The 57671-nt window shown below is 69.9% G+C and carries 41 protein-coding genes (2 of these 41 only partly in view); 21 read left to right on the plus strand and 20 right to left on the minus strand.

Going from position 1 to position 57671, the window contains the following annotated elements; genetic code table 11:
- The 5 genes from FE633_RS08410 to FE633_RS08430 form a co-directional block, all read right to left on the minus strand.
- Positions 1-730, minus strand: partial view of a hypothetical protein gene (locus FE633_RS08410; RefSeq protein WP_138044457.1) — the 5' portion only. The gene continues 275 nt to the left of window position 1, outside the view; 730 of the gene's 1005 nt are visible here — the first part of the coding sequence; the start codon lies at positions 728-730; its stop codon lies beyond the left edge, outside the window.
- Positions 730-2685 (minus strand): dynamin family protein, encoded by a 1956-nt coding sequence (locus FE633_RS08415; RefSeq protein WP_138044458.1) that lies wholly within the window; start codon positions 2683-2685, stop codon positions 730-732. Before FE633_RS08415 ends, FE633_RS08410 begins: the two co-directional genes overlap by 1 nt.
- Before the next feature lie 17 nt (positions 2686-2702).
- Entirely contained in the window at positions 2703-4529 is a 1827-nt protein-coding gene (locus tag FE633_RS08420) for a dynamin family protein (RefSeq protein ID WP_138044459.1), read from the minus strand.
- Between the two features lie 7 nt (positions 4530-4536).
- The gene (locus tag FE633_RS08425; protein ID WP_138044460.1) at positions 4537-6474 is read right to left on the minus strand and encodes a dynamin family protein; all 1938 of its coding nucleotides are present in this window, start codon (positions 6472-6474) and stop codon (positions 4537-4539) included.
- Positions 6475-6721: 247 nt separating this feature from the next.
- Positions 6722-9265, minus strand: coding sequence for a polysaccharide lyase family 8 super-sandwich domain-containing protein (locus FE633_RS08430; RefSeq protein WP_138044461.1), 2544 nt, complete (start codon positions 9263-9265; stop codon positions 6722-6724).
- Between the two features lie 278 nt (positions 9266-9543).
- On the opposite strand from FE633_RS08430, the gene FE633_RS08435 reads away from it, so the two are divergent.
- Entirely contained in the window at positions 9544-11091 is a 1548-nt protein-coding gene (locus FE633_RS08435; protein ID WP_138044462.1) for an SDR family oxidoreductase, read from the plus strand.
- 151 nt (positions 11092-11242) lie between these two features.
- Here FE633_RS08435 and FE633_RS08440 read toward each other — a convergent pair whose 3' ends face one another.
- Together FE633_RS08440 and FE633_RS08445 are read right to left on the minus strand one after the other, a co-directional pair.
- On the minus strand, positions 11243-12751 hold the full coding sequence (locus tag FE633_RS08440; protein ID WP_138044463.1) for a cellulose-binding domain-containing protein: 1509 nt from the start codon (positions 12749-12751) through the stop codon (positions 11243-11245).
- 201 nt (positions 12752-12952) lie between these two features.
- Positions 12953-14275 (minus strand): radical SAM protein, encoded by a 1323-nt coding sequence (locus tag FE633_RS08445; RefSeq protein WP_138044464.1) that lies wholly within the window; start codon positions 14273-14275, stop codon positions 12953-12955.
- Between the two features lie 117 nt (positions 14276-14392).
- Between FE633_RS08445 and FE633_RS08450 the strand changes: the two genes are divergently transcribed.
- A complete protein-coding gene (locus FE633_RS08450; protein ID WP_138044465.1) occupies positions 14393-15169 on the plus strand; it encodes an alpha/beta fold hydrolase in 777 nt (258 codons plus the stop codon).
- A 10-nt stretch (positions 15170-15179) separates the two neighbouring features.
- On the opposite strand, the gene FE633_RS08455 is transcribed toward FE633_RS08450, so the two are convergent.
- The 3 genes from FE633_RS08455 to FE633_RS08465 all read right to left on the minus strand — a co-directional run bounded on the left by FE633_RS08455 (position 15180) and on the right by FE633_RS08465 (position 22269).
- The gene (locus FE633_RS08455) at positions 15180-19661 is read right to left on the minus strand and encodes a fibronectin type III domain-containing protein (protein ID WP_138044466.1); all 4482 of its coding nucleotides are present in this window, start codon (positions 19659-19661) and stop codon (positions 15180-15182) included.
- A gap of 299 nt (positions 19662-19960) precedes the next feature.
- Positions 19961-21094: a LacI family DNA-binding transcriptional regulator gene (locus FE633_RS08460; protein ID WP_246113501.1), complete on the minus strand. Its 1134-nt coding sequence runs from the start codon at positions 21092-21094 to the stop codon at positions 19961-19963.
- A gap of 197 nt (positions 21095-21291) precedes the next feature.
- Entirely contained in the window at positions 21292-22269 is a 978-nt protein-coding gene (locus FE633_RS08465) for a hydroxyacid dehydrogenase (protein WP_138044467.1), read from the minus strand.
- Between the two features lie 326 nt (positions 22270-22595).
- Between FE633_RS08465 and FE633_RS08470 the strand changes: the two genes are divergently transcribed.
- The 11 genes from FE633_RS08470 (at position 22596) to FE633_RS08520 (ending at position 37512) form a co-directional block, all read left to right on the plus strand.
- Positions 22596-23849 (plus strand): FAD-binding protein, encoded by a 1254-nt coding sequence (locus FE633_RS08470; RefSeq protein ID WP_138044468.1) that lies wholly within the window; start codon positions 22596-22598, stop codon positions 23847-23849.
- Between the two features lie 178 nt (positions 23850-24027).
- Positions 24028-25272, plus strand: coding sequence for an ROK family transcriptional regulator (locus tag FE633_RS08475; protein ID WP_138044469.1), 1245 nt, complete (start codon positions 24028-24030; stop codon positions 25270-25272).
- Positions 25273-25290: 18 nt separating this feature from the next.
- Positions 25291-27120, plus strand: coding sequence for a glycoside hydrolase (locus FE633_RS08480; RefSeq protein ID WP_138044470.1), 1830 nt, complete (start codon positions 25291-25293; stop codon positions 27118-27120).
- A gap of 242 nt (positions 27121-27362) precedes the next feature.
- Positions 27363-28622 carry an ABC transporter substrate-binding protein gene (locus FE633_RS08485; protein WP_138044471.1) on the plus strand — a complete coding sequence of 420 codons (1260 nt, stop codon included), beginning with the start codon at positions 27363-27365 and terminating at the stop codon, positions 28620-28622.
- A gap of 20 nt (positions 28623-28642) precedes the next feature.
- The gene (locus FE633_RS08490; RefSeq protein ID WP_138044472.1) at positions 28643-29608 is read left to right on the plus strand and encodes a carbohydrate ABC transporter permease; all 966 of its coding nucleotides are present in this window, start codon (positions 28643-28645) and stop codon (positions 29606-29608) included.
- Entirely contained in the window at positions 29605-30498 is an 894-nt protein-coding gene (locus FE633_RS08495; protein WP_171059859.1) for a carbohydrate ABC transporter permease, read from the plus strand. Before FE633_RS08490 ends, FE633_RS08495 begins: the two co-directional genes overlap by 4 nt.
- A 12-nt stretch (positions 30499-30510) precedes the next feature.
- Complete coding sequence (locus FE633_RS08500; protein ID WP_138044473.1) at positions 30511-33390, plus strand: glycoside hydrolase family 2 TIM barrel-domain containing protein; 2880 nt, start codon at positions 30511-30513, stop codon at positions 33388-33390.
- A 182-nt stretch (positions 33391-33572) separates the two neighbouring features.
- A complete protein-coding gene (locus FE633_RS08505) occupies positions 33573-34592 on the plus strand; it encodes an ABC transporter ATP-binding protein (RefSeq protein ID WP_138044474.1) in 1020 nt (339 codons plus the stop codon).
- 2 nt (positions 34593-34594) lie between these two features.
- The gene (locus FE633_RS08510) at positions 34595-35398 is read left to right on the plus strand and encodes an ABC transporter permease (protein ID WP_138044514.1); all 804 of its coding nucleotides are present in this window, start codon (positions 34595-34597) and stop codon (positions 35396-35398) included.
- A 6-nt stretch (positions 35399-35404) separates the two neighbouring features.
- Positions 35405-36211 (plus strand): ABC transporter permease, encoded by an 807-nt coding sequence (locus FE633_RS08515; RefSeq protein WP_171059860.1) that lies wholly within the window; start codon positions 35405-35407, stop codon positions 36209-36211.
- A 221-nt stretch (positions 36212-36432) separates the two neighbouring features.
- Positions 36433-37512 (plus strand): glycoside hydrolase family 10 protein, encoded by a 1080-nt coding sequence (locus FE633_RS08520; protein WP_138044475.1) that lies wholly within the window; start codon positions 36433-36435, stop codon positions 37510-37512.
- Here the strand turns inward: FE633_RS08520 and FE633_RS08525 are convergent.
- Positions 37496-38635, minus strand: coding sequence for a DUF4037 domain-containing protein (locus tag FE633_RS08525; protein ID WP_138044476.1), 1140 nt, complete (start codon positions 38633-38635; stop codon positions 37496-37498). The two genes, FE633_RS08520 and FE633_RS08525, sit on opposite strands and share 17 nt — an antisense overlap.
- 107 nt (positions 38636-38742) lie before the next feature.
- On the opposite strand from FE633_RS08525, the gene FE633_RS08530 reads away from it, so the two are divergent.
- Positions 38743-39552, plus strand: coding sequence for a DUF817 domain-containing protein (locus FE633_RS08530; protein ID WP_171059861.1), 810 nt, complete (start codon positions 38743-38745; stop codon positions 39550-39552).
- A 205-nt stretch (positions 39553-39757) separates the two neighbouring features.
- Here FE633_RS08530 and FE633_RS08535 read toward each other — a convergent pair whose 3' ends face one another.
- Both FE633_RS08535 and FE633_RS08540 read right to left on the minus strand, forming a co-directional pair.
- Positions 39758-40264, minus strand: coding sequence for a hypothetical protein (locus FE633_RS08535; RefSeq protein ID WP_138044477.1), 507 nt, complete (start codon positions 40262-40264; stop codon positions 39758-39760).
- On the minus strand, positions 40261-41997 hold the full coding sequence (locus tag FE633_RS08540) for a PHP domain-containing protein (protein WP_138044478.1): 1737 nt from the start codon (positions 41995-41997) through the stop codon (positions 40261-40263). The genes FE633_RS08535 and FE633_RS08540 overlap by 4 nt, the downstream gene beginning before the upstream one ends.
- Before the next feature lie 224 nt (positions 41998-42221).
- Here FE633_RS08540 and FE633_RS08545 point away from each other — a divergent pair, with 224 nt between their 5' ends.
- The 5 genes from FE633_RS08545 to FE633_RS08565 all read left to right on the plus strand — a co-directional run bounded on the left by FE633_RS08545 (position 42222) and on the right by FE633_RS08565 (position 48122).
- A complete protein-coding gene (locus FE633_RS08545; protein WP_138044479.1) occupies positions 42222-43571 on the plus strand; it encodes a jacalin-like lectin in 1350 nt (449 codons plus the stop codon).
- A 369-nt stretch (positions 43572-43940) separates the two neighbouring features.
- A complete protein-coding gene (locus tag FE633_RS08550) occupies positions 43941-45095 on the plus strand; it encodes a methyltransferase (protein WP_138044480.1) in 1155 nt (384 codons plus the stop codon).
- 70 nt (positions 45096-45165) lie between these two features.
- Positions 45166-45750 carry a TetR/AcrR family transcriptional regulator gene (locus tag FE633_RS08555; RefSeq protein ID WP_138044481.1) on the plus strand — a complete coding sequence of 195 codons (585 nt, stop codon included), beginning with the start codon at positions 45166-45168 and terminating at the stop codon, positions 45748-45750.
- A gap of 185 nt (positions 45751-45935) precedes the next feature.
- Entirely contained in the window at positions 45936-47327 is a 1392-nt protein-coding gene (locus FE633_RS08560; protein WP_138044482.1) for a hypothetical protein, read from the plus strand.
- 72 nt (positions 47328-47399) lie between these two features.
- Positions 47400-48122 carry a hypothetical protein gene (locus tag FE633_RS08565; RefSeq protein WP_138044483.1) on the plus strand — a complete coding sequence of 241 codons (723 nt, stop codon included), beginning with the start codon at positions 47400-47402 and terminating at the stop codon, positions 48120-48122.
- Between the two features lie 24 nt (positions 48123-48146).
- Here FE633_RS08565 and FE633_RS08570 read toward each other — a convergent pair whose 3' ends face one another.
- Genes FE633_RS08570 through FE633_RS48160 form a run of 3 tightly spaced genes read right to left on the minus strand, consistent with a single transcriptional unit; the run spans position 48147 to position 49772 of the window.
- Positions 48147-48569: an NUDIX hydrolase gene (locus FE633_RS08570; RefSeq protein WP_138044484.1), complete on the minus strand. Its 423-nt coding sequence runs from the start codon at positions 48567-48569 to the stop codon at positions 48147-48149.
- A gap of 55 nt (positions 48570-48624) precedes the next feature.
- Positions 48625-49404 (minus strand): isocitrate lyase/PEP mutase family protein, encoded by a 780-nt coding sequence (locus FE633_RS08575; protein ID WP_138044485.1) that lies wholly within the window; start codon positions 49402-49404, stop codon positions 48625-48627.
- On the minus strand, positions 49401-49772 hold the full coding sequence (locus FE633_RS48160) for a hypothetical protein (protein WP_246113502.1): 372 nt from the start codon (positions 49770-49772) through the stop codon (positions 49401-49403). Before FE633_RS48160 ends, FE633_RS08575 begins: the two co-directional genes overlap by 4 nt.
- Positions 49773-49877: 105 nt before the next feature.
- Between FE633_RS48160 and FE633_RS08590 the strand changes: the two genes are divergently transcribed.
- Entirely contained in the window at positions 49878-51284 is a 1407-nt protein-coding gene (locus tag FE633_RS08590) for a hypothetical protein (RefSeq protein ID WP_138044486.1), read from the plus strand.
- Here FE633_RS08590 and FE633_RS08595 read toward each other — a convergent pair.
- Together FE633_RS08595 and FE633_RS08600 are read right to left on the minus strand one after the other, a co-directional pair.
- Positions 51229-53001, minus strand: a complete 1773-nt coding sequence (locus tag FE633_RS08595) for a DUF2264 domain-containing protein (RefSeq protein WP_138044487.1) — start codon at positions 52999-53001, stop codon at positions 51229-51231. The two genes, FE633_RS08590 and FE633_RS08595, sit on opposite strands and share 56 nt — an antisense overlap.
- Positions 53002-53132: 131 nt before the next feature.
- On the minus strand, positions 53133-54269 hold the full coding sequence (locus FE633_RS08600) for a rhamnogalacturonan acetylesterase (protein WP_138044488.1): 1137 nt from the start codon (positions 54267-54269) through the stop codon (positions 53133-53135).
- 198 nt (positions 54270-54467) lie between these two features.
- Between FE633_RS08600 and FE633_RS08605 the strand changes: the two genes are divergently transcribed.
- A complete protein-coding gene (locus FE633_RS08605; protein ID WP_246113504.1) occupies positions 54468-55460 on the plus strand; it encodes a polyprenyl synthetase family protein in 993 nt (330 codons plus the stop codon).
- 2 nt (positions 55461-55462) lie between these two features.
- Here FE633_RS08605 and FE633_RS08610 read toward each other — a convergent pair whose 3' ends face one another.
- Both FE633_RS08610 and FE633_RS48165 read right to left on the minus strand, forming a co-directional pair.
- Positions 55463-56902: an RICIN domain-containing protein gene (locus tag FE633_RS08610; RefSeq protein ID WP_138044490.1), complete on the minus strand. Its 1440-nt coding sequence runs from the start codon at positions 56900-56902 to the stop codon at positions 55463-55465.
- Between the two features lie 46 nt (positions 56903-56948).
- Positions 56949-57671 carry the 3' portion of a family 43 glycosylhydrolase gene (locus tag FE633_RS48165; RefSeq protein ID WP_281291147.1) on the minus strand. It continues 54 nt past the right edge of the window, so only the last 723 of its 777 coding nucleotides appear in the window; its start codon lies off the right edge, out of view — the gene reads right to left on this strand; its stop codon occupies positions 56949-56951.

Consider the following 57671-nt stretch of genomic DNA (forward strand, 5'->3'; position numbering starts at 1 on the left):
GCAGCGCCCACTCCCGCAGCGCCTGGCTGTGCGAGACCACCGTGGCCGCGAGGTGCGCGGCGGCCAGCGCCGGAACGACGAACTCCCGCATGGCCGCGTGCCCCGGCGAGTGCCCCCAGATCACCGGTTCCGGGCTCGGATCCCTGGCGGGCGCCGATCTCGGCACGTACAGCCACGCGTCGGCGGCGAACTCCTTCTTCTCGGTGACCACCTCGGTCTGCCGGAAGTCCGAGGCGGGCAGCCCGTGGGCCTGCTGCACGATCACGTCCCGATAGAGCTCGTGCGGTACCGCAAGGGCCAGGTCGCTGTCGTCGTTGCGTTCCAGCGCGTTCCGCAGCCCGTCGGAGTCCACCAGGCGGCTGACCAGCACCACGCAGTCGCCCAGGTAGCCGCTGTCGGCCCGGGAGATGGACCCCAGCCCGAGTGCGGCCCGCATCCTCATCCGGCCGAAGGCTCCGGGCGCCTGGTTCGCCTCGTACAGGCCGTCCCGAAGCCCGAGGATCAGCTTCGGGACGGCTCGCACGAGGTCGGTACGGGCCGGGAAGACCACCAGCCGCCCGTCGCCCTGCAGTTGCTGCTGCGTACGGACCCGCAGAATCCGGGCGCGGCGCAGTGCGTGCTCGACCACGAGGCGGAGCCTGGCCTGTGCGTCGGCCTGCTCGGTGTAGGTGTGGCGGCTGTACTGGCGCAGGTCCACGGCCATGCACAGGCGCCTGCGGTAACGGGCCATCAGAGCAACGCCAGTTCGTCGACGAGGTCGCCGAGGTCGTCGCCGGCCCGCCGAAGCAGCGCGTCCAGCTGCTCGAGTTCGGCGCGGCGCTCTTCGACGGCCGTCTCGCCCTGCCGACGGGACTCCTGCGCCGACTCCACGCTCCGGGTCAGTTCCCTGGTCCGGGAGGAGAGCCCCCCGGTCACGTCACGGGCGATCGGTTCCATGGTCGTGGTGGCGAATGCCTGGGCCGCCTCACGGGCCTGCTTGGGCGCGGCCAGCCTGATCTGGGTGGCCATCTCGCGGCCGACCGCCTCCCGCATCTTGTTCTCCAGTCGGCTGCCGGCCTCCCTGCTCTTGATGAATCCGTGGACGAGCATGCTGCCGATCAGGGTCGGGATCCCGAAGGGGGTGAACATCCAGGCCATGGCGATCGCCAGAGTGATCGGCAGGGTGCGCAGCGCCTCCTTGGCCCCGAAACGGGCGCCGACCATGCCGCCCGCCACTCCGCCGAGGACCAGTCCGGCCGCCCCCGAAAGGAACCTGGTGAGCGGCTGTTCCTCCTGGCGTTCCCCGGCGCGCCCCGCGTCCCGTACTCCGGTGAGGCTGATCCGCAGCTCGTCCAGACGGGCCTCGAAGGAGTCCAGATGGGCGTTCATCCGCTCGGCGAGCTTCTCCATGTCCTGGTGGATCACCGGCTCCAGCGAACTGCTCACCCAGTCGGCCACCTTCTGCTCGATGGCCCTCGCGGTGCCGGCGGCGATCTCCTGGGTGACCTGTTCGGCACGCTCCGGAACCTTCAAGGGGTTGATACCGATCTTGGTCGTCAGAGGGACCTCCGCCGCGATCGCCGGAGCCTCGTCCGCCACGGACGCGAGGTAGCCGCCGAGCAGGGCTTCCACCCTGTCCTGGAGCATCCGGGTCTGGTTGCCGATGTCCAGCGTGATCTGCCGGGCCTGTACCTCCAGGTCACGCAGCGGCTGCTGGGCGGCTTCCCAGCGTCGTTCCAGGTCGGCGGCCTTCGTGTCGAGCAGGGCGAGTTCGTGGGGGATGTTGCGATCGAGCTCGCGGGCGAGGCCGCGCAGGGCACGCGCCGGAGCGAGGAGCTTGACCTTGTGACGGTCCGTCACCAGATAGCGTTCCAGGGCCTGTTCCAGATCGGCCACGCCGGAGTTCTCGTAGCCGGTGGAGTCGTCGGCCACCCGGGCGCGCAGCGCGGTCTTGGCGTCGACGAAGTAGAAGCGGTTCTCGTCCCGGTCCTCGCCGCGCAGTCCGAGGATGCGCTGTCGCGCGCCGGCGACGACGTCGTCCCGTTCGGTGTCCTCGATGGCGTCGAAGTAGGTGAAGACGAAGAAGGGGTCGTGCGCATCCAGGTAGGACGTGAGGAACTGCGACTCGCTGATGCTCATGGGGGCGATCGCGTGCTGGAGGAAGATCACCGCGTCTGCCTTGCGCAGGTGGGTGAGGGTGATCTCGTCGCGGTTGGCGTGCTCGTTGAGGCCGGGTGAGTCGATCAGTACGACATTGTGGCGGCACAGTTCCAGCGGCCAGATGACCTCGGCCCTGACGAAGGGGTTGCGCTGATCGCGTTCCTCGCTGTTGACGGTGATGAGGGCGGTGAGCTCCTCGGGGTGGACGGTCTCGGGCACCGCGGTGTCCTCCCGCCACAGTCGGGCGGCCGGCGGGTCGCCGAACTTGACCTCGGTGATGACGGCGGTGGCGGGCGTCGCCTTGACCGGCAGCACCTGGGCGCCCAAGAGGGCGTTGACAAAGGTGGACTTGCCGCGGTTGAAGTCACCGACCACCATCACATGGAAGGCGTCGCTGTCCATCCGTTCGAGCAGCGCGGTCACGACGCCTTCCGCCCCGCCGTTGCCGATCTGCCCGGCGATCTTCCCGAGTTGCCGGCAGATCTCCATCAGCCGCAGGCGCTGGGCGTCCGCGGCGCCGTAACCTACCGCTTCCGTGGTGGTCATAGTCGTCACTCTCTCCTTCAGTTCTGGAGTTCGGACCGGATACGTGCGGCCAGGGCGGCCGCGGGACGGGCCAGGGCCGACCAGTCGGCGCCGGAGCCGGGCGGGGATTCCAGCGCGGCCCGCCTGGCGTCGTGCCACAGCAAGCGGGACTGGCGCAGTTGGTCGAACACGTCGGTGTAGATCTCCGAGAGCAGGTCGACGGCCTGCCGCAGGAAGGCCGCGGTGCTGTCGTCGACCACGCGGACGAGCACGGCGTCGACCTCGCTGCGCTGCTGTTCGGTCGCGGACCGGATGGCGCCCTCGGCCAGCAGGCCGCCGATCAGGCTGAACCCCGCGCCGTAGATCATCGGTATCGGGGCCGAACGGGCAAGGGCGATCAAGTAGCCGACGATGGCGCCGCCCTGGGCGCCGAGCCGGGTCGCCAGCCGGGTCCTGGACAGGTCGGAGATCTCGCCGGAGAGCTGTGGTTCCACGGCGGGTCCGAGCCAGGCCGGGACGGGGCTCGGGGAGGCGCCGGGCAGTCGCCCGGCGACCTCGGCGTCGAGCCAGTCGGTGTCAGCGGTCAGGCCGGGCAGGACGGTGCGTTCGGACCGCTGGGCGAGCATCGACAGTTCGTGCCGTAGCCGGAACGGCAGGTCCCGTTCCCACCAGCCACCCGGGTCCTGGGAGCGTTCCAGTTCCCAGCGCAGCCGTTCGATGAGGCCGTCGCGTTCTTTCTGGACCTGTTCACGCAGCCGGGCGGTGAGGGCCAGTTGACGCCCTGTCAGGTCGATGCGGAGCTGCTCCCACTGCTGTTCCTCCTTCTCCAGCAGTGTCTGTGCCTGCCTGGCCCGTTCGTCGGCCTCGGTACGGGACAGCCCGTCGGCCGCGAGGGCCGCGGCGGCGATCCCGGTCATCGCCTCGCAGTGGTCGGCGACCTGTGCGGCGATGCGCCGGTCACGCCACAGCGCCCGTCCGCCGCCCCGGGCGAACTCTTCGACGAGTGAGCGCAGGGCCGCCAGCTCCGGCTCTCCTCCGCCGGGCTCCGGAGCCTGCAGTACGGGCAGTCGGCCGGGCAGGTCCTCCAGTCGCTGCCTGAGGTGTCGTACGGTCTCCTCGCGGTCCTCGGCGTCGACCAGGTCCAGCATGGTCACCACGACAGCGGTGAACGGCACATGGCGGCACAGCACCTCCTCCTGGAGGAGGCGGTATTCGGTGCTGCTCATGGGAGAAACGGCGGAGACGACGAACAGGACGGCGTCGCTGGCGGCGGCAGTGCGGCGTACCTGCTCGAGCTGCTCCTCGCTCCCGGAGTTGACTCCCGGCAGGTCCACCAACTCGATGCCCAGCTCCGTCAGCCAGGCGTCGGCCACGGCGGCGACCACGGCGGGCTCGGGAAGCACCGGATCGGAGGACGCCCCTTGCCGCGGCCTCGGGGAGGGCAGGGTGCCGGTGAGGCCGTCCCAGGGGTCCTCGGCGTCGAGACCGCGCAGTTCATGGGACCCGTCCGGCCAGGTGAGCCGCACCGACTCCTCCTGAGCCGCCCGGACCGTCACCGGGGCACGAGTGACCGGGCGCGGTCCCGTCGGCAGCAGGTCGCGGCTGATCAGCCGGTTGATCAGGGTGGACTTGCCCCGGTTGAACTCGCCCACCACCGCTATCCGGAAGGCCTGCCTACCGCGTTCGGCGGCCAGGGCTTCCAGGGCTGCGCCGATCCGGTCCAGCCCGTGTTCGTCGGCCAGTTGACGGGCCTCTCGCAGCCAACCGGGCGCGGCGGCGCTGACATCGGCGATGTGGGCGATGTGGGCGATGGTGGTGGGCGCGGGCGGCGGGGTGCCGGCGACAGGCGGGGAACCGTTGTCCATGGGGTCACTACTCCTCGAGGTCGGGGACGGTGCGAGCAGCCGCGCCGCGCAGAACGGCGACCTGCTCGCGACGGCGCCTGGCGGTGGCCGCCGCCTTCTCCAGGGCGGCGATACCGGCGGCCAGTTCGCCGCGCTGCCGGTCGTTCGCGGCGGTGAGACGGGCGATCTCCGCGCCCCACTCGTCGTCGTACTGCTCGCGGAGGGCGGCGATGCTGTCGGTGACTCCTGCGCGGATGCCCAGCAGGGTCGCGCTGACGAGGGTGCCGATTTCCTCGTGCGCGGCTGCGATGATCGGGCGGGCCCGCTGCAGGAACTGCTCGCGGGCCGCGTCGGGGCCGCGCTTGCCGATGAGCGCGCCGAGCGCGCCACCGATGACGGTGCCGATGCCGGGGGCGATCATGCTGCCGGCCAGGGCTCCGGCCATCGCCCCGCCGCCGGTGCGCCAGTTGTCGCTGGCGGTCAGCTGGGTGCCGATCGCGGTCAGCGTTTGATCGACGCCGGACAGGTCGGGGGCGGGCAGGTCGTTCGCCGCCACCGGGGGCGCCACGGGTGCGGCCCAGACCTCGCCGACCAGCCCTGCCAGGGCGCTGTACTCGGTGGTGAAGTCGCGCGCGAGCTCGTCGGCTCCGGATTTCAGCAGCTCCCCAGCCCGGTCCGCCGCGGTCCGAACGGCCCGCTCGGCCTCTTTCCGTAAGTGGAGCCGGACGATGCGGGAGACGTTTCCGGTCGCCTCGACCATGTTGCCGATCTTGTCGCCGGCCACGGCTGCGACCACTTGCGTGTCCAGCTTCGCCCGGGACGCCGCCGGAGTACGGACCGAGGCAGCGTGGGTCAGCTCGTTCCCGGCCCGGTCCGCGGTGCGCCGGGCCCAGGCGTCCAGAAAGCCCGGGAAGTCCGGCAGGGACAGGGCGGCCAGCCCACGCTCCGTACGGCTGAGTGCGGCACGCTGGGACTCTGCGGATTCCTCTACGGCGGCAAGCAACTCCGAGAGCAGCCCGAGCACGGTGGCCGCGATGGCAGACTGCCGTTTCTCGGCGGCCAGTCCCGCGATCCGTGCCTCGACCTCGCGGAACCTCGGAAGGTGCCCGTCCGCGTCGGGCCCGCCGGCGCCGGGCGTGGTGATCTGCTTCAGTGCCTCCCCCGGGGCACAGGGCAGCAGCACCGGATCACCGATCCCCAGATCCTTCAGCCGGTTCTCGACGACCTCGACGACCTCGGGCCGTTCGTCGTCATCAAGCAGGTCGACCTTGGTGAGCACGAAGGCACACCGGTCGTGGTGGTCCAGCAGCGGTCCGTTGAGAAAGTCCACCAGTGTCATCGACATCGCGGCGACGGCCGGCACCACGACCAGCGCGAGGTCCGCCTGCCGCGCGGCGGCCACGGCCAGCTCCCGATGTCCCCGGTTGCTCACGCTGAACCCCGGTGTGTCGAGCACCGTCGTGCCCTCGCCCAGCATGCGGACGGGCGACAGGACCTCCAGCCCTCGTACCTGTTCGGCCAGTTCGGTGGTCAGCACCCGCTCCAGGGCGTCCTCCAGATCGTCCGGCCGGGACGCGTGACGCAGCCCCGCCCACTGGGCGAACGCCCCGGACGGCCACGTCAGCACGGCATCGTCAGCTGTGCGGACCACCAAGCCCTCGGCGTCGTCCCGGTACCTCAGCACGGTCGTGGTGTGCGTGGTCACCCGGGCGGACGAGGGCAGCAGGCGGCGCTGCAGAAAAGCGTTGAGCAGGGTGCTCTTGCCGCTGGACGCCTCGCCGAACACCGCGACCCGCAGCTCCGGGTCGGCGGCGCGCGCTTCGACCGCGCGAAGCCGGGAACGCAACATGTCCCGGCGCTCGGCCGGGAGGCTGAGACTGTCGAGCAGGCCGTGGATCCACCGCAGGTGCCCGGCGACCGCCGAGCCCCCGTCCCCCAGGCCATTCACCACCAGCTGTTTCGTCACGTCGCCAGCGTAGAAACGGCTGCCGGGTCAACTTCTCATCAGACGATGGGATCGGCGCGATATGCCCCGCACCTCGACCCGGCCCACGGGCGCCCCGGCGTCCGTCCTGGCTCGGGCCGCGTACGGCGGGCTCGGGGTCTCCGTCATCGGAATGCTCCCCGACGGCCGTCCCTGGAGCGGCACAGGCGCGCCCCGTGTGGGGAGGCACTACCGAGGGCGGGCCGGTACGCCGGTACGACCAAGGGCCCTAGCCGCGCAGCGTGACCGTAAAGCTCCGTCCGTACGCGTGGTGGGTGTTGAAGTCCAGCCGGGTTCCGCCGGGGACCGAGCTCACGCTTACCCCGTCGTCCGACCTGACCGCCCGCAGCGACCGGCCGCGGAGCAGGACACCGACCGTGTCCCGGTGCATGGTCGGGTCGGACACGGCGACGGTCGTCGGGCCACGGCGTTCGCGCTGGACGATCACCGAGGCAGGCCCCTCGATGCGCATCCCGGCGGTCTCGTGGCGGCCGCGCGTGAAGCTGTTGGCAGCCGTCAGGCCGAGGCCGGTGTGGGTGACGGCCTGCAGGCGAGAGGTGTTCGCCAGGACCTTCAGTGGTCCGCGCAGGTACGAACGCAGCCCGGCCTCGCCCGCGTTCGGCACCAACACGTAGGCCAGGCGGATGGGTTCGGCTCCGGGGGCCTGGTCGACCGTCACACCGAAGACAGTGCGGGTCACGGCGGTGTCCGGGTTCGAGGTGCGGACGGCCCGGCGGCTGCGGGTGACCTTGTCCAGGGCGACCCTCACCTGCGGGGTGTCGAGGAAGACATAGCCGACGGCGGTCCGCCGCGTGGCGTTGGCGTAGCGCAGCCAGTGCAGGTCACCGATGCCTGAGCCGGTCCAGGGACGGCCGTCGCGCAGCATCCCGGTGACGGAGACCTGGTCGTCCGGTGCGGCGGTACGGGCGTCGACCGTCGTGGCCACGGCCCGTCCCGCGCCGTCGCCGACCCCCGCCGCGAGCACCACGATCTCCTCGTCGAGGAGGAACCACGACTTCGTCGCCGTCGCGTTGCGGTACACGACGAAGTCGTCCGGCAGGAGGCCCGCACCCTTGTCGCGGTAGGAGACGTCGTCGGACTGCACCATCCCGGCCGCGCCGTACGCGCCGAGGACGGCGCCGCCGGAGTGCCGGTTGGTGCCGCGCGGGAAGTAGACGTACGTGTTCTGCGACGCGGACGACGAGGTGAAGTTCAGCGGGTGGCCGGGGTTGTCGTAGTACGGCTTCCCGTACAGCTCCGGGATGGTGTGCCGCTGCTCGACCGGCGCGGTGACACCGGCAAGGCCATACGGCGAAACGGTGGTGAAGTGGTCGACGCCGTACGCCTGGGTCTGGTCCTGCCCGGAGAGGTAGAGGTAATACGCACCATCGCCCTGGAACCACGGCATGAGGTTCTCGCCGTTCATGTACTCGTACTTGCTGATCCGGTCGGAGCTGCGGGCGAGCGCGAACGCGTACCCCGGTCTGCGGTGCACGGTCTTGTCCATGGCGTTGAAGGCGACGCTGCGCGAGCCTGGGTTGAGGTCCGCGGCCGGGATGGTGGCGTCGCCGATGATGTCGGCGTAACGCACGATGCCGACCGGAGAGACGAAGCCGGCCGGATCGAGGGCGGTGCGCGAGGTCGACCGGATGTGCTTGACGTAGCTCTTCAGGGCGATGGCGTCGGCGCCGCTCGCGAGCGAGGAGAGGTCGACGACGGCCTCGACGACCACCCCGACATCGGTGTAGCCGGTGTCCGTCCGCGCGACCGCCCTCCCCTTGACGATCTCCATCATCCAGCCCTCGAAGATCAGCGGCGCGAAGCCGTTCTTCACCCAGCCCCGCACGGTCGGCACCAGTTCCTCACCGTGCGCGAATCCCGTACCGTCGAGGATCTTGAGGGTCTGGACGACACGCGTCAGCAGGCCCTTGCCGTAGGAGCCGGTATAGGCGACGGAGGCGTGCTGGATGAAGGAGCCGTCGGCGTAATAGCCGTCCGTGACACCGTGGTTGAGGTGGTACGGGTCGATGGTGGCGAAGACCGTGAGCTGGTCGGTGAGGGCCTTGCGGATGCGTGCGTCGTCACCGAGGAGCGCGCCCTGGAGGATCCGGTTGGTGGTGATGTCGGCGAGGTTGGCGCCGGTGTGGAAACGCGAGTCGAGGTTCACGTCCCCGTCGATGCCATTGCGGAGGTAGGCGTCCATCGAGGCGACGTAGGTGCTCACGAGGCCGGGGCGGTACGCCTCCACCTCGTCGGAGAGTAACGCCAGGGTCTTGCCGATGTGCTGGGAGAGACCGATCTCCCAGTGGAACCAGTTGCCGTAGTAGCCCTTGGACTGGTCACCGTAGTAGCGCTCGTGCAGCCAGACGAGACCGTCGATCACCCGGCGCTGCACGGTGGTGTTCTGGTACAGATCCGAGGAGGCGCTGCCCGGGGTGCGGGTGGCGAGGGCTGTCTCGTACAGCCGCCGGAAGGCAGTGTTGAGGTTGGCCTCGTCGGTGCCGAGCGTCAGATTGGCGAACAGTTCGCCCGCGCCGGCGGCGTCCATCGACTTCAGATTCGTCCGCGCGGCCTGGTCGATGGCGGCGAGCTTGACGGCCGTCTCCGGCCGGGCGTTGGACTCGGCGGTCCCGGCGAACACCGCCACGGTGTTGGCCAGGAGACGTGCGCTGCCCGCGGCGATCTCGGCGGCGCTCGCCGACCGCGAGGGGATCACCGTCAGAAGACCGGCGGCTGACAGGGCGGACAACAGGCGTCTGCGGGTGATCTCCATGGCTTCCTCCGCCGTTGAATGGGCGTTCTGCCGGGCGGAGTCAAGCAGACGGCCCGCTCAGCGACAAGGGCGCTCGGCCACCGGCCTAGGGCCTGTGTCGAAAGTGGCGCCTGCCGGCCGACGCCACTTTCGACACAGGCCCTAGCCGGCGCACGCAGGGGCGGGGACCGAGCCGTGGGCCGTCGGAGCGTTCGGGCCCGGCGGAGCTGCGGTTGCGTGAGCCGACGGCACGCTCAAGGATGGCTGAGGGGAAGCGGCTCCGCCTTCTGGAGGCAGCCATGAGGCTTCACAGGGCGATACCGCCCGCCGATCGCCCTCTGCGCTGCCTGGTGACCGGGGCGACCGGCTATATCGGGAGCAGGCTGGTGCCCGAGCTGCTGGCGACGGGATACTCCGTGCGCTGTCTGGCCCGCTCGACCGGCAAGCTGCGCGATCACCCCTGGGCCGGACAAGTGGAGGCCGTGCGCGGGGACGTGACGGACGCGGACTCCGTCAGCGCGGCGATGGAGGACATCGACGTCGCGTATTACCTCGTGCATTCGCTGGGCAGCGGGTCCGGCTTCGAGGAGACCGACCGCCGCGCGGCCCGGCTGTTCGGCGAGAGGGCTCGCGTTGCCGGAATCCGCCGGATCGTCTATCTCGGCGGTCTGACCCCGGCAGGGGTGCCCGAGCGTGAGCTGTCACCGCATCTACGGTCTCGGGCCGAAGTGGGCCACATCCTCCTGGCCTCGGGCGTGCCGACCGCCGCGCTGCGGGCTGCCGTGATCATCGGTTCGGGCTCGGCGTCGTTCGAGATGCTGCGTTATCTGACCGAGCGACTGCCGGCGATGGTGACGCCGAGCTGGGTGAGCACGCGGACACAGCCGATTGCCGTCCGCGACGTGCTCCGCCTGCTCGTGGGGTGCGCGCGGCTGCCGGACGACGTGAACCGCACGTTCGACATCGGCGGGCCGGACATCGTCACGTACCGGGACATGATGCGGCGGTACGCCGCTGTCGGGGGTCTGCCGCAGCGCCTCATCGTTCCGGTGCCGGTGCTCTCGCCACGGTTGTCCAGCCTCTGGGTCGGCCTGGTCACGCCCGTGCCGGGAGCCGTCGCACGTCCACTGGTCGAGTCGCTGCGTCACGAGGTCGTCTGCGCCGAACACGACATCGCGCGTTATGTGCCGGACCCCACGGACGGTCTGCTCGGCCTGGACGAGGCGCTCCGGCTGGCGCTGAAGCGTATTCGCGACACCGATGTGGCCACCCTCCCCCGGTCTCCGTCCGAGGGGATCCCCGGGCCCTCCGCCTCCGTGCCCGCCGCGCCGAGCGATCCACTGCCGACGGATCCCGACTGGGCGGGCGGGAGCCTCTACTCCGATCGCCGCGAGCGCGCCGTCCACGCGTCGCCGGAGACACTGTGGCGAGTGGTGGAGGGCATCGGGGGCGAGAACGGCTGGTACTCCTCCCCGTCGGCCTGGGCACTGCGGAGCTGGCTCGACCGACTGGCGGGCGGGGTCGGCCTGCGCCGGGGCCGCCGGGACGCGGCGAGGCTGAGCGTCGGGGACCATGTCGACTTCTGGCAGGTGGAGGAGATCGAGCCCGGTCGGCTGCTGCGGCTCAGGGCGGAGATGCGGCTGCCGGGGCTTGCCTGGCTGGAGCTGAGGATCGACCGGGACCCGGCGGGAGGGACGGTGTACCGGCAGCAAGCCCTGTTCCACCCGCACGGCCTGGCCGGGCATCTCTACTGGTGGGGCATCTCTCCCTGGCACGCCGTGGTGTTCGGTGGCATGGCCCGGAACATCGCCGCCGAAGCCGAGGCGAGCGCCGTCGCCGCGGGCTGACAGAAGCGGTCGTGCGCGTCCGCGTCGCGCTGCCGACGACGGACCCGCGGCGCCACGGCCAAGCTGTTCCGCCGACCGTCGGCGGAGCCGCTCGGCTCACACCCGCTCGGCTCACACCCGCTCGGCTCACACCCGCTCAGCTCGTCTCCGCTCAGCTCACATCCGTACAGCTCTGCCCGTTCAACGTGAAGTCGTACGGCGGCGAGTTGTAGCCCTGCCAGGACGCGAGGAAGCCGACACCGAACTTGCCGCCCGCGGGCACGGACCTGTTGTAGTCGGCGGCGGTGGCCGTCACATGGGAGCCGTCCTGCTCGAAGCTGCCGTCCCACATCTGGGTGACCCGCTGGCCGTCGCGGAACTTCCAGCCGACGCGCCAGCTGTCGAGGGCTTTGGTTGAGGTGACCGTGACGGTGCCCTGGAAGCCGTCCGGCCACTGGTTGACCAGGTCGTAACTGGCCTTGCAGTAGGGGGACTTCGTGGGGGTGGGATCGCCCGTGTGCGAGGACGACGAGTCGCCCTGGGGCTCCTTGCCCTGCTGCTTGTCCGACTGCCGATCCCCATCCGAGCGGGATCCGGAGTCCGAGCCCGACTCGGAGTGCGACGGACCCGAGTCCGGGTCCGTGGGCTTCGGAGGCAAGGAGGTGGCGGACGGCAGAGCCTCGACCGGAGGCACCTGGTCCCCCACCGGCTCCCGCCCCGCCGACTCGTCCCGTACGGTGCCGCCGTCGGAGTCGAATGCCCCCAGTGAGACCACGAGCGCGAGTAACGACACGATGCCGGCCCCGACGAGAAGCCCGGCGCGCCCGATCCGGACCTTGCCCTCCTCCGGTACGGGCGCTCCCTCGTCCAAGTCCGCGACGGCCCGGCTCAGCCCGGACTCCACTGCTCTGCGCCGCCGCTCCAGATAGGCGAGTCCGCCCCAGCCGATCACGCCGCTCGCGAGGGCCCCGGGCAGCCCGGTGCCGCCCAGCCGCAGACAGGCGGCGGCTTCCGCGCACTCGACGCATGTCGCGAGATGCTTGGAGAGGTCCTCGGGCGTGTCGGCGCCGGGCGAGCGGGTGACGGCGTCGAGGAGCCGGGCGTATCTGCGGCACTCCGCGTCGAGCGGGGTGTCGAGGTGGTTGCGGTGGCAGCGGTCGCGGAACACGGTGCGCACCTGGGCGAGTTCCTCAGCGACGCTCTCCGGGTCGAGGCCGAGTCTGCGGGCCACCGCGGGCAGCGGCATCGCCTCGGCCTCGGCCAGCCACAGCAACGCCGCGTCCGGTTCCTGCATGTCCCGCAGTCCGCGCAGCGCGAGCGGCCGGTGCAGCGGCGGTCCCGTATAGCGGGCCGCCTTCTCGGAGTTGAGCCACAGCCGCAGATCCGGGTCGAGGCGCTGGCCGAGGCCGCGCGACTCCCAGGTGTCGGCCGTCTTGCGTACGGCGGTCAGCAGCAGCGGTATACGGGGCAGTCGCGGCGCCCGGCTCCGGCGCCCGGCGCCCTTGCCGTCGCCCTCGGCGGCACGCACCTCACGTATGCCGTGGGAGAACGCCTCGGAGGCCAGTTGTCGTGCGGTGGCGGAACCGGCGGTGCACAGGTCGGCGTAGGACAGCACCGCGTCCCAGCACTCCGAGAACAGCGTCGCCTCGGCGGCATCCTGGGGGGTCGGCAGGTCAGGCATGAGCGGGGTCTTCACCTGGATCCGGAAGGAGGGAGTCAACTCACCTCAGGGCATACGGAAGTTGAGCGGGGACGTCTCAAGGGGGACCAGAGTTTTTCACGGTACCCGCACAACTGACAAGCGCCACCAGCACATGCGTTCACTCCGGCCCCACGCCCCCATCAGCCCGGGCACGCTCCCAGCCGAGGCCGCGGCACCCCATCAGCCCGCGTGCGCCTCCTCGTTCGCCGGAAGGCTGTCCATGAACGAGCTCACCGAGAAGACCGCGTGCCCGGGCCCGGGCGGGCCGTATCCGGGCGGCGAGGACAGCCCGAAGTCCTCCATGGTCGAGCGGTAGGCGTCGAGCAGCCGGATGTGGTACTCCAGCGCCGCGCCCTGCGGATTGGCCTTGCCCAGGGGGGTCGTCGGCTCGGGGCACCATGTGGTGAACCGGGGCGTGATGCCGTGCGACATGAAGAAGCGCAGGCCCTCCGTGGTCGAGGCGATGGCCTCGTCGACCGTCGTGAAGCCGAAGGGCTCCGCCATCTCGACGCCCGCGACGAAGTTGGGGATGACGTTGCGCGCGCCGAAGATCTCCGCCGAGTCGAGGATGCGCTTGTGCCACTCGTCACGGCCGACGTAGCGCTCCTTGCCGGGGCAGTACAGCTCGAAGAGACGGCGGTCCCACACCTCGTAGTTGGGGTGGTAGATCTGCACGCCGTAGTCCTTGAAGCGCTGCACGTCGTCGCGCGGCAGCGCCTGCGCGACCACCTTCCCGATCCACCGCCCCGGGAACCGCTCCTCGATGGCCTTGGCGTAGTGACCGTAGAAGTCGGCCTCGTCGCGCCCGGCGACCTTTGAGGTGATCGCCCCGCCGGTCAGCGTGTACGCGGTGGACACCTTCGCGGTGTCGTACCGGTCGATGATCTCCAGCGCTTCGAGGACCTCCTCGACGTCCTTCACGCCGGTGTACGGGCGCCCGGCGGCCTTGTGCTGGCGCCAGTTGTGGTTGATGTCGCAGTACTGGCACTCCTCCTTGGCACCGAAGTACTGGCAGACCCGGAAGACCGTGAGGTAGATCAGGTAGCCCCACTGAATCGTCGGGGCCACCTCCATGACGGACTTTCCATTGGCGAGGGTGTGCCGGTAGTACTCCGGCATCGGCGGGACCCCGACGTCCGAGATCCGCTTCCCGTCGAGGTAGAGCCCGAGCATGCCGTCGTCCCCGGCGGCCACCCGGTACGGCGAGGACGGATTCACGCGTACGGACACGACCGTCCGCCGCAGGTCGTACGGGCCCCCGGTGAGGATGATCTCCTCCGGCGGGCGGCGCAGCGCGGCCTCGCCCAGCTCGGGCAGGGTGCCGTGGTCGAAGGAGAAGATGAAGTACGACTTCGGCTTGACGTCTCCGTCCTCGTTGTCGGAGAGCGCCGAGTCGTCGAAGGCCACGCCTCCGCGGAGCAGGTCCTCCTTGAAGACGGCCTCTCGCGGCACATGCGGGAACCTCTCCATCAAATCCTCGACCAGTGCGGTACGGCTGCCCATCCCGTTCTCCTCACTCCCGGCTCGTGTGCTCGACTCCTCACGGTATGCCCCTGCCTACGGGGCTGCGGGCTCGGGTCCGCCAGGCCCTGTCATGCGCGAGACGTCTAGAGTCGGCCCGTGATCACCTCGCCGACGTCCCTGCACCACACGGACCACCCCGGTCCGGACCCTGCCGTCCTTCTCGTGCACGGCTGGGGCGGCGACGGCGACGACTGGACGCCCACGCTGCCGTACTGGCGGCATCGGGTGATCGTGCCGGACCTGCGCGGTCACGGCCGCTCCCCGCGGCCGGACGAGGGCTATGGTCCGCGCGACTTCGCCGCCGATCTGGCGCGACTGCTGCGGCGACTCGGCACCGGTCCGGTGATCGCCGTCGGCCACTCGATGGGCGGGCAGGCCGTGACCGCACTGGCCGTCGAGTATCCGGATCTCGTCAGGGCCTTGGTGGTCGTCGACCCGGCGTACGGCGCCGATGAGGAGCAGATCGCGGGGGTCCCCGCCGCGCAGGAGGAGCTCCTGCGGGAGGGGACCGCCTGGGCGGTCCGCTTCGTGGCGGGCGCCTTCCGGCCGGGAGCGCACGACGAACTCAGGGAGCGGCAGCAGCGGCTGATGGCCGCGATGGACCTGGATGTGCTGCTGCGGTGCCGGGTCGGGATGTATCTGGCCCCGGACGCGTTCGGATCCCGGCCCGCGGCCCGCGCGTATCTGGCACGACGTGACTGCCCGGTGCTGGCCGTGTACGCGACGCGGGGAGCCGCCGACTTCGAGCGCGGCACCCTGACGCATCCGGCGTCACGCGTGGAGGTCTTCCACGGGTGCGGCCACTTCCTGCACGAGGAGCGTCCCCGGGACCTGGTGGCCCTCGTGCAGGAGTGGTCCGCGGCCCTGGGTTAGGTCTGTCGGCCTAGAGCTCGTCGGGCAGCTGGTACCAGAACTCCACCTCCGCCAGATTGCAGCGGCCGTTGTGCCCGTCGTAGACACGGATCCGCTGGTACGAGGCGCGCTCGGCGAGCTTGAACTCGTACCACCGGGTCGTGTCGACCCCGCTGACGGTGAGGAAGTCGGTCCACGTCGCACCGCCGTCGTTCGAGCCACGGAGGACCGTCCCGTTGGCGCGGCTCAGCTGACCGACGCGGGGGTGGACGCGGATACGGTCGACGGTGATGGCGCCGGAGGCCCCCGCGTCGATGTCGATCCAGCTCTCGGCGGCGAGGGTGTCGGTGTACGTGCTGATGTCGCCGTCGAAGGCGCGCCAGCCGTTGGACGCGGTGGTTCCCGTACCAGGCCACTCGATGGTGGACGCCCGCACCATCGACGGCGTGACCTCGACCTTGCGCAGCAATGTGTCGATGGAGACGAGGAGGTCGTAGGCCGCGTACACCGCGTCGATGCGGGTGTTCTCGTCCTGGCCCGTCGCCTGCTCGATGCGGTCGAGTTCGTCGGTGAAGGCCGCGTACGACTTCTTCGTCCAGTCCGCCGTGCTGGTCTTGCGGGCCCGGGCGAGGACGGAGGCGAACGATTCGGCCACGGCGACCGCCGGCTCCTCGCAGGCCCGGGTCCCGCCCCCCACCAGGGAGGCCGTCACCCTGTAGGAGCGGCTGCCGTGCCGCAGCCCCTCGTCCTGGTAGGCGTAGGTGCGGGTGTTCTCCTTCACCGTCTCCCACTGCTCGCCGTCGGTGGAGCGGGCGAGCGTGAAGGCCAGGGCGTCCTCGGGCTTGTTCCAACGGACCGTGGCGGTGTCGGCGTGGCGCTCGACCGAGACGAGGAGGGCGTCGGGCGCGAGCGTGTCGAGCGCGACCTTCGCGAAGGTGGCGTCTCCGGTGGCCGCAAGGCCCGCGTGGACGGCGTACGGGAACGGCGTGAACAGGGTGTCCACCGTGGTCCACACCGAGCCGTCGGCCGAGACCTGCGCGAGCACGCGGTGCGTCGCGAAGTCCCGGACCAGCCGGAGCCAGGGGGCGGCGGCGAGGCTCTGGCCGTCGGGCTTGCGGGTGATCGGTGAGCGCGGATCGTCCTGCCAGTCGTGCCGGCTGTCGCGGGTGCGGTTGTGGAAGACGAGGTTGCCGTCCGCGTCGGCGCCGAAGGAGATGTGGCGGGTGTTCGGGTCCAGTTTGTCGCGGAGCATCAGGCCGGTGAGCGGGCCGCGAGCGGTGTCGACGCGTGCGGTGAGGGTGAAGCTGCCGGGTACCGGGCGGCTGACGAAGTGCAGTTCGTCCTCGATGTCGCGGGCGAGCACCTTGTAGTCGTCGCCCTCGCCGAGCCCGTCGCCCTTCGCGCCCAGCACGCCGATGGTCGACCCACGTACGGCCGCGCTGCCCGAGCGGGCGGTGCCCAGGGCGTCGTCGCGCCAGCCCGACTTGGCCAGGCCCGGCGAGACGGGGGCGCGGAGCTGGGTGCGGATGGTGTGCGAAGTCGCCCCGGAACCGGCGGAGTTGATGGCGGTGACTGTGTAGTAGTACGTCTCGTCGGAGTGCGCCGTGGTGTCGGTGAAGTGCCGGTCCGTCGCCTTCGGGGTGATGAGCTCGTACGGTCCGGGGCGGCGCGTGGCGCGCCGGATCTCGTAGTGGGTGGCGCCGGCGGTGGTCTGCCAGGTGACGGTGACCGATCCGTCGCCGGGCAGGGTGTGCACGAAGTCGACGTGTGCGGGCGTGAGTTCGGGGATGTCGGCCGATGACAGCTTCAGGACCAGGCCGGTCTTCGCGGGCACGGTCACCTTGCCGTCCCGCAGTGCCAGCTCCTTGCCGCTGACCAGGTCGAGAACGGTGGAGCCCGAGTGCCCCGCCGGGATCCGCACCTCATGCGTGCGCTCGTTGCCGTACACCTTCCGCGTGGTGTTGAAGACGAAGAAGTAGCGGCCGTAGCGGGCGGTGAGCAGGTCCGGGTAGCCGGAGTAGGCGTGGTCGGCCTCGAAGTTCTCGCGGCGCACCGTGCCGACACCGGGCTGGTACGTGATCGGGGCGATCTCCCCGGTGAGGGCCTGCGGGGCGGTGCCGTCGCCGGTCTGCTGGTCCTCCATGAAGTCGACGTCGATGTTGTCCATGCGGGCCCAGTAGTCCTCGTACGGGAAGATCCCGTCGGTGTTGAGCTGCACGAGGTGGTCGCGATTGGCGTACCGGACGTGCATGCGGCCGTTGCGGGCGAAGCCGCGCTGCCGTTCGTTCAGATGGCCCCACAGATGCAGGTCGCCGTCGCGCAGCGAGACGAACATGCAGTCCACGTCGACCCAGGCGAAGCGCTCGTAGTCACTCGTGTCGACCGCGAGCGCGTCGGTCTCCGCGGAGGTGTAGCAGGTGAAATCGGTGTGGGGATGGACGATGCCGGTCGGCTCGTGCGCCTTGAGGAAGGCGTAGGTCTCGGCGAGCTTGAGGCCGTACTTGTTCTTGGCCCGGACCGAGGCGAAGGTGTTGAAGTACTGGTGGTCGGCGAGCTGTTGCTGGGCGAAGCCGACGGCCTCGCGGGCGTGGGCGCGGACCTGCTGCCATGCGTCGCCCGCGTACCGGTCGGGGTGCCGGGCGATGTGGTGGGCCAGGGACACGTAGTTGAGGATCTTGCCCTCGGAGATACGGAGCACATAGCCGGGGAATCCCGGGTAGTTGGTGTTGCGCTCGTCGATCACCATTTCCATGCGCATGGAGCGCTTGAGGTTGTCGTCGAGGTCCGTCATCCGGGCGTGGGAGCGGGCGTGCAGATTGCGCAGCGCGATCTCCAGGATGCGGTCGTTCAGCTCCTCGTCGCCCTCGTGCCCCCAGGTGCGGTGGAACCACTCGGGGAGGTAGTTCGTGGCCTCCCCGTAGTTGGCGACGTAGCCGTTCTCGCGGGTGTGGCCGGCCTCGGTGATGGTGGTGTAGTGCGTGCCGAGCGGGAGGCGGCGTACGACGTTGCCGTCCTTGTCGAGCTTCGATCTGGCGAGGCCCTTGATGACGTACTTGATGTAGTCGTCGGTCCAGCGGGCCGTGGTGTCGTGGTAGAAGAGCGAGTGGAAGAGGTCCAGGTCCTGGCCGTCCGGGCCGACGAGCACCTCTTCGCCGAGGAAGGGCAGCCAGCCGAGCGTCTCGCCCGCGATGCGGTGGCTGCGCTCCCTGCCCTCGTAGAACTTCGAGCCGATGACGCGGAGCCCTTCGTGTGCTTCCCAGGCGCCCTCGTACGTGTACATCACCTGGTTGAAGATGTACGAGAGCCGGGAGCGCGCGTAGTCGAAGTTGGCCTTGAGAACGCGGCCCCAGGCGGCGCGGCGGGTCAGCGGGGAACCGTCGAAGTCGACGTCCTCCAGGGAGGTCTCGCCCTCGCTCGTACCGGTGGTGAAGGGCTTGTCGAGGAAGGCCTCGAAGGCATCGCGCCCGTAGACATCGTTGTCGGAGATGACGTTCTCGACGACGTACAGCGCCTCGCCCAGCGCCCCGTAGTAGCCGCCCCAGTCGCCCTGGTGGCCGCCTCGGGCGAGCAGCCTGGTGTTGCCGTAGTAGTCCTTGGTGTGGTTGTCGACGCACTTGAAGACGCGCAGCAGTGCCGCCTTCCGTTCGGCCGCCGACTGCGCCGGGCACCAGCCGGCCTGGGTCAGGGCGGTGGCGTAGAAGCGCAGTTCGTCCTCGTAGCGGACGATGCTGAGGCGAGCCGTGGCCGAGGCGTCGAGCTTCGCCGAGCAGTCGTTGAAGAGCTTCACCTGGCTCGCCACATAGCCGTCGACCAGGGCCTGCTTCTCCGCCTCCGACAGGTCCGCGACCGTGTCCGTGGACGGGGTGTGGTCGGCCTGCGGTTCGTCGCTCACGTCGAGATACGCGCCGGTGTGGGTGTAGGCCCGGTAGTAGCCGCGGGAGTCGGCGGTGACCTTGCCGGTGAATACGGAGTCGTATGTCCGCAGCGTGATCTCTGCCGTCTCCTGGCCCCGCGTGTGCTCCAGGGGCAGCATCGTCGTGGCGTAGAAGAAGCGGCCGGGCAGCGGGCGGCTGGTGCCGGTGTTGAGGGCCTCGTAGTCGCCGGAGCGGCGGTAGCCGATCTGCTCGCCGTTGATGTACGCGATCGTCTTGTACGTCGAGGAGTCGCCGCCCCAGAGCTTCACGGTGAGGTAGTTCTGGTGGACCGGGTCGACCTTCATGGTGAAGCGGAGGTCACCGCCCTTGATGTCGGCGGTAGCCAAGGGCTTGGCGACGCGCGCCCGGTCTCCCGCGTTGCCGTCGACGACTGCCGATTCGGGGGCGGTGAAGTCGTGCGCGGTCTCGGAGTCCGGGGCGCCGAAGTCGATCACGTCGAGGCGGCGGGCGCCGCCCCCGGCGTCCGCCGCCTCGACGGCGTGGGCCTGGGCGGCTACGGCGGTGGACCAGCCGCTCAGAGCGAGCGCGCCGGTCCCGGCGGCCGCACCGGCCAGGACGGATCTTCTGCTGACGGGCATGCGGGTTCCTCACAAAGGGGGACGTACCAACGACGAGGGCACAGGGGGGCGGCCACCGCTCGGGGCGTGTCCGAGGGCGCTGTAGAAATCGGTATCTATGGAAGCTAGAAGCTAGGACGGCGCCACGCGAAGAGGCAAGAGATCGGGCACGGAAAAGCGCCTCGTGGCTCAACTTCCCCGCCCATGTACAGCATTACGAACCAGTAGCCCGCAGCGAGGCGACCGGCCTCTTAGAGACCGGTTGTCGAAGAGGGGGAAGAGGGGTGTGACTCAAGGGGTGGGAACTCGGGGAGGAGAACTCAGCGGCCCGGGCGGCGCGTGGAGCCCCGCACGACGATGTGGGTGCCGAGTACCACGTGCTGGCTGTCGGGGAGTTCGTCGCGGTGCAGGGCGAGCCGGACGGCCGTGCGGCCCAGCTCCTCGTGCGGGATGTTCACGGTGGTCAGGGAGGGGAAGACGTCCATCGCCACGGGTATGTCGTCGTAGCCGACCACGGCCACGTCGTCCGGCACGCGTACGCCCGCCTCGCGCAGCGCCTGCAGCGTGCCCGCCGCGACCATGTCGGTACCGGCGAAGATCGCTGTGAACTCGGCGCCGGACGCGAGCAGTTCGCGTGTGCCCTGGTAACCGTAGGAACGCGAGTACACGCCGTCCAGGATCAGCTTCGGGTGGGGGGTCAGGCCGAGCAGTTCATGGGCGCGTGTGAAGCCGCTGATGCGCTGGCTGCTGGTGGACAGGCCCGGCACCCGGCCCAGATACGCGATGCGCTGGTGCCCGGAGGCGATGAGGTGGCTGGTCATCGCGAAAGCGCCGCCCTCGTTGTCGTAGTCGACGACCGTGGCGGGCACGCCCGGGCCGAGCGGCGGCCTGCCGACCAGCACGAGCCGCGAGCCCACACGGTCCAGGGCATGCGCGAAGTGCGTCATCCGGTCCTGGTAGGCCTTGTCCTCCCAGGCACCGCCGACCACGATCACGGCGTCGGCCCGCTGCTCGCGCATCGTCTCCACGACTGCGAGCACGCGCTGTGGGTCACCGTGCGTGGTGCACAGCATGCACAGTCTGCCCTCGGCCGAGGCCTGCTCCTCGACACCCCGGGCGATGTGCGCGTAGAAGGGCCCGGTCACGTCGTCCACGACGAACGCGACGGTCTTGTTGGTGGCACCGCCTAGGGCCCGCGCATGCGCGTTGACCACGTAGTCGAGCTCGCGCATCGCCTTGAGCACCCGGGCGCGGGTACTCGCGGCGACGGGGTAGGTCCCGCCGAGCACCCGGGACACGGTCGACGCGGACACCCCGGCCCGCGCGGCCACGTCCCGGACGGTGGAGGCGTCCTTGGCCGGGGAGGTGTCGGCGGACGGGACACTGTGCTGCTTGACGGTCGCGGTGCGCTTGGCCATGGGTGCGCCCGCCCTCCGGGTCGACTTCTTCGGCACGGGTGGGCCCTCCTCCCTGGTCGGCGCCCGTCTGCGCACCTTCACTCTATGAGACGCGACAGGCGGGCCGACCACCGCTGTGGGCGTACGAAGCGGAGGGTGCCGATGGCCGCCCTCAGCCCCGTCTCGGGGCGCGCAACGGACGGTGTCGTCACCCCGGCAACCACTTCATCGGTCCGGCGAGGAGAGCGGCGCGGTCATGCCGCGCGGTCCAGCTCCGCGTGGTCGATGCGGTGGGCGAGCGCGCGTCCCGAGAGCAGCCGCTCCGCCTCTTCGACGGTGGTGAGACCGAGGCGTGCCACCTCGTTGCCCTGCGAGCCCGCGAGATGCGGCGTGATGAACGCGTTCGGAAGGTCGAACAGCGGCGAGTCGACGGGCAGCGGTTCCGGGTCCGTGACGTCCAGGATCGCCCTGATCCGTCCGGCCCGGAGTTCCCCGACCAGCGCGTCGTGGTCGAGCAGCGAGCCGCGCGCCGTGTTGATGAGGACCGACCCGGCGGGCATCAGCGCGAGCTCGTGGGAGCCGATCAGATGCCGGGTCTCGGGGGTTTCCGGGGCGTGGATGCTCACGATGTCACTGGTGCGCATCAGCTCGTCGAGCGGCAGCAGGGGTACGCCGAGCAGGGCGGCCTCGGCCTCGTCGACGTACGGGTCGGCCAGGCTCACCTTCAGGTCGAAGGGGCGCAGCAGCTCGATGAGCCGGCGGCCGATGCGGGACGCTCCGACGATGCCGATGCGGCGGCCGAAGTTGCCGATGCCCTGCACGATCTCCCCGTAGGGGAAGGCTCGCTCGGTGCGGAGGCGGTCGCGGTGCGCGAAGAGGTCCTTGCCGGCGAGCAGGATCATCGCGAGCGTGTACTCGGCCACGGGCAGGGCGTTCGCACCGGCCGCCGAGGAGACGACGAGGCCGCGCTCCCAGATCGCGGGGGTGGTGAAGCTCTTGACCGAGCCCGCGGCGTGCAGCACGGCACGCAGCTTCGGCGCCGCGTCCAGCACGCTCTCGTCGATCCGGGGGCAGCCCCAGCCCGTGATCAGGATCTCGGCCTGGGAGAGGCTCTCGCGTACGCGGGGATCGGTGAAGTCCTCGGCCACCAGAGTGGGATCGATTTCTACCACCTCGCGCAGACGGGCCAGCACTTCCGGCGGGAAAATGTGCGGCACGTTCTCGGCGCTCATGGCGAACAGCGCGATGGGGCGCGTACTTCGGGGTGAGGAGCCCCCCGGGGAATGCTCGGGCAAGGAACTGGCCTCCGGGTCGGTGATGTGGACATAGCAACCGGTCTCTACGGTATGTGTCCGCGAGCGAGGGGGTCAATGGACATGAAGCCGCCCCCGGTCGCGGGGAGGGCAGCGACCGGGGGCGGGACTGAGGTGGGGGTGGTGTGGGGGATGAGGATTGGACTGTGGGCCGTACTTTGATCAGGTTGGTTCCGTCGTACGGACCGGAGACGCCGCGGCGGACTCACCGATAACAGAAAACTTCCCGGGGAGGGACGACAGGGATGACAGAGCCGACAGGGCCCCTGACCAACTGGGCGGGCAACATCACCTATGCCGCCAAGGAGCTGCACCGCCCGCACTCGCTCGACGCGCTCCGCACGCTCGTCGCGCGGAGCGCCCGGGTGCGGGTGCTCGGCAGCGGGCACTCGTTCAACGAGATCGCCGACCCGGGCAGCGAGGGCGTCCTGCTCTCGCTGACCGCGCTGCCGCCGTCGGTGGAGGTGGACACGGCGGCCAGGACCGTACGGGTGGCGGGTGGCGTGCGGTACGCGGAGCTGGCCCGGCGCGTCCATGAGCACGGGCTCGCGCTGCACAACATGGCCTCGCTGCCGCACATCTCGGTGGCCGGCTCGGTGGCGACGGGCACGCACGGTTCGGGGAACACAGGCGGCTCGCTGGCCTCGGCCGTACGCGAGGTCGAGCTGGTCACCGCCGACGGCTCGACGCTGACGATCGGCCGGGGCGACGCGCGGTTCGGCGGTGCCGTGACCGCCCTGGGCGCGCTCGGCGTGGTCACCGCGCTCACCCTCGACCTGGAGCCGGACTTCGAGGTCGCCCAGCATGTGTTCACCGAGTTCCCGCTGGCCGGGCTGGACTTCGATGCCGTGTCGGCGACGGCGTACAGCGTGAGCCTGTTCACCGACTGGCGGCAGCCGGGCTTCGTCCAGGCGTGGGTCAAGCGGCGCACCGACCAGCTGCTGAACGACTTCCCATGGGCCGCGCCCGCCGCCGTGGCCATGCACCCGGTGCCGGGCATGCCCGCGGAGAACTGCACCCAGCAGTTCGGTGTGCCGGGCCCCTGGCACGAGAGGCTGCCGCACTTCCGTGCCGAGTTCACCCCGAGCAGCGGCGCCGAGCTCCAGTCGGAGTACCTGCTCCCGCGCCCGTACGCGCTGGACGCCCTGCGTGCCCTCGACGCGATCCGTGAGACGATCGCCCCGGTTCTGCAGATCTGCGAGGTCCGCACGGTCGCTGCCGACAGCCAGTGGCTGAGCCCCTCGTACGGACGGGACACCGTGGCCTTCCACTTCACCTGGATCGAGGACACGGCCGCCGTGCTGCCCGTGGTGGCGCGGGTCGAAAAGGCGCTCGCCCCCTTCGATCCACGCCCGCACTGGGGCAAGGTGTTCACCACGCCCCCGTCCGAGCTGCGCGAACGCTATCCGCGGATCGGCGCGTTCACGGCCCTGGCCGAGGAGCTGGACGCGGCGGGCACGTTCCGGAACAGGTTCGTCCGGGAGGCGCTCGGCCTCTGACGGCCGGCACCTCGCGAACACCTTCGGCCATCACAGCGGCCGGCTCCTGCCGCCGGAAAGACTTTCAACAACCCCTTTCCTAACCCCTTGTCGAAAGTCGGTGCAGGCCATAGCCTTGCGCCGCGCCGAGGCCGACGTGCCCCGGCATCGGCCTGAAAGGATCGAGGGGGGCACCCGGGTGAAGCGCACTTCACGCGACATACGCACCGCGAACCGCTATGGGGTGCTGCGCGAGATCATCGCCGAGTCGCCCACATCCCGGCAGGAGCTGGCGGCCGCGACCGGGCTGAGCCTGGCCACGGTCGCCACTCTGGTCGGCGAGCTGCTCGACCTCGGGATGCTCACCGAGGTCGGGTTCGAGGACTCCGCGGGCGGACGCCCACGAGGACTCGTGGCCGTCAACGCGTCGGGGGGCGCGTTGATCGGCGTCGACATCGCGGAGACATACGTCCGCGTCGAGCTGTTCGACCTGGCGCTGAACGTACTGGCGCGGGCCGACGAGGACATGCGCCCGGGTGAGAGCCTCCCGGTGCAGGTCGTCGGGCATGTGGCCACGGCCGTCGGCTCGGTGGTCGCGCAGGCCGGCATCGAAGGCGCGCGCGTTCTCGGGGTCGGCGTCAGCGTGCCGGGCCAGGTGGACCGGGAGGGCGGCGTCTCCGAGTACGCCCCGAACTGGGACTGGCACGACGTGCCGCTGCTCGACCTGCTCTCCGAGCACATCGCATATCCCCTGTACCTGGACAATCCGTTGCGCGCCTGCGCGGTCGCCGAGCTGTGGTTCGGGGCGGCGCGTGGGCGCGGCGATGCCGTGGTGGTGAACCTCGGCACCGGAGTGGGTGCCGGGCTCGCGCTCGGCGGCGGCCTGCACCGCGGGGTCAGCAACAGCGCGGGCGAGTGGGGGCACACCACGCTCGTCCTGGACGGGCGGCTGTGCCACTGCGGCAATCACGGATGCGTGGAGACGTATGTGGGCGCGCCCGGGATCATGCTGAACCTGCGGGAGATGAGCCCGCGCAGCACTCTGCTCCATCCCGAGGACCAGACGTCGACCATCAACGCCCTGGCCCGGGGCGTCGCCGCACATGACCCGGTGGCGATCAAGGTGGTCCGGGACACGGCCCGTTACCTCGGTGCCGGCATCGCGGACCTGGTGAACCTGCTCAACCCCGAAGTGGTCGTGCTCAGCAGCTGGGTCGCGGCCACGCTCGGCGAGCCGCTGCTCGAGGAAGTGCGCGAGGCGGTGGCCCGGCACGCCCTGAAGCGTCCGTTCGCCGCCACCGAGATCGTCCTGTCCCCCATCCCCACCGACCCGGTCTGCCTGGGAGCCGCGACGTTCGCCCTCGAGGGCGCCCTGTCGGCGGTCACCCAGAAGTCCAACCGCCGCACCATCCCCGCAAGGAGCCGTACCGCACCACCTGCGTGACGACGGAAGGGATGCACCATGCCCCGCAGCACCAGATCGATCCTCGCGACGGCCTCGGCCGCGCTGGCTGTCACGGGGGCCCTGATATCCGCCCCGCCCGCGAGCGCCGCCGGCACGGCGGTCGCCGAAGTCTCCCCGCACGCCGCTCAGACGATCGACAACATCGGTGCCTCGGGCGCCTGGTGGGTCAACGACCTCAAGAACTTCGATCCCAAGGTCCAGGCCCGGGTGGCGAAGCTGCTGTTCTCCTCGGACGGGCTGGACCTGAGCAACTACCGCTACAACATCGGCGGTGGCGGCACGGACGTCACCACCCCGTCCCGCGCGCCGGAGGACTTCCGCGATGCCGACGGGACGTACGACTGGAGCAAGGACAAGGGCGGCCGTACGTTCCTCGCGTACGCGGCCAAGTACGGCGTCGAGGACCTGGTCGCGTTCGTGAACAGCGCGCCCGCCGAGTGGAAGACCAACGGCAAGAGCTGTGGCGGGTACCTGAAGGCGGAGAACACCGAGGACTTCGCCCAGTACATCGCCGATGTCACCGACCACTTCCGGGGGCAGGGCGCGAAGTTCGACTACATCAGCCCCTTCAACGAGCCGACCAACAGCTTCGACAGCTGCGGCCAGGAGGGCATGCTGGTGCCGGTCGACCAGCGCGACGACATCGTGCGGGCGCTGGGCGCCGAGCAGCGGGCGCGCGGCCAGAAAACCGGCATCATCGCCGACGAGTCCAGCAGCACGGTCGGCTTCAACACCGAGGTCCCGCAGTGGATCTCGCAGCCGGGCACGGCCCAGTACGTGTCGAAGCTGGCCCACCACACGTACAACAACCCCGACGACAGCCAGCGGGCGAAGATCTACGAGACGTCGCAGTCGGTCGGCAAGCGGTCCTGGTCCACCGAGATCTGCTGCTTCGGCAAGGGCGGCACGGGCTGGGCGCAGGAGTACGACCCGACCATCGACGGCGGACTGAACCTGTCGCGGATCATGTACAAGGACTTCGCGACCGCACACGACTCGGCGTTCCACTGGTGGGTCGCGCTCTCCGAGATGATCGGCAGCGACCCGTACGCGCGGAACGACGAGGGCTGGAACGACGGCCTGATCTACTACGACCCCGACTACGCCACGAACGGCAATCAGACGCTGTACTTCACCAAGCGCTACTACGCGCTCGGCCAGTACAGCAAGTTCGTGAAGCCGGGTGCGGTCGCGCACAACGTGACCGGCGCGCCGGACGGTGTCGAGGTCTCCACCTACGACAGCAAGGGCAAGTGGGTGGTCGTGGTCAACAACCACAACACCACGGACACGGCCCTGAACCTGAACTTCAACAGCAAGGATCCGTTGACGGCCGGGCAGGCCGTCCGCACCTCCGCCACGGAGAACTGGGCCTCGGTCGCCAAACCGTCCGTGAAGGGCGGCAAGGTCTCCGCCAAGCTCGCCCCGCGCTCGATCACGACGTACGTCCTCGACCAGAAGGGCTACGGCAGTTCAACGGTCACGGGCGCCTGGCAGGGCAAGCAGTCCGGCAAGTGCCTGACGGCAAACGCGTCGGGTGCCGCCATCAACACCTGTACGGGTGAGGCCGCGCAGGACTGGTCGTACGACGCGAGGGGCGCGCTGAAGAGCGCGGGCGGGTGTCTGACGGCCGGGAGTTCGGGCCTCGCCCTCGCGGACTGCACGAACGCTCCCGAGCAGAAATGGCTGTTGAACGCGAACGGCCAGATGGTCGGCGAGGCGTCCGGCAAGTGTCTGGACGTCAGTGGCCAGGCGACCGCCGACGGCAGCAGGGTGATCCTCCACAGCTGCTCGGGCGGGGTCAATCAGGCTTGGTCGAAGCTGTGATGCGCACCATGTCACCCCACTGAGCAGTGGTGTGCGGGCCGCTGGTGCGGCGGCCCGCACGCCCCGAATGTCCGGCATCCCGAACGTTCCACAACGCTTCGAACAGACTTCGTCCAACCCCTTGCCGAAGCCTTAGCCGAAGGTTAACGTCCCGCACCGCACCACCATTTGAGCCACCTGGCGAGAGCCAACTGGCAGTGAGCCGTAGAGCCGCCGCCGCACTTCGAGACAAGGACGTCAGCATGTCGGCAATGAGCAACAGCAACTGGGATCGTCGATCCGTACTCCGGGCTGCCGCGGGCCTGGCCGCCCTCGGCCCGCTGGCCGCGTGCGGCGACAACACCGGCCGCTCCAACGGAGGGGGCAAGGGCCTCACGCAGTACTTCCACGCGTACGGCGAGGCCGGGACCGAGCAGGCCATCAAGAAGTACGCGGCGGCGTACAAGGAGACCAAGGTGACCACCCAGTGGATCACCAGCGCCGACTTCGAGAGCAAGCTCTTCGCGACGCTGCTCACCAAGAACGCGCCCGACCTCTTCGAGTTCCACCCGCAGATCCAGATGATCAAGAGCGGCCAGGTGGAAGACCTGACCGACATCATCAACCCGGTCAAGGACGACTTCAACCCGGCCGACATCAAGTCGCACACGGTCGACGGGAAGATATACGGCGTCCGCATGATCGACGACCCGCAGTTCTTCTTCTACCGGAAGTCGCTGCTGGAGAAGGCCGGCATCGAGCCGCCTACCACGCTCGACGAGCTGATGGAGGCCGCCGCCAAGCTCACCACCGGCAAGGTCAAGGGCCTGTACATAGGCAACGACCTGCACGCGGTCATCAACCCCATGATCTGGTCGGCCGGTGCCGACACCCTCAACGAGAAGAACGAGATCGCCTACCACACGGACGGCGTCATCGAAGGCATCAAGAAGATGCGCAAGCTGTTCACCAGCGGCGACCTTCTCCTCGACGCCCCGACCGACTACTGGGACCCCTCCGCGCTCAACCAGGGCCTGTGTGCCATCCAGTTCTGCGGTATGTGGGCGATGCCGCAGTTCCAGAAGACGCTCGGCGACGACCTCGGGATCTTCCCCTTCCCGAAGGTCACCGACGACGGCAAGCCCTCGGTCTACAACGGCGGCTGGTCGATGTTCGTGAACGCCAAGGGCAAGAACGTCGACGCGGCCAAGGAGTACGTGAAGTGGCTGTGGATCGACCAGAAGAAGTACCAGGAGGAGTGGGCCACCTCCTTCGGCTTCCACATCCCGCCGCGCACCTCGATCGCCGAGGCGGCCACCAAGCTCAAGTCCGGTCTGCCGGCTGAGGGCGTCAAGCTCTTCAACGAGTTCGGCCACTTCGACAACATCGGCTGGACCCAGGCCATGATCACCGCGCTGGAGGACGTCTTCGCCGACAGCGTCCGCAAGAACGGAAACCCGGAGGCCGCTCTCGACAAGGCCGACAAGGCCGTCAACCGCGAGCTCAAGAAGCTCTTCGGATAGACCGCCGGACGGATCACGACATGTCGACGACCACCACGCGCGACCTCGCGTCCCCCGCCTCGGCGAAGGCCTCATCGGCCAAGCCGCGGCGGGGTCTGCGGGGCAGCAGCACCTTCAACTTCTGGCTCTTCACCGGGCCGTTCCTCATCGGTCTGGCGATCTTCGTCTACGTACCGATCCTCTGGAGCCTCTGGCTCAGCTTCTTCGAGGCCCGCTTCACCGTCACGCCCGACAAGTTCGTCGGGTTCGACAACTACGAGTACATGCTGACGAACTCCGACTTCATCGGATCGCTCGGCACCTTCACCGTCTTCGCCGCGTTCATCGTGCCCACCACCTGGGCGCTCTCGCTGGGCCTGGCCCTGCTGGTGAACCGGCTGCGCTTCATGCGGGCGTTCTTCCGGTCGGTCTTCTTCCTGCCGACCGCGTGCAGTTATGTGGCCGCCGCGCTGATCTGGAAGATGTCCATCTTCAGCGGGGTCCGCTTCGGCCTGATGAACACCATCCTCGGCTGGTTCGGGGTCGAGAACATCGCCTGGCTGGCCGACCCCAATCCGCCCTGGTACTGGCTGGTCATCGTCACCGCACGTCTGTGGCTGCAGTCCGGCTTCTACATGATCCTGTTCCTGGCGGCACTGCAGAACATCCCGGACGAGCTGTACGAGGCCGCCGCCATCGACGGCGCCAAGCCGGGCTGGCAGACCTTCCGGCACATCACCCTGCCGCAGCTGCGCGCCACGTCCACCGCGGTGATCCTGCTGCTGCTCATCGCCGCCTACCAGGCATTCGACGAGTTCTTCAACCTGCTGCAGAAGACGACCTGGGGCCGCCCGCCCCTCGTCGAGCTGTACTACAAGGCCCTGGGCGAGAGCCAGGACTACGGTGCCGGCAGCGCGGGCGCGGTCATCCTGACCGTGCTGATCTGTGTAGTGACCCTGTTCCAGGGCAAGTTCCTGGGCTTTGGAAGGGGGGAGGAGTCCAAGTGACCACCACCACGCCCGAGGTACGGAAATCCGCGCCGCCGTCGGCCAAGCCCCAGCGCGTCAGGCGCGGCGGTGTGATGGGCTCCACCGGCCTCTACATCGCCACCGGCGTCGCCGGCTTCCTCTTCCTGGTCCCGTTCTACCTGCTGATCCGCAACGCCCTCTCCACCGATCCCGAGATCACCGGAGAGAACTGGAAGTTCTTCCCCACGGACCTCCAGTGGGGCAACATCGGCGAGCTGTTCGACGACCCGACGGTCCCCTTCGCCCAGTCCATGTGGAACTCGGCGATCGTGGCCACCCTGCACACCGCCGGCGTCCTGCTGGTGTGCTCCCTCGCGGGCTACGGTCTCGCCCGCATCCCGTACAAGCACGCCAACAAGGTCTTCTACGCCGTCCTCGGGACCCTGATGGTCCCGACCGCCGTCACCTTCGTCCCCAGCTTCGTGCTGGTCTCGTCGCTCGGCTGGGTGGACACCTACCGCGGTCTCATCATTCCGGGCCTGTTCAGTGGTTTCACCTGCTTCCTCTTCCGGCAGTACTTCTTGGGGTTCCCGAAGGAGCTGGAGGAGGCGGCGCGCGTGGACGGGCTGGGTTACTGGGGTGCGTACTGGCGCATCGTGGTGCCCAACTCACTGAACTTCTTCGCGGCGATCGCGACCATCACCTTCATCAACGGCTGGAACTCCTTCCTGTGGCCCCTGGTCATCGGCCAGAGCCCGGACGCGTGGACCGTCCAGGTCTCGCTCTCCAACTACATGACCAACCAGACCGTCGTGTTCCATACGATCTTCATGGCCACGGCCATTTCCATCCTGCCCCTGGTGCTCGTGTTCCTCTTCCTCCAGCGCTGGCTGGTGCAGGGCATCGCGCAGACCGGCATCAAGGGCTGAGCTAGGAGACCGATGTCTTTCCGCACGACCGCCTCCCCCGACTACGTCGAGGACGTCTCGCCCGGCAGCGGAGCCCTGCCACCGCGCGCCTGGTACGCCTCCTCCGACGCGAAGTCTCTTTCCCTGAACGGCAGTTGGCGTTTTCGCCTGTCGGCGACCGCCGACGCCGAGGACGATTCGTTCGCGGAGGACGGGTACGACGCCGGGGACTGGGCCGAGGTGTCGGTCCCGGGCCACTGGGTCCTTCAGGGCGACGGGGCCTTCGGCTCGCCGATCTACACCAACCACCTCTACCCCTTCCCGGTCGACCCGCCGCGCGTGCCGACCGAGAACCCGACCGGTGACCATCTGCGCGTCTTCGACCTGCCGGACGACTGGCCCGCTCTGTCGGAGGGCGGCTCGGTGCTGCGCTTCGACGGTGTGGAGTCCTGCGCCCGGGTCTGGCTGAACGGCACGGACATCGGCGAGTTCAAGGGCTCCCGGCTGCCGCACGAGTTCGCGGTCGGCCATCTGCTGAAGCCCACGGGGAACGTGCTCGCGGTCCGGGTCCACCAGTGGTCGGCGGGCTCGTACCTGGAGGACCAGGACCAGTGGTGGCTGCCCGGCATCTTCCGGGACGTCACGCTCCTGCACCGGCCGGCGGGCAGCGCGCTCGACTTCTTCGTGCATGCCTCGTACGACCACGTCGGTGGCCTCGGGACGCTGCGCGTCGACTCCGACGTGGACGGCCGGGTCACCGTGCCCGCCCTGGACATCGATGTCGCGACCGGCGAGTCCGCGACCGTCCCGGTCGAGCCGTGGACCGCCGAGACGCCCCGCCTGTACGACGGCGTGCTGGTCACGGAAGGCGAACGCGTGCCGCTGCGGATCGGTTTCCGCACGGTCGTGCTGGAGGACGGCCTGATCAAGGTCAACGGCAAGGCGATCCTCTTCAAGGGCGTCAACCGGCACGAGTGGCACCCGGAACGGGGCCGCGCCCTCGATCTGGAGACGATGCGCGAGGACGTGCTGCTGATGAAGCGGCACAACCTCAACGCGGTCCGCACCTCGCACTACCCGCCGCACCCGGCCTTCCTCGACCTGTGCGACGAGTACGGCCTGTGGGTCATCGACGAGTGCGACCTGGAGACCCACGGCTTCACCGAGCAGGCCTGGCGCGACAACCCCGTGGACGACGACCGCTGGACCCCGGCGCTCCTCGACCGGGCGGCCCGCATGGTCGAGCGCGACAAGAACCACCCGTCGATCGTCCTGTGGTCCCTCGGCAACGAGGCCGGCACCGGGCGCGGCCTCACGGCCATGGCCGAGTGGATCCACGACCGGGACAGCTCTCGCCTTGTGCACTACGAGGGCGACTGGGGCTGCCGGGACACGGACGTGTACTCGCGGATGTACGCGGACCACGCCGAGGTCGAGCGGATCGGCCAGGGCCTGGACGGCGGACCGCACAAGCGGCGCGGGCTGCCCTTCATCCAGTGCGAGTACGGGCATGCCATGGGCAACGGTCCCGGTGGCATCGCCGACTACCAGCAGCTCTTCGAGGCGTACGACCGGCTGCAGGGCGGCTTCATCTGGGAGTGGATCGACCACGGGATCAAGCACCCCGAGCTGGGGTACGCCTACGGCGGCGACTTCGGCGAGGAACTGCACGACGGGAACTTCGTCTGCGACGGGCTGGTGTTCCCGGACCGGAAGCCGTCGCCGGGCCTGGCCGAGTACAAGAAGGTGATCGAGCCGGTCCGCATCGAGGGCGACGGCGGGGACGGCACCGTACGGGTGACGAACAGGTACGACTTCGCCGACCTGTCCGCGCTGGCCTTCGAGTGGGCGTACGACGTCGACGGCGAGACGGTCGAGGCGGGAGCCCTGTCGGTGCCCGCGCTCGCGCCGGGCGAGTCGGCGGAGGTGAAGCTGCCGGAGCCGCCCGCGCACGGCCGGGGCGGCGAGACACAGTGGACGGTACGGGCGCTGCTCGCGGGTGACACCGCGTGGGGGGAGAAGGATCACGAGGTGGCGTGGGCACAACTGCCCATCACCGAGCGGTCGTTGGCGTCGGTACCGGCCAGCGAGGGCCCCTCGGCGAGCGAGCGGCAGATCCGTCTCGGCCCGGCGTCCTTCGATGCCCGCACCGGCGCGCTTGTGACCATCGGCGGCATCGACGTGACCGGCCTGCGCCTGGACGTGTGGCGCGCGCCCACCGACAACGACGAGGGCGCGAGCTGGCAGACCGGCGAGCGCTACGGCGAGCTCTGGCGCAAGTACGGCATGCACCGTATGCAACACCGCTTGGACGGCGTCGAGTTGGGCGATGACGCGCTGACCGTACGGACCCGGGTGGCGCCCGCCGCCTGGGAGGTGGGCCTGCGCACGGTCTACCGGTGGACCTCCGACGGCTCGCGGCTGAAGCTGACCGTGTCCGTGGCGCCCGAGGGCGACTGGACGCTGCCGCTGCCGCGGCTCGGTATCCGTTTCGGGCTTCCGAGGGCGGACCGGGTCAAGTGGTTCGGCGGTGGCCCCGGCGAGGCGTACCCGGACACCAGGTCGGCGTCGAAGCTGGGGCTCTGGCACTCCTCGGTGGACGAGCTGCAGACCCCGTACGTCCGTCCCCAGGAGAACGGCGCGCGGGCCGACACCCGCCTGGCCGAGCTCGGCGGGCTGCGGATCGAGGGCGAGCCGGCGTTCTGGTTCACGGCCAGGCGCTGGACGACCGAGCAGCTGGACGCGGCCGGGCATCTGACGGACCTGGAGCCCGGCGACACCGTGTGGGTCAATCTCGACCACGGCCAGCAGGGCATCGGCTCGCAGTCCTGCGGTCCGGGTCCGCTGCCGCAGTACGAACTGCGGGCGTCATCCACCGAGTTCTCGTTCGTGTTCTCGAAGACGCGTGACTGACACGTCAACCGACCGCGGCCGTCCGGTGCTTGAGCCGGACGGCCGCGGTCGTTCTCATGCGCACGCCAAAAATTGGCTGGCGCCGGGGCGCTCGCTGCCTCCATGATCGACGTGGTCTCGTCGCGATCCGTGTGCCCGCCCGGGCCGAACAAAGCGACCAGAGTGACCAGGAGGACCGCCGCATGAGCGGAAGTATCGAGGTCCGCGGACTGTCCCGGACCTTCCACACCACCGTGCGGCGTCCCGGTTTTCTGGGTGGCGTCAGATCCCTGGTCAACCCGGAGCGGGTCGCCAAGGAGGCCGTGTGCGACATCAGCTTCGAGGTGGCGGCCGGTGAACTCCTCGCCCTGCTCGGCCCGAACGGCGCGGGCAAGTCCACCACCATCAAGATGCTCACCGGCATCCTCACCCCCACGGCCGGCGAGGCGCGGGTCGCGGGCGTGGTGCCGTACGAGGAGCGGGAGCGCAACGCCCGGAACATCGGGGCCGTGTTCGGGCAGCGCACCCAGTTGTGGTGGGACCTGCCGGTCCGCGAGTCGTTCTCGATCCTCAGGGACATCTACGAAGTGCCGAAGGCCGAACACGCGGCACGCCTCAAGGAGTTCGACGACCTGCTCGCCCTGTCCTCCTTCTGGGACACCCGCGTCCGGCACCTCTCCCTCGGCCAGCGTGTGCGCAGCGACATGGCCGCCGCGCTGCTGCACGACCCGCCCGTGGTGTTCCTCGACGAGCCGACCATCGGCATGGACGTGGTGGTCAAGGAACAGGTGCGTGAGTTCCTCCGTCACCAGGTGGAGGAGCGCGGCCGCACCGTCCTGCTGACCACGCACGACATGACGGAGGTCGAGCGGCTCGCCGAGCGGGTCGTACTGATCAACCACGGGCGGCTCGTGCTGGACGGCACCCTCGACGAGATCCGCCGGAAGTTCGGCTCGACCTGGCAGGTGCGGGCCACGCTCGCCGATCCGCACACACCCGTCGAACCGTTGCCGGGGATCACTCTGCTGCGGCGGGAGGGACCCCAGGTGGTGTTCGGGCCCGACGGACCGACGGCGCCGACCGTCCACCAGGCGCTGAAGCAGGTCATCGAGCGGTACGAGGTGACGGACATCGCCCTGGACGAGGCCGAGTTGGAGGACGTGATGCGGGCCGCGTACGTCCAGTCGGAGGTGCGGGTGGCAGACCGGGCGGGAGGGGCGTGACCGTGGCCGTCCTGAGTGCCTGGCGGGCCGCCCGGGTCACCCCGCTCGGCGAGCTGCACACCCCGCCCCGTATGACCGCGGCGCTGCTGCGTCTCACCGTGCAGATCGTGCTGGTGGCGTCCCTGTGGCGCGGCCTGTACCACGCGACCGGCACCACCGCCGGACTCGACCGCGACCAGGCCGTCACCTACGCGGTGCTGGCCGTACTGGCGAGCCGGGTGAGGGAGCTGGACCAGTACTCGGGCCGCGACACCGTCCTGCAGCACATGCACTTCGGCACGATCGTTTACTGGTACCTGCGGCCGCTGCCGCCCCAGCGCTACTACGCGCTGCGGGCGCTCGGCGAGCAGGTGTACGGGTTCGCCTGGGCGCTCGCCGGATACGCGGTCTGTCTGGCCGCCGGGGTGGTGCGGCCGCCCGGGTCGGCCGCCGTGGCAGGGGTGTTCGCGCTCAGCCTGCTGCTCGGCCAGCTGGTGATGTACTACGTCATGCTGGTCATCGACCAGCTGTGCTTCTGGACGCTCCGCAACGGCGCCGCGGTCATGATCCTGATCTTCGCGCAGAACCTGCTGTCCGGGGTGTACGCACCGCTGTGGTTCTTCCCGGACTGGTTCATCACGCTGAGCGCCTTCCTGCCCTTCCAGGCGACGCTGAGCGTGCCGCTGTCGCTGTACGTGGGCCGGATCCCGCTGTCGGACGCGGGCTTCCAGCTCGCCGTGCAGGCGGGCTGGGTCGTGGTCCTCGCCCTGTTCACCCGACTGCTGTGGCGGCGAGCCGCCCGGCGCGTGATCTCGCAGGGAGGCTGAGGTGTCATGTCGCTGAACGCCCTTCGCATCGTGTGGCGCGTCACGCGTCTCAACTTCCGCGCCCAGCTGGAGTACCGCTCCGAGTTCCTGATGATGATCGCGATCGGCGCGATCTGGCAGGTGTCGGTGATCGTGTTCGCGACGGTCCTGCTGAGCCGGTTCACCGGGATGGGCGGCTGGGACAGCTCGGACGTCCTCCTCATCCCGGCGACGCGGATGCTGGCGCACGCTCTGTTCGTGCTGTTCCTGGGGCGGATGCACGGCGTCGGCCGACACATCCAGGAGGGCAGGATCGACACGTATCTGGTCCGTCCCATGCCGGTCCACCGCCAGGTCCAGCTGGAGTTCTTCCCGACGAACGCGATCGGCGACATGACGGTGGCGGTCGGTCTGATGGTGGGCGCCCTGTCGCGCAGTCAGCTCGACTGGACGGCGGGCCGGATCGCGTACCTCATCGCCTGCTTGATCGGCGGCATGCTCCTGGAGGCGGCCATGTTCACGGTGGTGGCCTCCGCCTCGCTGCGCTTCCCGGCCGCGGACTACTGGAGCCGCTGGCTGGAGGAACTGCTCGGCACGTTCGGCAGCTATCCGCTGAACGTACTGCCGAGGGCGGTGGGCGGCTTCCTGACGTTCGGGCTGCCGCTGGCGTTCGTGGCGTACTTCCCGGCGGCCGTGCTGACCGGGCACGGCGACAGCACCGGCGTGCCCTACTGGCTGGCGGCGGCCTCCCCGCTGCTGGGGGCGCTGGCGTATCTGGGGGCGCGGCTGCTGTGGAGGTGGAGTCTGGGGCACTACACGGGGGTGAACGGGTGACGAGCCCTCCGGGGGTTTGGCCGGTCGGTCTCGGGTGCCCGGCTCTGTTTGTGGGCGGCTGCGGGTTCGTTGTGGCTTGTCGCGCAGTTCCCCGCGCCCCTGAACGGCCGGGTGTCTGCCGGGAGTGACACGCGCCGGAGTGACGGCACCGGAGTGACGGCAACCTTCCTCTGACCGGCGGCGACTGCAGTGCGATCACCCCCACCCAGCGAGGAGCCGCCATGCCTCACTCACCCAGACGTCGCCGTCGTCGTGTCCTGCGCCCCCTGCCACTCGTGGCCGTCGGCGCGCTGGTCGCGGCGGCAGCTGTCACGGTTCCCCAGCTCACGCCCGAGGCCGATGCCGCAACCACTCTCCGCGGCTACGCCGACGCCCGGGGTGTGAAGATCGGCGCGGCCGTCGCGGACACGCCGCTCACCTCCGAGTCGGCGTACACCACCGTGCTGGACCGTGAGTTCAACTCGGTCACCGCCGAGAACGCGATGAAGTGGGACGCGCTGGAGCCGAGCCGGGGCAGCTACAACTGGGGCGCCGCGGACCGGCTCGTCGCGCACGCGAGTGCCCACCAGCAAGGCGTACGTGGCCACACGCTCGCCTGGTACAGCCAGCTCCCGTCCTGGCTCAAGAACGGCAACTTCTCCGCCTCCGAGCTGAACACGATCCTGAAGAAGCACATCGACACGACCGTCGGCCGCTACAAGGGCAAGATCTACGCCTGGGACGTCATCAACGAGACGTTCAACGAGGACGGTTCGATGCGTGGCTCGCTGTGGCAGAACAAGCTGGGCACCGGCTACATCGCCAACGCCCTGCGCTGGGCGCACGCCGCCGACCCGTCGGCGAAGCTGTACATCAACGACTACAACATCGAGGCGGACAACGCGAAGAGCGACGGCCTGTACAACCTGGCCAAGCAACTCCTCTCCCAGGGCGTCCCGTTGCACGGCATCGGTTTCCAGTCCCATTTCGTGGTGGGCGGGGTGCCGAGCTCGATGAAGGCGAACCTGAAGCGCTTCTCGGACCTCGGTCTGGAAGTCTCCGTCACCGAACTCGACATCCGCATCCCGCTGCCCGCCTCCAGCGCCGAACTCGCCCAGCAGTCCACCGACTACAAGACGGCGACCGAGAACTGCCTCGGCGTTCCCCGGTGCGCCGGCATCACGGTCTGGGGCATCACCGACAAGTACTCCTGGGTCCCGGGCACCTTCAACGGTTACGGCGCGGCCCTCCCGTACAACGAGAGCTACGCGGCGAAGCCCTCCTACACCGGCCTGTCGAACGGACTCAACCCGACGGCCTGACGCCCTGACGGCCGACGAGACCAAGGAAGTCGGTGCTGTCCGCCCACTGGTCCACGCCGCCGGTCAACGGCCGGGAGCGCAGCTCCGGGTCGGTGACCGTACGGCTCAGGGCCTGCGCGAAGCGCTCGGCGTGCAGCACCAGGAAAGGGCGGCTGTGGTAGCGGCGGCGGGCGGGGTCGACCTGCTCCGCCAGCCCGGTCGCGTTCTGCAGGGCGCCTGCCTTCTCGTACGCGTCGCACAGGTGCCGTTCCCGGTCCGCGTACTCCGTCGCGGCGAGCGCCCCGCGCAGCGACGGAGTGAGGTCCCCGGCCACCGGCAGCCGCGCGAAGGCGCTGCCCAGCCATTTGCTGTACGGGGCGTACGTCCGCTCCAACAGGAGGCACAGCCGCATCAGGTCGCGGACCAGCCGCGCGGCGACCACCGCCGAGCCGAGCTCGTCACCGACCTCCGCGCAGCGACCGACGAACGCCTCCTCCTGGGAGAGCCGCTGCCACTGGCAGGCGAGCAGGTGACGCCACACCTGGTCCGGGTACCAGGTGAGGCGCCGCCGTACGGCGTCCAGCGCGCCGAGTCCGTCGTGGAAGACGGCGCCCGCCGTCACTTCGGCCAGCCGCTGTTGGGGGATGGACAGCCAGTCCCCCGTGGTCGGTTCGGCGGCGAGCGCGTCGACGCCGAGCTGTGTCACGAGCCACGGCCCGAGCCCGTCCACCGACACCCGGTGGTCGACGGGCCCGTCCGCCGGCTCCATGTGCCCCGACACCGGATCCAGCGCGTCGTCGTCCCGGCGGCGGAAGTGTGTGGGCCAGCCGCGCACCTCCTTGGGCAGGCGCTCGGCCAGCAGCCGGTGAATCCGCTCCCCGTGCTCGGTGACGTCCTCGGCCGACAGGAACAGGTTCAGCCGCGGCCCCCACTCGTGATCCGCCGACCGCGGCGTGTCGAAGCCCAGCACCTCCGAGCCCGAGCCGACGCGCGCGGCCGTGTACCGAAGGCCGGGGTACGCCTCGGCCAGGATCGGCCGCACCGCCTCCTCGTACAGGATCCGGGAGAGTTCGAGCCCGGGGAGGAACGCGGCGGCGGGTCGGGGAGGTGGTGGGCTGGGTGGTGAGGTAGGTGGTGTCGGCATGCGGTCACTCTGCCGGGGCGGGCCGCCGTAAACCACCGGATTACGTCTGGGCCTTCGGCCGCGTGGCAACCAACCTCGGAAGGCACCTGCCCGTCCTACAGGGCACCATGTTCACCACAAGCATCATCGGCCCCTTGGCCTCATCGGTTCGCCAGCTGCTTGATTTCGCCTGGATACACACCCGTGCCTGTGCCTTCGCCATCGCACTGCTGTCCGGGGTGGCGGCGTCCGCCTTACTGCCAGATCTCCCAGTGGCCCGCTACGACTTGCTCGTCGCCTACGGCGTGCTGCTCACCCTGCTGTTCTGGCTGCGTGGCTGGGAGGACGGGCGGGACATCACCGTCATCGCCGTCTGCCACGTCATAGGCCTCGCCTTCGAGCTGGTGAAGGTGTCCCTCGGCTCGTGGAGCTATCCGGAACCGGCCGTACTGAAGTTCGCGGGCGTGCCGCTGTACGGAGGCTTCCTGTACGCGGCTGTCGGCAGCTACGTCTGCCGGGCCTGGCACCTGTTCGACCTGGAGCTGGTCCGCTACCGACCACGGTCGACAGCGGCTGTGGCCGCAGCCATCTACGTCAACTTCTTCACCCATCACTGGCTGCCCGACGCCCGCCGGCCGCTGGCCGGACTGCTCCTGGCAGTCACCGCGGGCACCTCGGTGCGTTACACGGTGCGCGGTGTACGCCGACGCATGCCCCTGGCGTTGTCGTTCGTCCTGATCGGTTTCTTCCTGTGGGTGGCAGAGAACCTCGCCACCTACATGGGTGCTTGGCGCTACCCCTACCAGCTCGACGGATGGCGGCCCGTGGGAGTCGAGAAGTTCGGCGCCTGGGCGCTGCTGATCAGCATCACCTTCGTACTGGCAGCGGTCGGCCGATCGCGCCACAAGGACAACGCCGGCCCCAGTGCCGCTACCTGAAGCGGCGGAGGGCCTGCTCGCGCTCGAGCCGCACCTCCGCCCAGACGTTACGGACGTCCCGGCCGGGCCCCCGTCCGTGCCGGACCGCGTTCGCGGCGAGTTCGGCGGCGGTGACGGTGTCACTGATCTCGCAGCCGTACGGAGCGCCGTCGGCCGGGACCTCCGGGACCCGGCCGGCCGCACCCCTGTTTTCCTGCTGTCCTGGTCAGTGATCCGCACAGCACGGCGTCGGGTCCGGGACCTCGAAGGGGGCCAGGACGCCTCCCGCGGCGGGCGTGGTGGTCAGGATCAGTTTTCCGGTGTGCCATTGCGGGCGGACGTGATCTCTCGTCAGGACCCGTTGGCCCGGTGGGGGTTCGCCGGGCGAGCCCAGGACCGTGACGTGGTCGATCGCGGAGGCCGAGAGCAGCTCGGCGATCGTCAGGGTGCCGGTCAGGCGCGAGACCCCGGGGTAGAGGACGGCCCGGCCCGCCTCGTCGGGGGTACCGGGCGTCGGCCGGTAGCCCTTCGCCGTGAGGTGCCGCGGTGCCTGTGCCGGCGCCCCCGTGAACGACAGCACGACCCGCGGCCGCTCCCCGTGGACCAGGTGGGTGCAGCCGAACGTGTCCTCCGGTAGGGCGAGTTCGGCTGCCAGGGTCTGGAGAAGGTGGTCCGCCTCGTGGAGGGTCGTCGTCTCGGTGTCGACCCAGAAGGTGTTCCCGACGGTGGTCACGAGGGCAGGACCCACACCGGGTTCGAGTAGAACCACAGGTCGCTCCACGGGTCCGCGTCGCCGACGACGTCGATGGCCGGGCCGGACGGGTCGACCGCCGCGCCCATGAGGCCCGTCGCGGAGCGGTTGCCGTCCGTGCCGCGCAGGCGGACGTACAGCGGACGGTCGACCGGACCGAGGGAGTACGTGAGGCGGACCCGGCCGGTGGACTTGCCGACCTCGTACGACTTCACCACCTTCGCCGTGGGCGCGGTGAAGGTGTCCTTGTCCGAGACCGTGCCTGTGACGTCGCCCCGGATGACGTCGACTCGGGCCAACTGCGGTACGAAGCCCGCCCAGTTGGGGGCGCCCGCGAGGGCGACCTCGACCGTCAGGGTCACCTTCGCGCCCTTCTTGACGTGCAGCGCGCCACCGAGTGTCGCCCACCGGCTGCCGCCCGAGACACGCACGTCGAGGCCGCTGATGAGCTGACCGTGGTCGACCCAGACGCGGCCGGCGCGGATGCCGTCCATGACGGCGGCGTAGGTGAAGCCGTCGGCGCCGACATGGGTGCGGCTGTACTGGCCGGGCCAGTAGTCACCCTCGGTGAGGTCGATCTTGCCGCCGTAAACGGGGTCCGTGTGCTTGCCGTTGGCCAGGTAGTCGCTCTCCGGGCCGCCGCGCTTCGCGGTGTCCGTGTAGACGTTGTGGGAGTCGGAGTTGGCGGTGATCCACCAGGGCTTCCCCTCGGCCAGCAGGCTGTCCCACAGGCCGCCGACGGTGGCGGTCATCCAGTCGAAGCCGCCCCAGGTGCGGTAGCTCTCCAGAGGGTAACCGGCGAAGGAGTTGGCGCCGGGGCTGCCGTCGTACAGACCACGGGCGCGGCCCATGCCGACGGACTTCTCGATGCCGGCGGCCTGGTGGCCGGGCGCGCCCTCCATGCCGACCGCGATCCGGCGGCCCGGGCCCGTGGCGTCGCGCCAGGCACGGATCTCGTGCGGCGAGTCGATGCCCTTGCGCGCGGGGTGGTTGGCGAGCATCAGGATGTCCTTGACCTTGCGCCGCTGGACCTGCTCCGCAAGGAAGTTGAGACCCGCGATGGCGAGGGCCTCGTTGGCGGGCGTCGAGTCCGTGGCCTTCTTCACGCCGCCGTCGTACGACGTCTCGAACTCCTTGAGGACGGCGACCTCGTTCTTGCCGGGGTGGACGAAGACCGTGCCGTGCTCGGCGGCCGGGATGTTCCACTCCAGACCCTGGAAGACGAGCGTGTCCTCGTACGCTTCCCGGGCCTCCCTGATGTCCGGATTGACCTTCTCCACACCGATCTTGGCGTGCGTCTCGTTGCCGTGGTCGGTGATGACCATCCAGTCGAGGCCGTGCCGGGCGCCCTGGCGGACCTGGTCGGAGACGCGGTACTTGCCGTCGTTGCTGTACTGCGTGTGGATGTGGTGGTCACCGGCCAGCCACAGGAAGCCGCCGTTCCTCCGGCGGCCTTCGGAGGCGTACGCGGGGATCGTGGCCCCTTGTGCGAGAACGCTGCCGGCCGCCAGGCCGGCACCGAGCAGACCGGCCCGCCGCAGCATGGAGCGGCGTGAGTGCTGGTCAGGAGTCAGGGCCTCGTCGGGCACGGAGGTGTCGAAGGCGGCGGGGAGATCGGTGGCCTCGTGGTCGGAATGGTGGTGGGGATGCGCATGCCCATGCGCGTGCCCATGACCGTGCCCGTACGCCTGCCCGTGTCCGTGTCCGTGTCCCATGTCGGCCTCCTCAGTCCCGCGGCGCGGCTGCTGCCGCGTGAGGAGACTCCGCGCGAAACATGAACATCGCTCAACAACAGGGTGATCACCGGGCGACCCGGACGCGGCACCTCGTCCCTGCTCTCACTGTTTCCCCAACTGCTCTTGTACGCCACACTGGTTGACCTCGAACCTGAGCACCGTTCACCTTCCCCCCGTTTCCTCCGACTGGAGACGCCCCCACCATGAGAAAACTCGTCGGCACCCTCGTGGCAGGCGCGCTGGCCGCGGCCGGACTCGCCACCGCCGCCACGACCACCGCCACCGCCACGGCTGCGGCACCCACGGCAGCCGCCGCCCCTTCCTCGGGCACCTTCAACGTCCTGACGTACAACGTCGCGGGCCTCCCGGAGGGGCTGAGCTCCGGCAATCCGGAGACCAACACCCCGCTGATCTCCCCGCGTCTCGCGCCGTACGACATCGTCAATGTGCAGGAGGACTTCAACTACCACGCGGCGCTGTACGCAGGCGACAACCACCCGTACCGCACCGCGACCAGCGGCGGGGTCCCCTTCGGCGACGGCCTCAACACCCTCTCGGACCACGCGTTCGACGACTTCGAGCGGGTGAAGTGGAAGAACTGCACCGGCACCAACTGCCTCACCCCGAAGGGCTTCTCGCTGGCCCGGGTCCGGCTCGCCGAGGGCGTCTTCGTGGACCTCTACAACGTGCACACGAACGCGGACACGACGGATGACGCCCTCGCGGCCCGCCGCGCCAACATCGAGCAGCTCTCGGACTTCATCCAGGCGAACTCGGCCGGCAACGCGGTGATCGTCATGGGCGACACCAACACCCGCTACACGCGCACGGGCGACAACATCCGCACGCTGGTCGACGAGAACGGCCTGACCGACCCGTGGGTCAAGCTGGTCCGCGGCGGCAACGCGCCGGCCCAGGGCAGCGACGCGCTCGTCTGCCCCGAGAAGGCCCCGACGAACGACTGCGAGGTGGTGGACAAGGTCCTCTACCGCGGCAGCAACCTGGTGAACCTCACCGCGACCCGCTACAACAACGAGTGGGCGAAATTCCTGGACTCGAAGGGCGGCAACCTCTCCGACCACTTCCCGCACACGGTCGACTTCTCCTGGTCCCTGCCCACGAAGCTCCGCGCAAGCGACTTCTTCGGCGGCCCGCACGGCACGGCCTTCAACGACGCGGACGACCTCCCGTCCACGCTCGCGCCCCGCACGCTCACGCTGCGCGGCGACTCCCGCCTGGACGCGGTGTCCCTGACGCACGACGCCGGTACGCCCCTGACGCACGGCGGTACGGGCGGCACGGCCAAGTCCCTCACCCTCGCCTCCGGCGAACACCTCACGTCGGTCAAGCTCACACGTGGCCAGAAGGACGGCCGGACGCGGATCTTCTCGGCGTCCTTCAGCACCGACAAGTCCCGTACCCTGACGGCCGGTTCGGCCACCTCGGACACCGTGACGTACACGGCCCCGTCCGGCTGGCAGATAGTCGGCTTCACGGGCCGAGCGGGCGCCGAGATCGACAAGCTGGGCGTGCTGTACGCACCGATCGGCTGACCGCGGTCCCATGTACTGACCGCGGCTCAGGTCCGGGCCTCCGCCCAGGCGGTTTCTCGTACGTTCCGGGGCCGGCCGCCGCCGGTCCCGGAACGTCCGGGCGGAGGTCACCCCGCATGTGTGCCAGAAACGGTTTGCTCACCAGGACAGAGCTGTGCGAGCCTTCTGGTTCATCTCACGAACAGGGCTGGTCATGACACTCGGCATGGTTCTCGGCGACTTCTCCTCTCGCGCTTCGACGCGGGAGCAGTAGCCCGGCCTGCCCAGTTACTCCCGCGCGTGCCATGGCACGCGCGGTTTCACGGCTTCTCCCACTCCTCGTCGAAGTGCTCTTCGTGCCCCCGCACGTTCGATCACGAGGAGTACGTCGTGTCCACGATCCACTGGACCGAGACCGATACCGAGTCCCGCACCGTACGATCCGCCCGCTGGCATTCCGAGAGCGCGACACCGCCGCCCGGCCGAGTCGTCGTCGCGGACGACCGGATGAGAGCCGACGCCGCCCACCGCCTGGCCCGCGAGGGCACGGCGCTGTTGTGGCGGGGCGACTTCCACAACGCGCGTCAACTGCTGACAGCGATGGGACGCCGCATCGACCGGAGGACGCCTCGGTCGGGTGGCGGACCCGCCGAGGCCTTCCATCTGCACCGCCGGGCCCGCCACCACCGCGCCCGCGTGCTGGGCAGGCTCCTCGTCGTGCTGGAGGACGATTACTCCCTGCGCCTGCGCAGAGCGCCCGAAGTGCGCCGGGCGTGCACCGAGGCGTACGGTCCGCCGCGCCAAGGCCAAGCGACGGCCGTCTCCCTCAGAGAGCTGCTGGGGGTGATCGGAGCACATCAGTGGCGCCTCAAGGGCGTTGAGGTACCGGCCCTCGGCTCTCGCGTCCATCCGCACTACGGCGTGTTCGCCCCCACCAGAGACGAGTACGTCGACCTGGTCGCCCAAGCACCCCTGCCCGCACCGAAGCGCCGCCACGCCCGTCCCTTTACCGCGTTCGACCTGGGCACGGGGACCGGAGTGCTCGCCGCCGTTCTGGCCCGGCGGGGCTTCGATCACATCGTGGCCACCGACATCAGCACGCGTGCTCTGGACTGTGCCCGCGAAAACGTCCAGCGGCTCGAACTCGCCGCGCGGGTCGAGGTGTTCGGCCCGGCCCTCTATCCCGACGGCCGTGCCGACCTGGTCGTCTGCAACCCGCCCTGGATCCCGGCCCGGCCGGCCTCCGTCCTTGAGTACGGCGTCTACGACGCGGACGGCGCCATGCTCCACGGCTTCCTCGACGGGCTCGCCGCCCATCTCGAACCGGGAGGTGAGGGGTGGCTCATCCTGTCCGACCTGGCCGAGCACCTCGGGCTCAGAACGCGCCGCCAGTTACTGACCGCCGTCGAGACGGCAGGGCTGCGCGTGGTGGACCGGATCGACGCCCGGCCGCGGCACGCACGGGCCGGAGACACCGCCGATCCCCTCCACACGGCCCGCGCCGCGGAGGTCACGTCGTTGTGGCGGCTGGCAGCCCGCCCGTGACCACGGCCGGTCTGTATATTAGGCGGAAACCTAGGACTGTTAGGTTGCAGCTTGCCGGAGGAGACACCCCATGGCCCGAGCAGGGCTCACAGCCGCCCGCGTGGTCGAGGCCGCCGCCGATCTCGCCGACGAGGTCGGGTTCGAGAACGTCACGGTCTCCGCGCTGGCGCGGCAGTTCGGGGTGAAGGACGCGAGTCTGTACTCGCACGTCAAGAACGTGCAGGACCTGCGAACCCGGGTCGCGCTGCTGGCGGGCGGCGAGATGATCGACCGGATCGGGGTCGCCGTGGCCGGCCGGGCCGGAAAGGACGCGCTGGTCGCGTTCGCCAACGCCTACCGGGAGTACGCGCTGGAGCGGCCCGGGCGGTACGCGGCCACGCAGATCCGGGTCGACCCGGCCGTCGTCGCCGAGTCGAGCGTGTTCCGGCGGACCGCCGAGGTGACGTACGGAATGCTGCGCGGCTACGCGCTGTCGGAACCCGATCTCACGGACGCCGTACGCCTGTTGCGCAGCACCTTCCACGGCTACTGCGGCCTGGAGGCCAGTGGCGGCTTCGGCGCCCCCCGCGACGTACAGACGTCCTGGGAACGGGCCCTCGACGCCCTGCACGTACTCCTGGAGCACTGGCCCCGGGAGGAGACGAAGGCTGCCTGACGGACCGAGTTCGGCGGCGCAGCGACTTCGGGGAACACGCGGAGACGTGCGGAGCCCTACGGAAAACCTGCGCAAAGCCGCACGGAGAGGCTGCTTCCGGTCGCCACCCCAGGTGTCCCGCGGACCACTTAGACTGGAAGCTTCGCCAACACCCACGTGTGCCGCCCTGGGGGAGGGAGCGCGCCTTGTCTCAACAGCAGCTGGGACGCGGTCCGTTGAGAACGGATGCGGATTCCGAGCCACCCCCGCCCAGCGGCCCTCGGCCCGCGCGGTTCGTACGGTGGCTGGGCGGCTTCGGCTGCGCGGCCGCCGGTTACGCGGTGTTCCAGTCACTGGTCGGAGTGCTGCCGGACAGCATCGACGGGCAGTCCGCGCGGTACGCGATCGCCGCGGTGAGCGGCCTCGGCACGGCCCTCGCCGCCTGGCTGGCGGCGGCGCTGCTGCGGTCCCGGTCCGGGGAGAACACCCCGGTGGGTACGGGCCGGGTGATCGCCGCCGCCCCGCCGCTGTCGGGGCCCGGCCCGTTCCCCGAGCTGTTCTCGGCGACGTACGCCGCCCTCGCCGAGCACGTCTCCGTGGTCGACGACCCGGACGCCGGGCGGCTCACGGGCTGGCCGCACTCCCTGGGCGAGAGCGCGCAGAGCAGGCCGACGCCCGTCGGCACGGCGTACGGGCTGCACAGCACGCTCGACCTCGGCATGCCCGACGGGCGGCTGAGCACGGGCGACCTGGTCGAGACCCTGTGGCGGCTGCGCCTGCCGGACGGCGGCTGGTCGGCGCGCTCCCAGGGGACCGTGGCCCGCCCGGAGGTGACCGCGCTGGTCCTCGGCGCGCTGGCCCGGGCCGGGGCGGACCCGGCGCGGCTGGCCGCGGAGGTGTCGCACTGCACGTCCGGCTTCACCCTCGAACTCGACCGTACGGGGCGGGAGCTGACGCATGTCGTGACGACCGTGCTGCGCGGGCTGCTGCGCGCCGCGCCCCATGCGGACGTGCTGCCGCTCTTGAGGGACTCACTCGTCGACGGAGCGATCACCGACCCGCGCCGTCAGCACCGCCGCTGCTGGGGCTACCGGCTGGCACCCGTCCACGGCCAGCCGTCCCCGCTGCACACCGCCCTGGCCGTGGTCGCGCTGGACCGGGCGGCCCGTGTCCTGGGCGAGAGCGGCAACGCGCGCGCGGCCCGCGAGGACGGCATCCGCTGGCTCCTCGCCTGCCCGGACGCCCCGCACCACTCCTGCCTCGATCTGTCCAACCTCCGCGAGGAGGTGCGCCGACCGCGCCCCGACGACCCGTCACGCCACGAAGTCCTGAACGTACGGCACTTCACCGCCTCCTGGGTCGCCCGTTCTCTGCTCACCCCCGGCGCCCGCGACATAGCGCGCGAGGACGGCCTGGAGGAGGAGTGGCGGGAGCGGGTGAACGGCGCGGCCACCGCCGTGTGGGCGGCGCAGACGGACGGCGTCTGGACCTGGGTCCGCGACGACACCGGCGAGCTGCGGCGCCCCGTGTGGATGACCTATCAAGGTCTTTCGGCGCTGCGGGCCCATGCCGTATGGATGTACCAACCGCCCGGCTGAGGCGGACGGATGGGCGTCAGCGGCATCGCTGAGGCGGGACACCAGCCGCAGGGCTGAGTGGAGGGAGCGTGCATGGGTGGTCGGCAGGTCCAGGCGGCGCGGCGTCTGCTGGCCGGGACACTGGACGGCGAACTGCCCGAGCACGAGCGGGTGTTGGCGGCCCGAGCGGTCGTCGCCGAACTGGGCTCCCCGGACCGGCTGTTGGAGCTGACCGCCGAGCTCGCCTCCGGTGAGGGCGACCCGGAGGGGTGCGCCCGGCTCTCGTACCGCCATGTCCTCGGCTTCGACAAGCTGCTGCTCATCGACGGCGGACCGCACCACATGCTGCGTGCCCACCTGTGGCACCCCGAGCGTGGCGCCGTGGGCAAGGAGGACATTCACAACCACCGGTCCCCGCTTGCCTCTTATGTCGTACGCGGGCGCCTGACAATGGAGTTGTACGCGCCCCTGCGCGACGGCGGGATCGAGGCGGACCGCTACCAGGAGTCCCTGTCCCACCAGGCCGCCGACTGGCTTCTGGAGCCCACGGGCCCGGCCCGGCTGCACCTGACGCAGGTGGCGGAGTACGCGGCGGGCAGCACGTACGCCCTCCCCGCCGACACCCTGCACCGCGCGTGGAGCGATACGACGGAGCCGACGGTGACGCTCTTCCTGGAGACCGGCAGCGGACGGCGGCGGCACACCGATGTGTTCACGGCGGCAGGACCGCATCCGGGTGCGGTGCCGAAGGTGCCGCTGGAGGTGGCGGAGTATCTGGGCGAGCTCGACGCGTTGGCTGAGCTGCTCCGGAGCTGACGGACCGCGGCGGCCAGATCCCGCTCAGGAGTTCGTGAGTGCCTGCCGCACGATGTCCAGGTTGTACGCGTCGATCTCGACGCTGCTCAGCTCGGCCGGCGTCAGCCAGGCGTACGCCTGGTCGGGCTCGGGCAGCGTGATGTGCAGGGAGAGGGGCTTGACCAGGAAGTTGTCCTGCCAGTTCTTGACCTCGTGGCCCCGGTACTCGCTCACGAACGACGATTCGCCGACCTTGCGGACGACCTCGCCGAGGAGTCCGGTCTCTTCCTTCAGCTCCCGCAGCACCCCGTCTTGGGGACTCTCCCCCGGCTCCAGCTTCCCGCAGGGCACGCCCCAGACCCGGGGCAGGAACCGCTCTGTCTCGCTGCGACGCACCAGCAGCACACGCCCTTGGTGCATCACGACGGCGGCGGCCAGTCGCTTGTCGCCGGGGACGTCCATATCCATGGTTCCTCGGTCCCTTGCCGGTCGGAGTCCAGAGGTTCTTATACCCGCGAAAGCTTCAATCGTACCAGGTTTCCGGCGGCAATCCCGGGCTCAGCGCCTGTACCTCCTCGTACGCCGGGGTGGCGCCCCTCGGCGTCCGGTCGGCCCGGATATCGGCGGCCGTCTCCAGAGCCGCGCCCAGCGCCCGCCGGTACAGCAGCGAGCCGAGGCTGACCCTGCGCACTCCCAGGTCGCCGAGCCGGGTGACCGTGGGGCCGACGGGTGAGTAGAGGATGTTGAGCGGAACGCCGAGGCTCTTCACCAGGGCGGCGATGCGGTTCTCGTCGGTCAGTCCCGGGACGAACACCCCGTCGGCGCCCGCCTGTTGGTACGCGTCGAGGCGACAGGACGTCTCCCGCTCGTCACCGTCGCCCAGCCAGTACGTGTCGGTGCGGGCGTTCACGAAGAGGCCCGGCACGGCGGCCTTCACGGCGACGATCTTCGCGGCGTGCAGTGACGCGGAGCCCAGGCCGTCCTCCAGGTTGATGCCGACGACTCCGACGGCGGCGAGTTCGCGGGCCACCTCGGCGACCTCGCCCAGGTCGTCGCTGAAACCGCCCTCGACGTCGACCGACAGAAGGAACGAACCGTTGCCCAGCGTCAGAGCGAGCGCCAGGGTCGCGTCCCGCGTCGCCGCCGCGCCATCGGGCAGTCCGGCCGCCGCGGCGACTCCCAGGCTGGTCGTGCCGATCGCCTCGAAGCCCCGGGCGGCGAGCGCCACCGCCGAGGCGTGGTCCCAGGCGGTGGGCAGGAGCAGGGGCACGTCCCGGTGATGGAGGTCGGCGAAGGCGGTCATGAGAGGTCGCCCACGGCATCGGCGTAGTACGTGGATTCCGTCAGGTGGAAGTCCGGTTGCGGCCGCTCCCCCACGAGCCTCGCCTCCAACTCGGCGAGGTGGTCGAGGAGATGATCGGCGACCCGGCGGATCGCCTTGTGCGGGGTGTAGATCCGGTCGTCGACGTGGACGGGCTTCCCGTCCCAGGCGGTCCAGGTCGCCGCCAGGGCGAGGACATGGTCGACCATGGCGACGACGGCCTCGGCGGGATCGCGGTCGTCGGTGGCCGGGCTGTCGTCGAGGGCCGGGCCGTCCTCAGTGGCTGGACTGTCCTCAGTGGCTGGACTGTCCTCGGTGGCCTGCGCCGGTTCCTGCGGGGATTCGCTCATGCCGCAACGCTAGAAGCGGAACGCTTCGGTACCGGCCGAAGCGTCCTGCGGGGCGGACTCTTGATCGCGCGGCAACCTCCAGCCCGTCGGCGGCGACTCGGAGGCATGACATCCGCAACACCCACAACAGCTACAACAACGCACCGTCGCCGCAGAGTCGCTCGCAAGCCCGTCGTGGGCTCGCTCGCCGCGGCAGTCGTGCTGGCCGGGGCGTGGTACGCGACCGCCACGGCCACACCCGCGCCGAAGGCAGCAACCACCGGGCTCACCGTCACGAACACCACGGTGAGCCTCGGCGCCAAGTTCCCCTACCTGTCGGCCGGTTACAACAACACCCGCGAGTGGACGCGTACGGCGACGGCCGCGGCGCCCGACGGGACCCTCCGAGTGGCCTGGCCCGCGTCCGACGGCATCCACGTCACGCCGCTCACGAAGGCCGGGAAGCGCTCCGGCGCCGACACGGTCGTCAAGGGCGCCAAGGAGGTCGGCGGTCTGGTCGCGCACAACGACGGCTTCGCGCTGCTGACCCGCGTCTCCGACAGCAACAAGTGGAAGGAGACGACCGCCGCGCTCGTCCGCTACAAGAACGGCAAGCAGGCGTTCCGTACGAAGCTCACGGGCACCTCCTCGCACGACACGGCGCCGCTGCTGGACGGGCAGCTCGGCTGGAACGGCAAGAAGTACGGCGCGTACTTCGTCGTCCACGGCGCGGGCGGTTTCGCCGACGGCCACTTCGGCGACAAGATGGCGTACGTCAGCTCCAAGGGCGCCAAGCAGAGCGGCGGTTGGGGCTGGGGCTGCAGCCACAACGAGGGCATCGCGCTGCGCGCCGAGTCCACCGGTGCCTTCACCTCCCTCTGTTTCGACGACTGGCGTTCGGGCCTGTTCGTGTCGACCGGCATCGGCGCGCCCGACAACGCGCCGGTCGTGCAGCGCGAGCAGTGCTGGGCGGGTTACTGCGGCGGCACGTTCGCGGGCCGCACCGGCGAACTCGTGAAGTCCTCCAGCGGCCGCTACGCCACCGCCTTCGCCTCCCGGGGCGCCGCCTCCGCCGCGAAGAACCCGGACGACGCGAGCGGGCGCGGCTGGACGGTGAAGCCGAAGACGAAGACCCACCAGGTCGCCGTCGCCTTCCTGAAGAACCGCAACACGCCCGCGGGCAAGCCGGTTTACCTCACGAGCACCGCCGGCACCGAGCATGTGAACGTCCATGTCGCCCCGTACGGCAAGGACCGGCTCCTCGTCTCGTGGGAGTCGCTGAAGAACGCCAAGTGCGCGAACGGCACGTGCACGGGCACCTTCACCGGCACGCACCTGCGCCTGATCGACTGGAACGGCAAGTTCAAGACGCCGGACAAGGTCGTCAAGGCACGTATCGCGGGTGACATCGCGGTCCTCGCGGACGGCTCCCTCACCTGGGCGTACGCGCCCGTCACGCCGTCCTACACGACGGCGCTCACCGGGGCTTCACCGACCACCAAGACGCTGCGGATCGCCCGTCTGGAGCGCTGAACCGGAAGCGCGCCTCGGGGCCGTCGATCCAGCGCACGCACACCTCATACGCCCCCTCCACCTCCACGGACACCAGTGCCTGGAGCGGGAGGGGGTCCGGTTCGGCGGTGAGCCGGGCGAGGGCGACGAAGAGGGTGCCCTCGCCCGCTGCCCCCGTGACGCCTGCCACGCCCGCCGCGCCCGCCGCGCCCGCCGGGGCAGATGTGCCCGACAGGCCGAAGACGGGGAGGAGTTCGGCCCGTACCCGCCCCTCCCCCGCCGCCCATCCGGTCACCCGCACCGATGTCCCGGGGGCCGCGCCCGCCACCAGATGGGCACGCACCTCCACCGCGCCACGGGCCACCACCAGGCTGGTGACCCGGGCGCCGTCGCCCGCCTCGTGCCGGGAGGCCACCCAGCCGTCACCGGTTCCCAGCGGTTCGATGGCCGTGCGGCTCGGATTCCCGTCCACCATCACGCTGTTGTCGTACGCCTGCGAGTTGTCGTACGCCTCCGAGGGCGCCGTCACCGTCGAGTACGCCAGCCGTGTGTAGTACGGGTCGTAACGGACGTCCTCGCTGCCGTGGTTGTGGAGGCGGACCAGGCCGTCGGACGACGTGGACTGCAGCAGCCAGTTGGGCGCGGGGACGGAGGTGACCGCGTCCGACCGCTCCGCCGGGCCCGGTTCCTCGGCCGCCGTCCACACCTCGTCGCCGGCGGGCAGGAGCAGGCCCAGGAAGCCCTTGCTCGCCCAGTACGGGGAGGCCGGGCCCGAGTAGCCCTGCAGGACGGACGCGTCGGGGCCGTGCCAGCCGGGAGTGAGGAGCCCCTGGTCGTTCACGGCTCCCCGGTCGAGGAAGTAGCGCAGGGCTCCGGAGGCCAGGCGGCGCGTCTCACCCGGCGGCAGTGGCGTACGGCCCGTCAGGGCGCCCAGCCACAGCGGCACGGTCGTCGCGAAGCGGTAGGTGAGCGAGCGGCCCTGGTGCATCGGCGCGCCGTCGGCGCCGAACAGACGGGCGTAGTCGGCGAGATGCGTCTCCAGGCGGCCGCCGTACAGGTCGAGCAGTCCCGGGTCGTCCGCGAGCCAGGCGTGCAGCACCGGATACAGGTGCATCGCCCAGCCGTTGTAGTAGTCGAACTTGCGGCCGTCGCCGTCGGTGTACCAGCCGTCGCCGACGTACCACTGCTCGATGCGGTCCAGCCCCCGCTCGACCGCCGCCCGCGACGCCTCGGCCTCGTACCCGATCTCCTCCAGGAAGCCCCCGACCGTGACCGGGAACAGCTCCCAGTTGCAGGGCCAGGCTTCGGCGGTGAGGGCGTCGCCGAGCCAGGCCGTGGCCCGTTGCCGTACGGCGTCGTCGAGGCGGTCCCACAGCAGGGGGCGGGTCAGGCGCAGGGCGAGCGCGATCGAGGCGGCCTCGACGAGGGGCTGGCTGCGGTCCTCGATACGCGGCCAGACACCGGCGGTGCCGGCCGCGAGCCCGTCGGCGTACCGCTCCAGGGCCTTCTCGTCGCGGCGGAAGGCCGCCAGCATGAGCGTACGGGCGTATCCCTCCAGGCCGTCCGAGAGCCGGCCCGACCAGCTCTCTCGGTCGCCGGGCAGGTGGTAGAGGGCGCGGTCCTCGGTCGCGAAGGGCTCCACGGCCGCGAGCAGGGAGTCGGCCGCTGCCTCCCAGTGTGCGCGGGTGTAGCCGGTGTACGGACTGAGGGCGCGGTCCTCGGGAACGCCAGCGGGCATGGGTCGGGCTTCCTGTCTCGCTCGGGTCGTGCGGTTCTTCTCGTTCGGTTCCAACGCTGTTTCTTGCTCGGGTCGTACGGGTGGGTACCTGGGGCGCCCCGGTTCCGGTCGGAACGCCCCAGGAGCTCGGGTTACCTCGTCAGGCCCTTGGGGACCAGGCGCTGGGCGATGAGCTCGTCGCGGACGAGGTCCGCGTAGGCGGTCGCGCCCCGCACGGAGGTGTGGGTGTTGTCCCGCTTCTCGTTGTAGAGATAGAGCGCCTTGGAGCCCTCCACGCCGAGTGACTCCACCAGGGCCTTGGTCTTGGCGGTCAGGTCGATGAGCGGTACGTCGTGCGTCTCGGCGACCGAGCGGGTGACCGCGGGGTGGTCGACACCGAGGCCGTTCACCAGCAGGGCCGTGCCGTTGTTGAGGGTGCCGTCGGCGTTGAACCAGCGGCGGACGATGGGCGTGACCAGCACGGGCCGACCGCCCTTGTCGCGTACGCCGGCGACGAGCGTTTCCAGGTTCGCGCGGTACGTCGCCTCGTCGGTCTGCTTGTCGTTGTGGGCGAGCTGGATGAGGACCAGGTCGCCCTTGCGGATCAGCGGCTGGACGGTCGCGAAGAGCGCCGGGTTGGCGAGGTAGCTGACCGTACTCTCGCCGGAATCCGCGTAGTTGGCGACCGACAGGCCCTTGCGGAGGTACTGGGGCAGCTGCTGGCCCCAGCCGGAGTACGGGTCGCCGGGCTGGTCGCACACGGTGGAGTCGCCGACGAGGAAGATCTGGCGGGTGTGCGGGGCCGGGGTGACGCGGATGTCGGCGAGGGCGGGGGCCGAGCCGCCGAGGACGAGGTCGAGGCCGGCCGTGCCGGCGGGGCCGGTGGGCTCGCCCTCGGGGGTGCGGACGTTCACGGTGAAGCTGCGGGCCGCCCGCTCCCCCGCCACCGTGGCTGTCTCGGGGAGGATCGTCCGGCGGGTCTCGCCGCTGATGCCGGTGCTCGCGGCGGTGTCGCCGCCGAGCAGGACGCTTACGTCGTATGTGCCGGGCGCGACGTCGAAGTGACAGGCCGTCTGAGTGCAGTTCTGGAGGCCCGTCCCACGGCCGTACCCCTGCCCCTGCGCCTGCCCCTGCCCCTGCGCCTGCCCCTGCGCCTGCCACTGCCCCTCCGTCTGTGCCGGGGCGGCCGCCAGGGCGGGGGTGGCGGACAGGACCGCGGCGACGGTGACCGCGGCGGACACGGCGATGCGGACACGTCTGGTGCGGCTCGTACGTCTCGCACGCCTCATGGGCGGCTCCTCCTCAGGACGTCAGGACCTGGCGGCTTGGACCGTACCCCGCGATGGCAAGCGCTTTCTAGAGTACGGCCGGAATCTTGACCCTCACACACCACGAGAAAACCGGCCATGGCCGGAAATCGCTCTGGATACTCCGCAATTCGGAATGATCAAATCGTTACACGCACATCCCGGCACAAAGGAGACAAGGTGAATTCCACCTCCTACCTGGACCTGTATGAAACTTTCTCCGTCGACATCGAGACGGAGATGGAAGGCGGCATCGAGCGACTCGGCCCCTCGTACGACGCGGTCAAGAACGCGATGGCCGAACTCCTGCGGCATCAGAAGTTCAAGTACCCCCTGCAAGTACTGCCGCTCCTGGTGCACGGAGTCGAGACGGGCAACCCCAAACCCGCCGTCCCTTTGTCCGCGATACATGTGCTGTGGTGGACTTCGGCGTGTTATCTCGACGACCTGGCGGACGGGCAGGGTGCCGGGACTTCCCGCGCCCTCGGCGAGAACGAGGCGCTGCTCGCCGCCGTCATCAGCGGGAACGCGCTTCCCCTTCACATCATTCAGTCACAACCGGTTCCCGAGTCCGTGCACAACGCTCTGACGGCCGAGCTGGTGAAATGCTGGATCGCCGGCACCGAAGGGCAGTTGAGCGACTTGCGCGGCGATGCCCGGGGCGCCACGCGGAACTCGGTGGTCACGACCTACCGCGGCAAGTCCGGCGCACCCTTCGGCATGATCACGGCGATGGGTGCGATTTTGGCCGGCGCGGAGAGTGAACGAATAGAGCTGTGGCGGGAGTTCGGCTATGTCTTCGGCGTCCTGTGGCAGATGTTCAACGATCAGGAAGACATCCTTTCCGGCCGCAATGAGGATCTGCGGAACGGCACAGTAACGTTTCTCCTCGCATGCGCCATCGAGCAGGCATGCATGCACTCGTCCCCCCACTCCAGCGAGGAACTCCTGGACCTGCACTCCGCCTCGAGGAAATGCGAACAGGCACGATCGGAACTCGCGACAGCACTTCTCGCGCCTTCCGTGCTGCACCGGTTCCAGGAGGACCTGGACAGGTTTCGCGAGGACGCCCTGCGCATCCTGGGCAAACTGGGCGGCGACGAGAACTTCCTGCCGGTGCTGCGCCGCCTGGTGGAGGAGTCGGCCGAGCTGCTCCTCCACCGGGCGGATTGACGTCAACTGGCCCGGCTCCACTGCTGGTTGGTGGCTCCGTTGCAGGTGTACGTGATGATCGCGGCGGAGTCGGCGGTCGACGCGCCGCTCACGTCGAGGCACTCGCCGCTGGCGCGGGACTTCACCGTCACATAGCCGCCGGACGTGGTCACCGACCACTGCTGGGTGGTGGCCGTGGAGCAGTTCTGCTGTGTCACGTCCGAGGCGTTCTCCCGCAGGCAGAGGGAGCTGTGACGGGCCATCAGCTGGACGTATCCGTTGCCGAGGTCCTTGGCCCAGAACCGCTGGTTGCCGCCACCGTTGCAGGTGTACTGCTTGAGTACGGCACCTTCGAGGATCGACTGACTGGTGACGTCCGCGCACTTGCCGCTGTGCCGGGCGGTCAGCGTCTGGTACGGGCCGCCCTGCCCGGTGACGGTACCGGCGGCCGTGTCGATGGTGACCTCCGAATACCAGGACATGGACATCGTGGTGGAGGTCGGGAAGGTCAGCGGCAGCCAGACGTACCGCGAGTCGTTGACCGTCCCGCCGAAGGAGTTGCCCCAGCGGTCGCCCATGTAGAGGTACGAGGTGCCCGAACTCCCCTGTACGGGAAGGACGTACGCGGTCTGTGAGCCGTATGCCGTCGAGTCACCGATGTTCTTCATGGCCGTCCAGGGACCGGCGGGCGAGGTGGCCGTCGCGTACTGCTGCTGGTTGGGGTTCCAGCCGGTGGCGCCCGACGTCAGCATGAAGTACACGCCGCCCCGCTTGAAGAGGGCCGGTGCCTCGCGGTGGCCGCCGTGCCAGGGGTCGGCGACCAAGGCGGCGATGCCGGTGTAGTCGCTGGTCAGCCGGTAGATGTGCAGGTCGTAGTTCTCACGGGCGGCGGACACCATGTAGCCCGTGCCGTCCGTGTCGACGAACACCGTGATGTCGCGGGACATGTGCTGGCCCAGCGGGCGGAAGCTGCCCCGCCAGGAGTAGTTGCCGTCGACGGTGTCGGAGACGGCGACGGCGGCGCGCGCCTCGCTGTAGTCGACGCCGTTCTCCTTGTGCATCCACATCACGAACTTGCCGGTGGCGGCGTTGTACATGACCTTGGGCCGCTCGATGTTGGCGGTCGCCAGCTCCGGGTCGGTGGCCTCGGTCAGGACGTGGTTGCGGAACTCCCAGTTCTTCAGGTCGGTGGAGCGGTAGGCGTCCACGTACCGGAAGGTGTTGTCGGAGTTCCGGTTCTCGCCGAACCAGTAGTAGTACGAGCCGACCTTGATGACCCCGCCGCCGTGCGCGTGTACGGGGTTGCCGCCCACGTCGGTGAACTGCGTTCCGTTCGTGATGGTCTGGGGTGCCGCCTGGGCCGGTCCCGCGGTCGCCAGTGCTCCGGCGAACGCACAGCACAGGGCGAGCAGGATCGCATAGGCACGTCTCGCATAGGCACGTCTCGCGTAGGCACGTCTCATCGCGCTGCCTCCTTGGGGGCGGTCGAACGCTTGGCTTGAGCGCGGCTCACACGTGCTCCCTGAGCACGGTGACGTTGTGGACGACACCCGAGAGTCCCGGCAGTTGCTGGACCGGCGTCCAGGTGCGCAGTCCGTCGAGGCTGTCGCTGAAGTAGTACTTGCGGTCGGTGAAGCCGTCGAAGTAGATCCGCCAGCCGCCGTTGTCGAGACGGACGAGTGCCTGGCCCTGGCGCCAGCGTCCCCAGTCGGCCCAGTCGTCCGTGCCGGTGAACCCGTACGGCCCGTCGAGCCGGTCGGCGACCGCGTGTTCCACGTAGTTCGTCATCTGGTTCTTGGCGAAGGCGTGGTACCGGCCGCGGAACCGGACGACGAACGTGTCGATGTAATTGGCCTGGTCGAGCCCGGTCAGGGGCCTGGGGACGGACCAGTTGAGCAGTCTCCGGTCGGTGGCGGTCAGCAGGTGCGGCCGGAAGACCTGGTTGTTCTCGGTGTCGAGCGAGACGACGACGTGCACGCTGCCGTCCCGGTCGACGAACCACTCCGGCGCCCAGGTGCGCGCGAGCCCCGGCGTGGACAGGGTCTGCGTACCGGCGAAACGCCACGTCACCCGGTCCTCACTCCGGGCGAAACCGATGGTGTTCCCGGTGAAGTTCGTGGTGTGCACGAGCCAGTAGGAGCCGTCAGAGTGCTTCATGATGCTCGGGTCGCGGAGCAGTCCACCGGGCGGGGTGTAGGCCGGTCCCTTCAGCAGGCTGTACGTGTACGCGTC

Origin of the sequence: Streptomyces montanus (genome assembly GCF_005786655.1) — a bacterium.
GTDB lineage: Bacteria > Actinomycetota > Actinomycetes > Streptomycetales > Streptomycetaceae > Streptomyces > Streptomyces sporangiiformans.

Bases quoted from the DNA above. Each gene is read 5' to 3' on its own strand.
- FE633_RS08530 (WP_171059861.1), top strand. From the start codon at position 38,743: ATGTTCACCACAAGCATCATCGGCCCCTTGGCCTCATCGGTTCGCCAG.
- FE633_RS08420 (WP_138044459.1), bottom strand. From the start codon at position 4,529: ATGGACAACGGTTCCCCGCCTGTCGCCGGCACCCCGCCGCCCGCGCCC.
- FE633_RS48160 (WP_246113502.1), bottom strand. From the start codon at position 49,772: ATGAGCGAATCCCCGCAGGAACCGGCGCAGGCCACCGAGGACAGTCCA.
- FE633_RS08465 (WP_138044467.1), bottom strand. From the start codon at position 22,269: ATGAGCGCCGAGAACGTGCCGCACATTTTCCCGCCGGAAGTGCTGGCC.
- FE633_RS08570 (WP_138044484.1), bottom strand. From the start codon at position 48,569: ATGGATATGGACGTCCCCGGCGACAAGCGACTGGCCGCCGCCGTCGTG.
- FE633_RS08470 (WP_138044468.1), top strand. From the start codon at position 22,596: ATGACAGAGCCGACAGGGCCCCTGACCAACTGGGCGGGCAACATCACC.
- FE633_RS08500 (WP_138044473.1), top strand. From the start codon at position 30,511: ATGTCTTTCCGCACGACCGCCTCCCCCGACTACGTCGAGGACGTCTCG.
- FE633_RS08555 (WP_138044481.1), top strand. From the start codon at position 45,166: ATGGCCCGAGCAGGGCTCACAGCCGCCCGCGTGGTCGAGGCCGCCGCC.
- FE633_RS08445 (WP_138044464.1), bottom strand. From the start codon at position 14,275: ATGGGCAGCCGTACCGCACTGGTCGAGGATTTGATGGAGAGGTTCCCG.
- FE633_RS08610 (WP_138044490.1), bottom strand. From the start codon at position 56,902: ATGAGACGTGCCTACGCGAGACGTGCCTATGCGAGACGTGCCTATGCG.
- FE633_RS08480 (WP_138044470.1), top strand. From the start codon at position 25,291: ATGCCCCGCAGCACCAGATCGATCCTCGCGACGGCCTCGGCCGCGCTG.
- FE633_RS08525 (WP_138044476.1), bottom strand. From the start codon at position 38,635: ATGCCGACACCACCTACCTCACCACCCAGCCCACCACCTCCCCGACCC.
- FE633_RS08435 (WP_138044462.1), top strand. From the start codon at position 9,544: ATGAGGCTTCACAGGGCGATACCGCCCGCCGATCGCCCTCTGCGCTGC.
- FE633_RS08515 (WP_171059860.1), top strand. From the start codon at position 35,405: ATGTCGCTGAACGCCCTTCGCATCGTGTGGCGCGTCACGCGTCTCAAC.
- FE633_RS08485 (WP_138044471.1), top strand. From the start codon at position 27,363: ATGTCGGCAATGAGCAACAGCAACTGGGATCGTCGATCCGTACTCCGG.
- FE633_RS08540 (WP_138044478.1), bottom strand. From the start codon at position 41,997: ATGGGACACGGACACGGACACGGGCAGGCGTACGGGCACGGTCATGGG.
- FE633_RS08520 (WP_138044475.1), top strand. From the start codon at position 36,433: ATGCCTCACTCACCCAGACGTCGCCGTCGTCGTGTCCTGCGCCCCCTG.
- FE633_RS08490 (WP_138044472.1), top strand. From the start codon at position 28,643: ATGTCGACGACCACCACGCGCGACCTCGCGTCCCCCGCCTCGGCGAAG.
- FE633_RS08600 (WP_138044488.1), bottom strand. From the start codon at position 54,269: ATGAGGCGTGCGAGACGTACGAGCCGCACCAGACGTGTCCGCATCGCC.
- FE633_RS08545 (WP_138044479.1), top strand. From the start codon at position 42,222: ATGAGAAAACTCGTCGGCACCCTCGTGGCAGGCGCGCTGGCCGCGGCC.
- FE633_RS08455 (WP_138044466.1), bottom strand. From the start codon at position 19,661: ATGCCCGTCAGCAGAAGATCCGTCCTGGCCGGTGCGGCCGCCGGGACC.
- FE633_RS08430 (WP_138044461.1), bottom strand. From the start codon at position 9,265: ATGGAGATCACCCGCAGACGCCTGTTGTCCGCCCTGTCAGCCGCCGGT.
- FE633_RS08440 (WP_138044463.1), bottom strand. From the start codon at position 12,751: ATGCCTGACCTGCCGACCCCCCAGGATGCCGCCGAGGCGACGCTGTTC.
- FE633_RS08595 (WP_138044487.1), bottom strand. From the start codon at position 53,001: ATGCCCGCTGGCGTTCCCGAGGACCGCGCCCTCAGTCCGTACACCGGC.
- FE633_RS08575 (WP_138044485.1), bottom strand. From the start codon at position 49,404: ATGACCGCCTTCGCCGACCTCCATCACCGGGACGTGCCCCTGCTCCTG.
- FE633_RS08415 (WP_138044458.1), bottom strand. From the start codon at position 2,685: ATGACCACCACGGAAGCGGTAGGTTACGGCGCCGCGGACGCCCAGCGC.
- FE633_RS08590 (WP_138044486.1), top strand. From the start codon at position 49,878: ATGACATCCGCAACACCCACAACAGCTACAACAACGCACCGTCGCCGC.
- FE633_RS08565 (WP_138044483.1), top strand. From the start codon at position 47,400: ATGGGTGGTCGGCAGGTCCAGGCGGCGCGGCGTCTGCTGGCCGGGACA.
- FE633_RS08505 (WP_138044474.1), top strand. From the start codon at position 33,573: ATGAGCGGAAGTATCGAGGTCCGCGGACTGTCCCGGACCTTCCACACC.